The 53,332-nt window shown below is 31.3% G+C and carries 74 protein-coding genes, 1 tRNA gene and 2 pseudogenes; 41 read left to right on the top strand and 36 right to left on the bottom strand.

The genetic code is table 11. The annotated features are described in order from the left end of the window. The first annotated feature begins 26 nt into the window (after positions 1-26). Positions 27-680 (top strand): DUF3386 domain-containing protein, encoded by a 654-nt coding sequence (locus AMO19_RS00890; RefSeq protein WP_075506942.1) that lies wholly within the window; start codon positions 27-29, stop codon positions 678-680. Positions 681-685: 5 nt separating this feature from the next. On the opposite strand, the gene AMO19_RS00885 is transcribed toward AMO19_RS00890, so the two are convergent. Both AMO19_RS00885 and AMO19_RS00880 read right to left on the bottom strand, forming a co-directional pair. Then, entirely contained in the window at positions 686-931 is a 246-nt protein-coding gene (locus AMO19_RS00885; RefSeq protein WP_075506941.1) for a hypothetical protein, read from the bottom strand. Positions 932-1,039: 108 nt separating this feature from the next. Further along, positions 1,040-1,678 (bottom strand): methyltransferase domain-containing protein, encoded by a 639-nt coding sequence (locus AMO19_RS00880; protein ID WP_075506940.1) that lies wholly within the window; start codon positions 1,676-1,678, stop codon positions 1,040-1,042. 149 nt (positions 1,679-1,827) lie between these two features. On the opposite strand from AMO19_RS00880, the gene AMO19_RS08380 reads away from it, so the two are divergent. From AMO19_RS08380 to AMO19_RS00860, 5 genes are all read left to right on the top strand, one after another. After that, on the top strand, positions 1,828-2,001 hold the full coding sequence (locus AMO19_RS08380; protein ID WP_179850463.1) for a hypothetical protein: 174 nt from the start codon (positions 1,828-1,830) through the stop codon (positions 1,999-2,001). 2 nt (positions 2,002-2,003) lie between these two features. Further along, positions 2,004-2,336: a phenylpyruvate tautomerase MIF-related protein gene (locus AMO19_RS00875; RefSeq protein WP_075506939.1), complete on the top strand. Its 333-nt coding sequence runs from the start codon at positions 2,004-2,006 to the stop codon at positions 2,334-2,336. A gap of 22 nt (positions 2,337-2,358) precedes the next feature. Further along, a complete protein-coding gene (locus AMO19_RS00870; RefSeq protein WP_075507005.1) occupies positions 2,359-2,745 on the top strand; it encodes a DUF1824 family protein in 387 nt (128 codons plus the stop codon). Between the two features lie 145 nt (positions 2,746-2,890). After that, positions 2,891-3,769 carry a glycine--tRNA ligase subunit alpha gene (gene glyQ / locus AMO19_RS00865; RefSeq protein ID WP_075506938.1) on the top strand — a complete coding sequence of 293 codons (879 nt, stop codon included), beginning with the start codon at positions 2,891-2,893 and terminating at the stop codon, positions 3,767-3,769. Positions 3,770-3,895: 126 nt separating this feature from the next. Then, positions 3,896-5,221 (top strand): iron uptake porin, encoded by a 1,326-nt coding sequence (locus AMO19_RS00860; RefSeq protein WP_075506937.1) that lies wholly within the window; start codon positions 3,896-3,898, stop codon positions 5,219-5,221. 88 nt (positions 5,222-5,309) lie between these two features. On the opposite strand, the gene AMO19_RS00855 is transcribed toward AMO19_RS00860, so the two are convergent. Both AMO19_RS00855 and AMO19_RS00850 read right to left on the bottom strand, forming a co-directional pair. Further along, on the bottom strand, positions 5,310-5,549 hold the full coding sequence (locus AMO19_RS00855) for a hypothetical protein (RefSeq protein ID WP_075506936.1): 240 nt from the start codon (positions 5,547-5,549) through the stop codon (positions 5,310-5,312). 86 nt (positions 5,550-5,635) lie between these two features. Next, a complete protein-coding gene (locus AMO19_RS00850; protein ID WP_075506935.1) occupies positions 5,636-6,301 on the bottom strand; it encodes a Fe2+-dependent dioxygenase in 666 nt (221 codons plus the stop codon). Between the two features lie 102 nt (positions 6,302-6,403). Between AMO19_RS00850 and AMO19_RS00845 the strand changes: the two genes are divergently transcribed. The 5 genes from AMO19_RS00845 to AMO19_RS00830 all read left to right on the top strand — a co-directional run bounded on the left by AMO19_RS00845 (position 6,404) and on the right by AMO19_RS00830 (position 9,339). Further along, positions 6,404-7,426: an extracellular solute-binding protein gene (locus AMO19_RS00845; RefSeq protein WP_075506934.1), complete on the top strand. Its 1,023-nt coding sequence runs from the start codon at positions 6,404-6,406 to the stop codon at positions 7,424-7,426. Positions 7,427-7,488: 62 nt separating this feature from the next. After that, positions 7,489-7,573, top strand: a tRNA-Ser gene (locus tag AMO19_RS00840). Positions 7,574-8,025: 452 nt separating this feature from the next. Continuing rightward, complete coding sequence (locus AMO19_RS08375) at positions 8,026-8,184, top strand: hypothetical protein (RefSeq protein WP_179850462.1); 159 nt, start codon at positions 8,026-8,028, stop codon at positions 8,182-8,184. Between the two features lie 91 nt (positions 8,185-8,275). Then, positions 8,276-8,878, top strand: a complete 603-nt coding sequence (locus AMO19_RS00835) for a rhomboid family intramembrane serine protease (RefSeq protein WP_075506933.1) — start codon at positions 8,276-8,278, stop codon at positions 8,876-8,878. A 263-nt stretch (positions 8,879-9,141) separates the two neighbouring features. Next, the gene (locus AMO19_RS00830; RefSeq protein ID WP_075506932.1) at positions 9,142-9,339 is read left to right on the top strand and encodes a hypothetical protein; all 198 of its coding nucleotides are present in this window, start codon (positions 9,142-9,144) and stop codon (positions 9,337-9,339) included. 1,044 nt (positions 9,340-10,383) lie between these two features. On the opposite strand, the gene AMO19_RS00820 is transcribed toward AMO19_RS00830, so the two are convergent. Both AMO19_RS00820 and AMO19_RS00815 read right to left on the bottom strand, forming a co-directional pair. Then, complete coding sequence (locus tag AMO19_RS00820) at positions 10,384-10,638, bottom strand: 2Fe-2S iron-sulfur cluster-binding protein (protein ID WP_075506930.1); 255 nt, start codon at positions 10,636-10,638, stop codon at positions 10,384-10,386. Continuing rightward, the gene (locus AMO19_RS00815) at positions 10,635-12,164 is read right to left on the bottom strand and encodes a cobyric acid synthase (RefSeq protein ID WP_075506929.1); all 1,530 of its coding nucleotides are present in this window, start codon (positions 12,162-12,164) and stop codon (positions 10,635-10,637) included. Before AMO19_RS00815 ends, AMO19_RS00820 begins: the two co-directional genes overlap by 4 nt. A 66-nt stretch (positions 12,165-12,230) precedes the next feature. Between AMO19_RS00815 and AMO19_RS00810 the strand changes: the two genes are divergently transcribed. Continuing rightward, on the top strand, positions 12,231-12,842 hold the full coding sequence (locus AMO19_RS00810; RefSeq protein ID WP_075506928.1) for a nucleoside triphosphate pyrophosphatase: 612 nt from the start codon (positions 12,231-12,233) through the stop codon (positions 12,840-12,842). A 57-nt stretch (positions 12,843-12,899) separates the two neighbouring features. Here AMO19_RS00810 and psbC read toward each other — a convergent pair whose 3' ends face one another. Beyond that, positions 12,900-14,282: a photosystem II reaction center protein CP43 gene (gene psbC, locus AMO19_RS00805; RefSeq protein ID WP_011818757.1), complete on the bottom strand. Its 1,383-nt coding sequence runs from the start codon at positions 14,280-14,282 to the stop codon at positions 12,900-12,902. After that, on the bottom strand, positions 14,266-15,342 hold the full coding sequence (gene psbD / locus AMO19_RS00800) for a photosystem II D2 protein (photosystem q(a) protein) (protein WP_002807316.1): 1,077 nt from the start codon (positions 15,340-15,342) through the stop codon (positions 14,266-14,268). The genes psbC and psbD overlap by 17 nt, the downstream gene beginning before the upstream one ends. 182 nt (positions 15,343-15,524) lie before the next feature. On the opposite strand from psbD, the gene AMO19_RS00795 reads away from it, so the two are divergent. Together AMO19_RS00795 and AMO19_RS00790 are read left to right on the top strand one after the other, a co-directional pair. Then, a complete protein-coding gene (locus AMO19_RS00795) occupies positions 15,525-16,082 on the top strand; it encodes a photosystem I assembly protein Ycf4 (protein WP_075506927.1) in 558 nt (185 codons plus the stop codon). A gap of 47 nt (positions 16,083-16,129) precedes the next feature. Further along, entirely contained in the window at positions 16,130-16,735 is a 606-nt protein-coding gene (locus AMO19_RS00790) for a peptidylprolyl isomerase (RefSeq protein ID WP_075506926.1), read from the top strand. Here the strand turns inward: AMO19_RS00790 and ilvN are convergent. Together ilvN and AMO19_RS00780 are read right to left on the bottom strand one after the other, a co-directional pair. Then, positions 16,732-17,256: an acetolactate synthase small subunit gene (gene ilvN, locus AMO19_RS00785; RefSeq protein WP_075506925.1), complete on the bottom strand. Its 525-nt coding sequence runs from the start codon at positions 17,254-17,256 to the stop codon at positions 16,732-16,734. The two genes, AMO19_RS00790 and ilvN, sit on opposite strands and share 4 nt — an antisense overlap. 3 nt (positions 17,257-17,259) lie before the next feature. Further along, the gene (locus AMO19_RS00780) at positions 17,260-18,201 is read right to left on the bottom strand and encodes an alpha/beta fold hydrolase (RefSeq protein ID WP_075506924.1); all 942 of its coding nucleotides are present in this window, start codon (positions 18,199-18,201) and stop codon (positions 17,260-17,262) included. A 93-nt stretch (positions 18,202-18,294) separates the two neighbouring features. Here AMO19_RS00780 and petM point away from each other — a divergent pair, with 93 nt between their 5' ends. The 4 genes from petM (at position 18,295) to infA (ending at position 20,036) form a co-directional block, all read left to right on the top strand. After that, positions 18,295-18,393 (top strand): cytochrome b6-f complex subunit PetM, encoded by a 99-nt coding sequence (petM, locus tag AMO19_RS00775; RefSeq protein WP_011132786.1) that lies wholly within the window; start codon positions 18,295-18,297, stop codon positions 18,391-18,393. A 57-nt stretch (positions 18,394-18,450) separates the two neighbouring features. After that, on the top strand, positions 18,451-19,413 hold the full coding sequence (locus tag AMO19_RS00770; protein ID WP_075506923.1) for an NAD(P)H-binding protein: 963 nt from the start codon (positions 18,451-18,453) through the stop codon (positions 19,411-19,413). A 52-nt stretch (positions 19,414-19,465) separates the two neighbouring features. Beyond that, entirely contained in the window at positions 19,466-19,678 is a 213-nt protein-coding gene (locus AMO19_RS00765; RefSeq protein ID WP_002807551.1) for a hypothetical protein, read from the top strand. A gap of 91 nt (positions 19,679-19,769) precedes the next feature. Then, positions 19,770-20,036, top strand: coding sequence for a translation initiation factor IF-1 (gene infA, locus AMO19_RS00760; RefSeq protein WP_025928595.1), 267 nt, complete (start codon positions 19,770-19,772; stop codon positions 20,034-20,036). Positions 20,037-20,045: 9 nt separating this feature from the next. Here infA and trxB read toward each other — a convergent pair whose 3' ends face one another. The 3 genes from trxB to AMO19_RS00745 all read right to left on the bottom strand — a co-directional run bounded on the left by trxB (position 20,046) and on the right by AMO19_RS00745 (position 22,459). Further along, the gene (gene trxB, locus AMO19_RS00755) at positions 20,046-21,422 is read right to left on the bottom strand and encodes a thioredoxin-disulfide reductase (protein WP_075506922.1); all 1,377 of its coding nucleotides are present in this window, start codon (positions 21,420-21,422) and stop codon (positions 20,046-20,048) included. Between the two features lie 79 nt (positions 21,423-21,501). Further along, a complete protein-coding gene (locus AMO19_RS00750; protein WP_075506921.1) occupies positions 21,502-21,726 on the bottom strand; it encodes a hypothetical protein in 225 nt (74 codons plus the stop codon). A gap of 154 nt (positions 21,727-21,880) precedes the next feature. Continuing rightward, complete coding sequence (locus AMO19_RS00745; RefSeq protein ID WP_025894761.1) at positions 21,881-22,459, bottom strand: hypothetical protein; 579 nt, start codon at positions 22,457-22,459, stop codon at positions 21,881-21,883. 127 nt (positions 22,460-22,586) lie between these two features. On the opposite strand from AMO19_RS00745, the gene AMO19_RS00740 reads away from it, so the two are divergent. From AMO19_RS00740 to AMO19_RS00725, 4 genes are read left to right on the top strand one after another with little or no spacing between them, the layout of a single operon-like run. Beyond that, complete coding sequence (locus AMO19_RS00740; protein WP_075506920.1) at positions 22,587-23,717, top strand: Re/Si-specific NAD(P)(+) transhydrogenase subunit alpha; 1,131 nt, start codon at positions 22,587-22,589, stop codon at positions 23,715-23,717. 12 nt (positions 23,718-23,729) lie between these two features. Then, complete coding sequence (locus tag AMO19_RS00735; protein ID WP_011863273.1) at positions 23,730-24,023, top strand: NAD(P) transhydrogenase subunit alpha; 294 nt, start codon at positions 23,730-23,732, stop codon at positions 24,021-24,023. 8 nt (positions 24,024-24,031) lie between these two features. Continuing rightward, positions 24,032-25,471, top strand: a complete 1,440-nt coding sequence (locus AMO19_RS00730; protein ID WP_075506919.1) for an NAD(P)(+) transhydrogenase (Re/Si-specific) subunit beta — start codon at positions 24,032-24,034, stop codon at positions 25,469-25,471. After that, entirely contained in the window at positions 25,452-26,543 is a 1,092-nt protein-coding gene (locus AMO19_RS00725; RefSeq protein WP_075506918.1) for an alpha/beta fold hydrolase, read from the top strand. The genes AMO19_RS00730 and AMO19_RS00725 overlap by 20 nt, the downstream gene beginning before the upstream one ends. On the opposite strand, the gene AMO19_RS00720 is transcribed toward AMO19_RS00725, so the two are convergent. The 5 genes from AMO19_RS00720 to AMO19_RS00700 all read right to left on the bottom strand — a co-directional run bounded on the left by AMO19_RS00720 (position 26,533) and on the right by AMO19_RS00700 (position 33,671). Then, entirely contained in the window at positions 26,533-26,874 is a 342-nt protein-coding gene (locus tag AMO19_RS00720; protein ID WP_075506917.1) for a (2Fe-2S) ferredoxin domain-containing protein, read from the bottom strand. The two genes, AMO19_RS00725 and AMO19_RS00720, sit on opposite strands and share 11 nt — an antisense overlap. Positions 26,875-26,876: 2 nt before the next feature. Beyond that, complete coding sequence (locus AMO19_RS00715; protein WP_075506916.1) at positions 26,877-28,106, bottom strand: 1-deoxy-D-xylulose-5-phosphate reductoisomerase; 1,230 nt, start codon at positions 28,104-28,106, stop codon at positions 26,877-26,879. A gap of 82 nt (positions 28,107-28,188) precedes the next feature. Next, positions 28,189-29,658, bottom strand: coding sequence for a cysteine--tRNA ligase (gene cysS, locus AMO19_RS00710; RefSeq protein WP_075506915.1), 1,470 nt, complete (start codon positions 29,656-29,658; stop codon positions 28,189-28,191). Positions 29,659-29,682: 24 nt separating this feature from the next. Beyond that, positions 29,683-32,613 carry a DNA polymerase I gene (gene polA, locus AMO19_RS00705; RefSeq protein WP_075506914.1) on the bottom strand — a complete coding sequence of 977 codons (2,931 nt, stop codon included), beginning with the start codon at positions 32,611-32,613 and terminating at the stop codon, positions 29,683-29,685. Further along, positions 32,610-33,671: an efflux RND transporter periplasmic adaptor subunit gene (locus tag AMO19_RS00700; protein WP_075506913.1), complete on the bottom strand. Its 1,062-nt coding sequence runs from the start codon at positions 33,669-33,671 to the stop codon at positions 32,610-32,612. Before AMO19_RS00700 ends, polA begins: the two co-directional genes overlap by 4 nt. A gap of 144 nt (positions 33,672-33,815) precedes the next feature. Between AMO19_RS00700 and ychF the strand changes: the two genes are divergently transcribed. Continuing rightward, a complete protein-coding gene (gene ychF, locus AMO19_RS00695; RefSeq protein ID WP_075506912.1) occupies positions 33,816-34,907 on the top strand; it encodes a redox-regulated ATPase YchF in 1,092 nt (363 codons plus the stop codon). Between the two features lie 166 nt (positions 34,908-35,073). Here the strand turns inward: ychF and AMO19_RS08370 are convergent, their stop codons facing one another. Continuing rightward, positions 35,074-35,217 carry a hypothetical protein gene (locus AMO19_RS08370; RefSeq protein WP_179850455.1) on the bottom strand — a complete coding sequence of 48 codons (144 nt, stop codon included), beginning with the start codon at positions 35,215-35,217 and terminating at the stop codon, positions 35,074-35,076. Positions 35,218-35,378: 161 nt separating this feature from the next. On the opposite strand from AMO19_RS08370, the gene AMO19_RS00690 reads away from it, so the two are divergent. Next, on the top strand, positions 35,379-35,663 hold the full coding sequence (locus AMO19_RS00690; protein ID WP_075506911.1) for a cytochrome B: 285 nt from the start codon (positions 35,379-35,381) through the stop codon (positions 35,661-35,663). 791 nt (positions 35,664-36,454) lie between these two features. Here AMO19_RS00690 and AMO19_RS00675 read toward each other — a convergent pair. The 4 genes and pseudogenes from AMO19_RS00675 to AMO19_RS00660 form a co-directional block, all read right to left on the bottom strand. Next, entirely contained in the window at positions 36,455-36,634 is a 180-nt protein-coding gene (locus AMO19_RS00675) for a hypothetical protein (RefSeq protein ID WP_075506908.1), read from the bottom strand. A 1-nt stretch (position 36,635) separates the two neighbouring features. Next, positions 36,636-36,773, bottom strand: a pseudogene (locus AMO19_RS00670) (chlorophyll a/b-binding protein); the annotation flags it as partial. 18 nt (positions 36,774-36,791) lie between these two features. After that, positions 36,792-37,052, bottom strand: a complete 261-nt coding sequence (locus AMO19_RS00665) for a chlorophyll a/b-binding protein (RefSeq protein WP_002805301.1) — start codon at positions 37,050-37,052, stop codon at positions 36,792-36,794. Further along, positions 37,052-37,258, bottom strand: a complete 207-nt coding sequence (locus AMO19_RS00660; protein WP_011376777.1) for a high light inducible protein — start codon at positions 37,256-37,258, stop codon at positions 37,052-37,054. The genes AMO19_RS00665 and AMO19_RS00660 overlap by 1 nt, the downstream gene beginning before the upstream one ends. Positions 37,259-37,583: 325 nt before the next feature. Here AMO19_RS00660 and AMO19_RS00655 point away from each other — a divergent pair, with 325 nt between their 5' ends. After that, a complete protein-coding gene (locus tag AMO19_RS00655; protein ID WP_011818731.1) occupies positions 37,584-37,691 on the top strand; it encodes a high light inducible protein in 108 nt (35 codons plus the stop codon). Positions 37,692-37,756: 65 nt separating this feature from the next. On the opposite strand, the pseudogene AMO19_RS00650 reads toward AMO19_RS00655, so the two are convergent. The 3 genes and pseudogenes from AMO19_RS00650 to AMO19_RS00640 form a co-directional block, all read right to left on the bottom strand. Beyond that, positions 37,757-38,495 (bottom strand): annotated as a pseudogene (locus AMO19_RS00650) (type 1 glutamine amidotransferase). Next, the gene (locus AMO19_RS00645) at positions 38,492-38,788 is read right to left on the bottom strand and encodes a heat-labile enterotoxin alpha chain (RefSeq protein WP_075506907.1); all 297 of its coding nucleotides are present in this window, start codon (positions 38,786-38,788) and stop codon (positions 38,492-38,494) included. Before AMO19_RS00645 ends, AMO19_RS00650 begins: the two are co-directional and overlap by 4 nt. Positions 38,789-38,905: 117 nt before the next feature. Next, on the bottom strand, positions 38,906-39,175 hold the full coding sequence (locus tag AMO19_RS00640) for a DUF1651 domain-containing protein (RefSeq protein WP_075506906.1): 270 nt from the start codon (positions 39,173-39,175) through the stop codon (positions 38,906-38,908). A gap of 150 nt (positions 39,176-39,325) precedes the next feature. Here AMO19_RS00640 and AMO19_RS00635 point away from each other — a divergent pair, with 150 nt between their 5' ends. The 3 genes from AMO19_RS00635 to AMO19_RS00630 all read left to right on the top strand — a co-directional run bounded on the left by AMO19_RS00635 (position 39,326) and on the right by AMO19_RS00630 (position 40,219). After that, complete coding sequence (locus AMO19_RS00635; protein WP_075506905.1) at positions 39,326-39,508, top strand: hypothetical protein; 183 nt, start codon at positions 39,326-39,328, stop codon at positions 39,506-39,508. A 73-nt stretch (positions 39,509-39,581) separates the two neighbouring features. Next, on the top strand, positions 39,582-39,743 hold the full coding sequence (locus AMO19_RS08365) for a hypothetical protein (RefSeq protein ID WP_179850461.1): 162 nt from the start codon (positions 39,582-39,584) through the stop codon (positions 39,741-39,743). Positions 39,744-39,796: 53 nt separating this feature from the next. Further along, on the top strand, positions 39,797-40,219 hold the full coding sequence (locus tag AMO19_RS00630; RefSeq protein WP_075506904.1) for a cupin domain-containing protein: 423 nt from the start codon (positions 39,797-39,799) through the stop codon (positions 40,217-40,219). Between the two features lie 42 nt (positions 40,220-40,261). Here AMO19_RS00630 and AMO19_RS00625 read toward each other — a convergent pair whose 3' ends face one another. After that, positions 40,262-41,965, bottom strand: a complete 1,704-nt coding sequence (locus AMO19_RS00625) for a protein adenylyltransferase SelO family protein (RefSeq protein WP_075506903.1) — start codon at positions 41,963-41,965, stop codon at positions 40,262-40,264. Positions 41,966-42,342: 377 nt separating this feature from the next. Further along, positions 42,343-43,686, bottom strand: coding sequence for a sodium-dependent transporter (locus tag AMO19_RS00620; protein WP_075506902.1), 1,344 nt, complete (start codon positions 43,684-43,686; stop codon positions 42,343-42,345). A gap of 134 nt (positions 43,687-43,820) precedes the next feature. Between AMO19_RS00620 and AMO19_RS00615 the strand changes: the two genes are divergently transcribed. The 4 genes from AMO19_RS00615 (at position 43,821) to AMO19_RS00600 (ending at position 46,520) form a co-directional block, all read left to right on the top strand. After that, positions 43,821-44,102, top strand: a complete 282-nt coding sequence (locus AMO19_RS00615) for a DUF3764 family protein (protein WP_075506901.1) — start codon at positions 43,821-43,823, stop codon at positions 44,100-44,102. A gap of 14 nt (positions 44,103-44,116) precedes the next feature. Beyond that, positions 44,117-44,416, top strand: a complete 300-nt coding sequence (locus AMO19_RS00610; RefSeq protein ID WP_075506900.1) for a hypothetical protein — start codon at positions 44,117-44,119, stop codon at positions 44,414-44,416. 81 nt (positions 44,417-44,497) lie between these two features. Beyond that, positions 44,498-44,854, top strand: a complete 357-nt coding sequence (locus AMO19_RS00605; RefSeq protein WP_179850460.1) for a hypothetical protein — start codon at positions 44,498-44,500, stop codon at positions 44,852-44,854. 361 nt (positions 44,855-45,215) lie between these two features. Beyond that, entirely contained in the window at positions 45,216-46,520 is a 1,305-nt protein-coding gene (locus AMO19_RS00600) for an NRAMP family divalent metal transporter (RefSeq protein ID WP_075506899.1), read from the top strand. 220 nt (positions 46,521-46,740) lie between these two features. Here the strand turns inward: AMO19_RS00600 and AMO19_RS08700 are convergent, their stop codons facing one another. Next, on the bottom strand, positions 46,741-46,866 hold the full coding sequence (locus AMO19_RS08700; protein ID WP_257008921.1) for a hypothetical protein: 126 nt from the start codon (positions 46,864-46,866) through the stop codon (positions 46,741-46,743). Positions 46,867-47,020: 154 nt separating this feature from the next. On the opposite strand from AMO19_RS08700, the gene AMO19_RS00590 reads away from it, so the two are divergent. From AMO19_RS00590 to AMO19_RS00565, 7 genes are all read left to right on the top strand, one after another. Then, entirely contained in the window at positions 47,021-47,251 is a 231-nt protein-coding gene (locus AMO19_RS00590; protein WP_075506897.1) for a hypothetical protein, read from the top strand. A 2-nt stretch (positions 47,252-47,253) separates the two neighbouring features. Further along, on the top strand, positions 47,254-47,469 hold the full coding sequence (locus AMO19_RS00585) for a DUF2839 family protein (protein WP_075506896.1): 216 nt from the start codon (positions 47,254-47,256) through the stop codon (positions 47,467-47,469). A 181-nt stretch (positions 47,470-47,650) separates the two neighbouring features. Then, complete coding sequence (locus AMO19_RS08695) at positions 47,651-47,785, top strand: hypothetical protein (RefSeq protein ID WP_257008920.1); 135 nt, start codon at positions 47,651-47,653, stop codon at positions 47,783-47,785. Between the two features lie 366 nt (positions 47,786-48,151). Then, on the top strand, positions 48,152-48,427 hold the full coding sequence (locus tag AMO19_RS00580) for a hypothetical protein (protein ID WP_075506895.1): 276 nt from the start codon (positions 48,152-48,154) through the stop codon (positions 48,425-48,427). A 188-nt stretch (positions 48,428-48,615) separates the two neighbouring features. After that, the gene (locus AMO19_RS08360; protein ID WP_179850459.1) at positions 48,616-48,786 is read left to right on the top strand and encodes a hypothetical protein; all 171 of its coding nucleotides are present in this window, start codon (positions 48,616-48,618) and stop codon (positions 48,784-48,786) included. 193 nt (positions 48,787-48,979) lie between these two features. Further along, on the top strand, positions 48,980-49,270 hold the full coding sequence (locus AMO19_RS00575) for a hypothetical protein (protein ID WP_075506894.1): 291 nt from the start codon (positions 48,980-48,982) through the stop codon (positions 49,268-49,270). Positions 49,271-49,677: 407 nt separating this feature from the next. Further along, entirely contained in the window at positions 49,678-49,878 is a 201-nt protein-coding gene (locus AMO19_RS00565) for a DUF2839 family protein (protein ID WP_075506892.1), read from the top strand. 28 nt (positions 49,879-49,906) lie between these two features. Here the strand turns inward: AMO19_RS00565 and AMO19_RS00560 are convergent, their stop codons facing one another. The 6 genes from AMO19_RS00560 to AMO19_RS00540 form a co-directional block, all read right to left on the bottom strand. Next, positions 49,907-50,167, bottom strand: a complete 261-nt coding sequence (locus AMO19_RS00560; protein ID WP_075506891.1) for a hypothetical protein — start codon at positions 50,165-50,167, stop codon at positions 49,907-49,909. Beyond that, on the bottom strand, positions 50,168-50,389 hold the full coding sequence (locus tag AMO19_RS00555; RefSeq protein WP_257008919.1) for a DUF3721 domain-containing protein: 222 nt from the start codon (positions 50,387-50,389) through the stop codon (positions 50,168-50,170). A gap of 2 nt (positions 50,390-50,391) precedes the next feature. After that, a complete protein-coding gene (locus AMO19_RS00550; protein ID WP_075506890.1) occupies positions 50,392-50,622 on the bottom strand; it encodes a hypothetical protein in 231 nt (76 codons plus the stop codon). A gap of 112 nt (positions 50,623-50,734) precedes the next feature. Then, the gene (locus AMO19_RS08355; protein WP_179850458.1) at positions 50,735-50,878 is read right to left on the bottom strand and encodes a hypothetical protein; all 144 of its coding nucleotides are present in this window, start codon (positions 50,876-50,878) and stop codon (positions 50,735-50,737) included. A 699-nt stretch (positions 50,879-51,577) separates the two neighbouring features. Then, positions 51,578-51,745, bottom strand: a complete 168-nt coding sequence (locus AMO19_RS08350; RefSeq protein WP_179850457.1) for a hypothetical protein — start codon at positions 51,743-51,745, stop codon at positions 51,578-51,580. Positions 51,746-51,824: 79 nt separating this feature from the next. Continuing rightward, positions 51,825-52,073, bottom strand: a complete 249-nt coding sequence (locus AMO19_RS00540) for a DUF1651 domain-containing protein (RefSeq protein ID WP_075506888.1) — start codon at positions 52,071-52,073, stop codon at positions 51,825-51,827. A 292-nt stretch (positions 52,074-52,365) separates the two neighbouring features. Here AMO19_RS00540 and AMO19_RS00535 point away from each other — a divergent pair, with 292 nt between their 5' ends. Together AMO19_RS00535 and AMO19_RS00530 are read left to right on the top strand one after the other, a co-directional pair. After that, positions 52,366-52,677 (top strand): DUF3303 domain-containing protein, encoded by a 312-nt coding sequence (locus AMO19_RS00535; RefSeq protein ID WP_075506887.1) that lies wholly within the window; start codon positions 52,366-52,368, stop codon positions 52,675-52,677. A 60-nt stretch (positions 52,678-52,737) separates the two neighbouring features. Further along, positions 52,738-52,905 (top strand): chorismate-binding protein, encoded by a 168-nt coding sequence (locus tag AMO19_RS00530; protein WP_075506886.1) that lies wholly within the window; start codon positions 52,738-52,740, stop codon positions 52,903-52,905. 67 nt (positions 52,906-52,972) lie between these two features. On the opposite strand, the gene AMO19_RS08345 is transcribed toward AMO19_RS00530, so the two are convergent. Beyond that, a complete protein-coding gene (locus tag AMO19_RS08345; RefSeq protein ID WP_179850456.1) occupies positions 52,973-53,137 on the bottom strand; it encodes a hypothetical protein in 165 nt (54 codons plus the stop codon). Positions 53,138-53,332: the final 195 nt, after the last annotated feature.

Raw genomic sequence — 53,332 nt, 5'->3', positions numbered from 1 at the left:
AATTATTTTAAGTACTTAAAAAGTTAATGGATAATCTACAAAATATTAATTGTAAGGAGATTTTTAAAAAGGCTTATGAAAATCGTTACACCTGGAAGAATGATTTTCATGGTTACCAAGGTAAATGTATTTTCTTGACTAAGAATAATATTCACAAAGGTGACTTCATATTAGGTAAAGATTTTAAACCAAATATTCAAAATATAGAAGATGATAAAGTTGTTAAAAGTATTGCATCTCAGTTATTTGAAGTGTGTATACATAGGGTAAAGAGAGAATTTGAAGCAGTGCATTCAGAAAATAATTTTAATCTACTTAAAAATTCTGAAAGTGGGATTGAAATGAGTGTTTCAGGTAAGAATCAAGGTGATAAATATAGAGTTAAAAATAACTGTATTAATATGGTCTACAGAAAAATTCATGGGACTATAATAGAAATTTTTGTAGAAGAATTTTTAGATACAGGAACAGGTTCCCTTAGCAAAAAATACAGTAGTCAACAAATTAATCCAGATACACTTGAGAAAAATTCTCAAAAATTGGAATACGAGGATGAATTTCTAAACATGGGTCAAGACGATTATTGGATATTAAATTCGAGGACAATAAAATACATAAACCAATATGAAGAAGAAGAAACACAAAAGTTTGTTTTCGAACGTCTATGCTTATTAAATTAGGTTTTTTATTCAACTAATCTAAACCCTTTATCAAGTAGCTTTTGATATAAGAGTCTTGCTCTAAAAGCTAGAATTTGCTCTTCCTTTTCATTACTAATTACATGAAAATAATTATTATCTAATTTATTTTTGCTAAAGCATACATTTGCTTCTCCTAATCTTAAAGTCCAGTTTTCTTCTTTTGCTAAATGTTGATTAGGGCCAAGATCCCAAGGACATTTTTCAGGATATTTTTCTCTTTTAGAACCCATATGATTAATTTTATCTACCCAATATTAGTAAAAATTTAAAAGTATGGCTATGAAAAATAGTTTATAACTTTTTCATAAAGTTGTTGTTTAATACTATGCCACTAAAAATTACTCTTTGGTAGCGATTAAACAATAAAATGGATCTTTATTTAAAAAATTAAAAATATTAAGTGCTGGTTTAGTAAACTTTTTAATAATTTTTGGCTCATTAAATCCGTTGGAGATTAATACTCTTCTTACATATTTAACCCTCTCTTCTTCAGTAGAAGAAGTCCATATGTTAGGTGCTTTATGCCAAAATGCTCTGTTTGAAAAAGCAATAATAATCTTGCCATTTCTACTCAATATTCTTGCAATTTCTTTGGTTAAATTCTCTGGATATTGTAAATATTGCCATGCTGCAACCATCAAGCAATAATCAACGCTTTCTTTATCTAGAGGAATTTGTTGACTTAAATTAAAATTTTGTATCCAAAAAGAATCAAAAATTTTGTTTTTTTCAAGTTCTTGTTTGTTTAAACCATGTCCAATAACTTTTTTATATTTTTTCCATTTAGGTAAATAACTATCCCAACTGGACATTAAATCAAGAACGGTTGAGTAATTATCAATTTCTCTTTCATATAAATCTGATAGATTTTGACGGAAGTTTGCATCTAGATGATAAACAAATTTTGGATCAGAATAAAATTCTTCATCATTACTCTCATCAAGTTTTTTCCTTTGATAATTATTTAAAACTTCCAAAGCAACTAATTAAGAATCAACATTTCAAATCTAGTAAAAAGAAATTCTAATTGTGTATTAGGAATTTTTTTCATTTAATAAATTAAAAATTCTCAAAAAAACTAGACATCTATTCAAAAAAAGTTAAATTATTAATTAATGATTTAATAATGATGATTGAGTTCAAGAGGAGCAAAAAAAATAGGTCTAAAAATGCTCTTTTCAATCCTTATAAAAACGGAATAAGTTCATACGATATGGCATATCTTTCATCAAAAAGAAACTTAAAAAATAAAACTGTTTATCTAGGAAATGATTCTAAGAAAGATTATCTTGCTGCATAGAGATGCCTTACATTAATGTTTCGACTTCAGCAAAAGTAAATGATAAAGATAAATTACTTGAAGAAATTTCAATTCTTATTTCATCTTTAACTAACAAATCAAGAAGTTTTGTTATGGCTAAAATAGATGATAATTGCAAAATGTATTTTGACGATGAGACCCCTTCTTGCTTTTTAGAAATCAAATCAATAGGTTCTCTAAACCCTTCTGAAATGTCAAAGCCAATATCAGATTTTGTATATGAGAAAATGGGGATCCCATTAGATAGGATTTATATTTCTTTTGAGGATGTGCCAGCTTCATTTTGGGCTTGGAATGGAAGAACATTTGGTTAAGAATTTTTTATATTTAAAACTAATGGAAATAAATAATTTAGTTGATTTAAATAACCTTAGAACTGCTCCTCAATTAAGTAATAGACAGGAAAAAAAACTTTTAGAGGAACTAGAAGTAAATATTTTTAATGCAGATTGGATAACAATAGGCATAATGGCACCTAGTGATAAAAAAGCTTTTAAAGCATTGAAATCAATTTCTAAGAAATATTCCTCAATTCAATTTGGAAATCTAGATTCCCTTCATGCTTATGGAGGCGTTTTTTTAAAAGCTAATCAAAAAACTAGTAATGTTTTTGTTAGATCTGAAAATGGTCTTGGAGAAGGAATTTTAATAACATGTCAGTATGACGAAAGTGCTAAAGAATCTAATACTTTTGGACCATTGCCATTAGATTTTTTTACATAATCCATTTTTATCAAGAATCTATTTTTATGAAAGTTTTTTATAGGATGATGTTTTTGAGAACTTGGAATTAAAAATATTTTTTACTTTAAAGCTTTGTTATTATGTCAAGTGGCATTGATCTAAATTCTTCCACTATTTTAATTAAATGTTTTTTCAGGATATAATTCAAAATTTAAATAATTTTTGGTCAGAGGAAGGTTGTTTGATTATGCAGCCATATGATACCGAAAAGGGTGCTGGAACAATGAATCCGCATACTTTTTTAAGGGCTATTGGACCAGAGCCTTGGAGTGTAGCATATGCAGAGCCATGTAGAAGACCTACTGATGGACGTTTTGGCGACAACCCAAATAGGGCGCAACATTACTTTCAATATCAAGTAATAATTAAACCTTCACCGGATGGAATACAGGAAAAATATTTGACATCTCTAGAATCTCTTGGAATTAATCCTAGAAATCATGACATAAGATTTGTGGAGGATAATTGGGAATCCCCAACACTCGGAGCATGGGGTGTGGGTTGGGAAGTTTGGCTAGACGGAATGGAAGTTACTCAATTTACTTATTTTCAACAATGCGGGGGTATAGATTGCAATCCAATCCCAATTGAAATCACTTATGGATTAGAAAGGATTGCTATGTTTTTGCAGGATAAGGAAAGTATTTGGGATTTAAATTGGAACAAAAACTTAACTTATAGCGATATATGGCTTCAATTTGAGAAAAGTCAATGCTCTTATAACTTTACTGAATCCAATGCAGATAATCTCAGGAAATTATTTGATATCTATCAAGATGAGGCAATTTCTTTAATAGAAAAGAAATTAACTTACCCTGCGCTTGATTTTGTTTTAAAGTGTAGTCATACATTTAATCTTCTTGATGCTAGAGGAGTAATTTCAGTTACTGATCGTGCACAATATATTGAAAAGATTCGAAAATTAGCAAGAGAAGTTGCATCTTCATGGATGGAAGAAAGAAATGGCTTGAATTTTCCCTTAATAAAAAGCACTTCTGAATAATTATCTCAAGTTAAAAATTATGTAACATTTGTTACTTGAAGTTGAATCTATTATTCCTACCCAAAAAGGCTGGCTTGGATAAAATCCAATTACCCATCTCTATGGGTATTTTTAGTGTGAGGTAAAATGAAACTCTTCCAACAAATGTTGGTTGCATGTGCTTCTATGAGTTTATTAACTCCTATTGTTGCACAAGCATCTGACATAAATATTGAAGAAATGAATGACTACGTTCGTAGCAGCAAATCTTCAAAAAAATTTAATAGCAAAACGTTTACTAATGAAGTTAGTGGCGAAATCGCAAATCTTAATGGTCGTGTTGACGGTTTAGAGGTTCAACAAAAAGGTTTAGAAGCTGGCAGCTTTTCAGATACAACTACACTTGATGGTAGTGCTGTTTTTGCTGCTACAGCAATAGATGGTGCAACTAAGGTAAATTCATCTGCAACAGAAAATCTGCAGACGATGTATACCTACACCATGAACTTAAATACAAGTTTTACTGGTGATGACAATCTTTATGTTCGTTTAAGAACTGGTAATGGTAAGGTTAGTGGCGGATCTTTCTACGAAAAGACTGCTTTCTATCACACAGATACTTATTCAGGTGGTGTTGACGATCTTAAAGTTGATAAAATCTGGTATACAACACCAATTGGTAGTAGTGAAAAATGGACAGCAACAATTGGTCCAAAGATTGAAAACTACTATATGTACGCAGCGCCTGTCTCAATTTATAGACCAGGATTCCATAAGGCTTTCAAGTTAGGTAGTCTTAGTGGTGCATTCGGTGCAAGCACTGCTACTGGAGGTGGTATTAAATATGTTGGCGATAATGGATTCGCTTTTAGTACTAATTTAGTTTCAAAAGGAGCAAAAAGTTCATCTGGTTTATTAACCAATGAAGATGAGCATAAATGGGATACAATGCTCGCTTATACACAAGATCAATATCATGTTTCTCTTTCATTGTCTCAGCAACATGAAGATTGGTCTTCATTTAGTTACTACGCAACTGACGCTGCAGTAGCTGTTGAGGAAGACTCTAATGCTACAGCTTATGCTGCAAGAGCATACTGGAGGCCAGAGGATTCAGGAAGTGCGATGCCTGAAATATCTGTTGGTTACGATATCATCAATCTGGAAGGGCAAACAGGTAACAGTGTTAAAGAAGCAAGTAGTTACTTTGTTGGTTTAGGTTGGCCTGATATGTTCCAAGACTCTGACTACATCGGAATAGGTTTTGGTCAGCCATTAAAGGTTGATGAAACTGCTAATGGTGCAGCTGCTGATGATGCCGGTCTAAGTCCATTCTTATGGGAAGTAAGTTACTCCTTCAAACCAAATGATTCAATAACAGTGATTCCTGCTGTATTCGGTGGAACTGATATCCAAAGTTCAACTGATCAAGATATCTTTGGAGCAGCAGTAACTACTAAGTTTAAATTCTAAATTCTAAACTTAATGTAAAAAGGGGCACTTAAGTGCCCCTTTTTTTCTTTTAAAATTCGTAATCTATAATTCTATATTGGTTAAGAGTTTACCAACAATTTTCTCCTTCTCCAATAGGAACACATACACTTGCTTTTGCTGCTTCATCCGCCAATTTTTGAGCTTGTTCATCAAGAATGAAATCAGCTTCTATAGGCATATCTGTATTCCATTCTTTAAGTCCTCCTAAGTCACTTTCTTCTGCTTTTAAGCTTGAGCTTCCAGTCGAGGTCAGAGCTACAACACTAGTTGTTGCTAAGAATAATGCAATGGAAGTTTTTTTGTTCATTTAATTAATCTTTCTGTATACATAATAAATAGTTTGGGCTAATCTTTCTAATCGATGTATAAAATGATGCTTGTTGCATTACTTATTCAATTGCCTAGTCTTCTTAAGAAATTTGAATATGATTTGTAAATTAGATCAACTTCTTCTGATCTACCATATTTAGCAAGTAATGATCTTGCCGCAGCATCTAGATCAAACAAATATTCTCTTTCTTCAATACTTTTTACATAGCTTTCAATCCAACCAATAAATACTAATCTCTCACCATCAATAACTTTTTCTACTGAATGTAAATATGTACTTGGATATATTATTATCTCTCCTGCATCAAGTTTAAATTTTTCTTCTGAGTTTAAACCCTGTATTGATAAAGCACCGCCTTCATATTTTTTTTTACAATTTAGAAATACTGTAAAAGATAAATCTGCTCTTCCAGACGACATATAAGCATTATCAATATGACATCCATATTTCATCCCACTTGTTGATTTTGAAAAGATTGTTCCATGAATTTTTTTTGGTAAAGCAAAGCTCTTGATAAGTTCATTACTAAGGATTTTACTTGTAATCAATCCAGAAAACTTTATTGATAAATCTGAATCTCTTCTTAGTTGTAAATTATTTTTTTCCTTAGCGGCATGCTTTCCGGCAGTTAACTTGCCATCTTCCCATTCTAGTGAATCTTTTTCTAAATTTTTTCTGAGTATTTTTAATTCTTCAGAATTCAATAGTTTATGAGTCAAATAATTCATCCTTGATATAAAAAATGATACAAATCAATGTATAGAAATTCTCTTTGTGAGGCCTTGCTATGGAGATAGATATAAAGTAACCATAGATACTATTTCGAAAAAGTGCAAAATCTAAAAAAACTACTTTACTCAGTATTAACATGTACATTTTTGCTAAACATTAATATACCTGCTAATTCAACAGAAAAAGAAGTCAAAGTTTATTCTGGGAGGCATTACAATACAGATAGAAGTGTTTACAAAAAATTTGCTGAAGAAACTGGTATAAAAGTTCGACTAATCGAAGCTGCTGGTATATCTTTAATTGAAAGGTTAAAAAGAGAAGGAAAAAATTCTCAAGCTGATTTAATATTGCTAGTAGATGCCGCAAGAATCACTAATGCAGCCAAAGCTGGATTACTTCAACCAATAGAATCTTCTAATTTAGAAAATGATGTACCTGTTGGATTAAAAGATCCAAATAAGGAATGGTATGCATTAACAAGAAGAGTAAGAGTTATGGTCGCCAATCCAAAAGTTGTCGATGTTAGCAAGATCAATGATTACACTGATTTGGCTGACCCTTCTTTAAAAGGGAAAGTATGTTTAAGAAATAGAAAAAGTCCATATAATCAATCTTTAGTCGCTAATCAGATACTCAATAAAGGTGAATCAGAAACTAAAGCTTGGTTAAGTGGAATGATTTCAAATGTTTCCCAACCTTTTTTCCCAGGAGATATATCTATTGTAAGAGCAGTTTCAAAAAGAAAGTGTGGTATTGGTATAGTTAATCATTACTATGTCGCAAGAATGCTAGCTGGAATAAATGGAAGAAGAGATGCATTATATGCTAAAAGAGCTACAGTTCTTACACCTAATCCTGCACATGTAAACATTAGTGCTGGTGGTGTTGCAAAATACGCAACAAATAAAAACGAAGCAATTAAGCTTCTCGAATTCTTAGCATCTCCTGAAGGAAGTAAGGGTTTGGCAGCTCCAACTTTTGAACATCCTTTGAAGGAAGTTAATCAGAATGAAATAGTTAAGAACTTTGGAGATTTTACCCCTGATAGAATAACTATAGAAGATCTTGGAGAAAAAAATTCTTTAGCGATTAAACTTATGAGAGATGCAGGGTGGGATTGAAAATTAAGATAATTATATAGTCCATAATTTTTGCTTCATTCCGTGCATACTTATAAAAAGGCGGAGAGGTGGCTGAGTGGTCGAAAGCGAACGACTCGAAATCGTTTAATAGGAAACTATTCGTGGGTTCGAATCCCACCCTCTCCGTAAAATATTTTTTAGACGAAAATTTTAACTTAGGAATTAGTCATAGACTTGAAGATTTTCCAGTAATTTGGACTTAACTTTTCAATTTCTTATTTTGTGTTGTGGGATTTGTTGTGGGTTTATTAACTATGAGTTGGTTTACCCTTCCATATCTTTCCCATATCAGCACATAGGGTCTGAACTCAACTTCTAGACTCTCCGTTAATTTATAGTTTCTGGAATTCCTAAAAATAAATAAGAGAGCATTAATTTACCTTCTTTGAGTCTTATGCACTTCGCTTTCCACAAAGTCGATGAAGTGCTTTTGACTCCTGAATTATTACTAGTCCTACTGAATGGGAAAAGATAGTCGAGACAACCACAAAGCACTAATACTCGGGTATTAATACTCTATTAATTTTAATTGAATAGGCGGATAATTAAGGAGTAGAGATATAGGAGGTTTTATTTTTATGAGACTCACCAATCCATTTATGGCCCTTAGAAATGTAACTTCAGATATTTGGAAAATGCATGATTTTAATTATCAACTACCAGAAGATCAAATACTAGATTATTGGGAAAAAGAATGTATAGACCACCCAACAAGTTCTCACTGCAAAGTTTACTAAAAACAATAAGACTTTAAGATATTAAAAAAAGACCCTTTTCAGGGTCTTTTCTTCTATTTAAGAAGATCTTTTTTTAATTTAAAACTAAAAAATGCCTTTTAATAATTCAATATCAAAATATGATTGGCAGTATCTTGTAACTGGATTTTCTTTAATCTCAGTTTTTATTATTACGGATTTAATTGGAGTTATTGATAAAGAATATTTTTACTTTGTACCAAGATTAATTAGTGATCAACCTTATAGGATTTTCACGTCAATACTTACTCATGCAGATTTAAATCATTTATTAAGCAATCTCGGTGGAATAATCATTACTAGATATTTTTTAATGAGACTTGGAAAAAAAAACAGATTTTTTTATTTGAAATTTATTTTAAGTTGTTCTTTTTTAAATTTTTTTATTATCTGGTTTTACGAAAAGATCTTATCGTATTTTAATATCTATCCGAATTATGCCGCTTTAGGATTTAGTGGAATAATTTATGCTTTATTTGGATTCATACTATTAACTTCTTTTTATGGAAAGAAATATTTTTTAGGGAAAGAAATTGGTTTTCAGTCCAATTATGAAGTTCAGAAAATGTCGAAAACAATATGCCTTATAGGTTTGATTTTCTCTTTTTTGCCAGGAGTAAGTTTATTAGGTCATTTAAGTGGATTTATTGCAGGGTGTTTATTATTTTTAATCTAATTAAGATTATTATCTGATCAAATTAATATAATAATTTCCCAAGATTTCCAACTTTTTTTCTTTTACTCTTTATTTTTGAGTAGATCAATTTTGATATCAAAAGAGACTACTATTCCAATACTTATAAGCAGTAATCCAATCGCAATTTGGGGTGAAAGTAATAATACTATATAAGTCTTATTTAAAATCACCCTATCGAATCTTTCCCAGTAGTGATGAAAGATTGAGTAATATTAACTTCGAATAAAGCATCACCTTAAAAAATGGCATATGTAGAAAATGATCTTGATATATATTACGCAGTTGGAAATGCTAATACTCAAAGACAAGAAAACGAACTTGCAGCAATTATGAAAAAACGTAATTCTGCAGGATGGAAGTTGATATCAACAAGTATCGCAATAGTAGATACTAAAAACCAGTTTTCAAATCTTTATCTATTTTGGGAAAAGAATTATTAATCAATACTGTAGATACTGTATATATTTTTCCAGTGAGTTTTACAAATTAGAAACTCTTCACACATTAATCTCTCATAATTAAATTCCCTTTTCTTTAAATTAGGGTGTTTTTTCTTTATGTCTAAAAATGGGAAACTGTCACATGTGACAGTTAAGTAAAATTCCATTCAGCGCTTCCACGAAAAAGAATTCAATGTCATAATGTGTACGTGTGTGAAGGAGTGGTTTTACAGAAGCAGTGGAAACAAGGAAACACTTGATTTTGTAAAAACCTTAATAGACCCCGTTATCAGGGTCTTTTTTTATGCAAATTCTTTGCTTCTATTCACTTTCCTATATCTTTCTAGGGATTCCCTATGAAAGATTTGATAGTGGATAAAATAAGTTACTTTCCGAATATTTCCTGTTTGATTCTATAATTTCCCTTGTAGGAAAAGATGTTATTTGCCCTCTACATTTTTGATAATTGTTCTTAATGTTCATCTCATATGAATAAAAAAGATCTAAATTTTAATTCAGTAATTTTTAAAATATTTTTTACCTATTTAGGGGTTTATTTTTTTGCTCTAATATTTAAGTATACCTATGATCTTGAGTCCCTATTTAATAATATTCAATACAAATATTTGATTGCTTTAAATACAGTTTCTATATTTTTAGGCCTCCCATTAACAATTATTTTTGATTTTATCTTAATAAAGATTTTTGGGTTGAATTATGTTTTGTTCTTTTCTCCTGCCTTATCAATTTTAAGTGTAATTCAAGTTCTTATTCTGAGAAAAATTAAATTTAAATTTTCTAGAAATATATTATTTTTAAAAAAACCGGAAAGAAATAATCTTTATAAATTTTTTGACAATATTACTTTTAGATCTTTTTATATTTTAATCATTAGATCTTTCCCAATCCTACCTCATGTTTTGGGTAGTTATATTATTGCATCGTCAAAAATCAAAAAGAAGGTAATTCTAATAAACACATTTTTTGGATCATTTTTTTATTATGTTTTCCTTTATCTAATAATTAGGTAATGTTTAGTGAAATTTACTTTTCCCAAAACGGGTCTGTAGTTAATGAAACTTGCAACTTACATTTTTTATTATTTTTAATTTCACTTATACAAGCCCTTACTGTTTCACCATTTACATCGATTTCACAGGCTCCACAACTTCCTGTCAGGCAGCCAGTAGGGATTTCTAAACCTGCTTTTTCAGCAGAAGAAAACCAGTCATCACCATCGGAAACAATGGTTTCTTTATTGTTTGGCCATATTACTTTTATATTTTTGGTTTCTTTCAACTTAAAAATGATTTGAGATTTAAATGTTTGTGGAATTCATTTGCAAGATTATCAATAATGGATTGTCTCTTCTCTTTATAAGATATTGATTTTTTTTCTAATATTGGTAGATTTTTTCTCTTCCTTATTAAATTAATATATTGCGCTCTCCAACTGTCATTTTCAAAGAGCCCATGAATGTATGTTCCTGCAATAGTTCCACCTTTATTATTTTCTTTGTACCAACCAAGATCTGAATCTTCAAAAATAGGATTAATCCTTAATGAATTTTGGATGTCATCTAATACAGTTTGACCATTATGAATTTCAAATCCATTAATTTCTGATTGGCACGGCCATATAGATTTAGAGTTAATTTGACGTGTTAATTTTTTTTTAAAGAAAGTCGTTTTTATTGGTAGTAATCCAATACCTTTAATTTTTTGTTCAGAATAATTTTTGGAACCCTCTTTGAAATACGGATCTTCAATTGCAGTCCCTAACATTTGTAAACCTCCACATATTCCAATAATATTTCCTTCATTCTTTGAATAGTCCCTTATATCCTTAGATAAGCCAGAATTTTCAAGAAATATTTGATCTTTAATCGTTTGTTTACTGCCGGGCAGAATAATGAAGTCATACTTACTTAGGTTTTGTGATTTTCTAATCCACTCAATAAATATTGTTTCTTCATTTTCTAGGGGATCAAAATCCGAGAAGTTACTAATAGATGGTAATTTTATAATTCCAACTTTGATTTCAGGATTTTTAGAAAGTGATTTTTTTTCTATTAAATCTAAAGAATCCTCTGGAGGGAATGAATCATTTAACCATGGAATAATTCCAATAACAGGGATTTGAGTCTTATTCTCTATCCATTTCTTCCCATCTTCAAATAATGAGAGGTCTCCTCTAAATCTATTTATAATAATTCCTTTAATAAGCTTCTTTTCTTCAGGCTTCATTAATTCAAGAGTACCAATTATTTGTGCAAATACGCCTCCCTTTTCAATATCAGTAACCAAAATGCAATTTGCATTTAAATATTTAGCAACTCTTAAATTAGTCAGATCTCTATGAATTAAATTCATCTCTACCGGACTTCCAGCCCCTTCGATAATTAAACGGCAATTCGGATTCCGATCGTAAATAGACTTTAAACTTTTTTTAATTACTTCCCAGCCTGGAATAAACCAATCTTTATAATAATTTTGTGCGGTTGTGGTCCCCATGCTTTTGCCAAGGTGAATCACCTCGCTTATTGAGTTTCCTTGTGGTTTTAATAAAATGGGATTCATCTCTGCAGAAGGATTAATACCACAAGCAAAAGCCTGAAGTGCTTGAGAATATGCCATCTCTCCACCTTCCAAATCAACCCAAGCGTTGTTACTCATATTTTGTCCTTTAAAAGGTATTGGTTCTTCTCCTAAATTTTTAAGAATTCTGCAAATAGCAGTAACCGTTAATGATTTACCCGCTCCACTGGAAGTGCCTAGGACCATTATTGGTTTTTTTATTACATGTAATTGTGCTTCTAACTCCATTAGTAATTTATATTAATTTTAAAATTTATTAATTATTAAATTGAATTATAATTTGGTAAAAAATTTGTGTTAATTCTAGCCTCTGCTTCTCAATCTAGAAAGAAATTACTAGAAAATTGTCAAATTCAATTTATCCAAATATCAAGTGACTTTGATGAAAATACTATTAAAGAAAAGAATATTTTTAATTTAGCTTTGGAATTATCTTTTCAAAAGGCTAATAGTTTATATGAAAATATTCAAAACATATCATTGCCAGAAAAATTTGATTATGGTCCTTTGGAAATACTTGGGTGCGATTCAATTTTTGAATTTAAAGGAGAGGCTTATGGAAAACCATCTAATAAAGAGGAAGCATTTAATAGATGGAAAAAAATGTCTGGAGAATTTGGATTTTTACATACTGGTCATACTCTAATAATTGGGGATTTTGATTCAACTTCCAAAATTTTTAAAATCACTGAAATAATAAAAAAAACAGTAAGTTCAAGAGTTTATTTTTCTAATTTGGAAGATTGGGAAATCAAGAATTATGTAGATACAAATGAACCTTTATATTGCGCGGGAGGATTTGCCTTAGAAGGTATAGGGGGTAAATATATAGAAAAAATAGAGGGTTGCTTCAGTAATGTAATGGGATTAAGTTTGCCATGGCTTAGAGAAAATTTATATAGATAATAAAATTGAGCAAAAAAAACCCTATCTTTAGATAGGGTTTTTTTATTGAGATAGAAATTAATCTAAATCAGGCATTTCTAGAGCTGGTTCACTCTTTCTGTCGATTCCTTTTTCGAAACCAGCAGCGGCTGCTCTAGCACGTCCAGCATGCCAAAGATGACCAATGAATGTAAACCATCCTAGGAAGAATTGAGCTGCAGCTAACCATTGTCTTAAATTAACGAAGTTAACAGCATTAGGCTCTGTAATGATTCCACCAACAGAGTTGATAGAAGCGTTTGGAGCATGAGTCATATATTCAGCTGCTCTTCTTACCTGCCAAGGCTGAATATCATTTTGAATTTTCTCAAGGCTCAAACCATTAGGTCCTCTTAGAGGCTCTAACCATGGCCCTCTGAAATCCCAAAATCTCATTGTTTCACCACCAAATATAATTTCACCAGTAGGAGATCTCATGAGATACTTACCTAGACCTGTTGGTCCCATTGTTGAGCCTACGTTAGCTCCAATTCTTTGATCTCTCACTAGGAAAGTAAAGCTTTGAGCTTGTGAAGCTTCAGCATTTGTTGGGCCATAAAACTCTGAAGGGTAAGCAGTGTTGTTGAACCAGATGAATGTTGATGCAATAAAGCTTGCTACACAAATTCCACCAAGAGCGTAACTTAATAATCCTTCACCATTCCAGATAAAAGCTCTTCTTGCCCATCCAAAAGGTTTGGTAAAGATATGGAATATTCCTCCAATAATTGCAGTAATACCCACGTAAACATGTCCACCAACAATATCTTCAATGGAGTTAACACCGATTATTGAACCAGCTCCTCCCCATGGAGATCTGAATAGATAACCAAGAATAACTCTTGGATCTAAAGTTGGGTTTACAAGTCTGACTTCACCACCACCAGGTGCCCATGTGTCGTATGCACCGCCAATAAAACACCAGTTTACTGACCATGCTAGTGCGCCAACACCTAGAACAATCAAATGATATCCAAGGATATTTGTCATTTGATTTTTATCTCTCCAATCGGTTGAGAAAAATGGAAAATCTTCTTCAAGTTTTTCTGGACCTGCTAATGAATGGTAAATACCACCAAAACCAAGTACAGCGGAAGCTATCAAATGAACCACGCCTGCTTGGAAGAAAGGCATGATATCAGTAACTTCACCACCTGGGCCTATTCCATAGCCAAACATTGCGACGTGTGGCATACAGATTAAACCTTGCTCCCACATTGGTTTATCAAAAGTAAAATGATTAACCTCAAAGAGCATCATTGCTCCCGCCCAAAAGACTATTAGTCCAGAGTGAGCAATGTGAGCTCCTAATAAACGTCCAGATAAATTGATTAATCTAGCATTACCTACATACCAGGCATAACCAGTTTCCTCAATACTTTGGTTTGGAGCTCTTAATAAATTATTAAAGGGCGTTTCCACGTGGAAGAACCTCCTCAGGGAATACAAAGTTTTCGTGTGGTTGATCCACAGAAGACATCCATGCTCGCATACCTTCGTTCAAAAGTATATTTTTTGTATAGAAAGTTTCAAATTCTGGATCTTCTGCTGCACGGATTTCTTGGCTTACGAAATCATAAGCTCTTAAATTTAGTGCTAAGCCGACAATACCAATTGATGATGTCCACATACCCATAACAGGTACAAAAAGCATCAAGAAATGTAAGAAACGCTTGTTTGAGAAAGCAATACCGAAGATTTGACTCCAGAATCTATTCGCTGTAATCATTGAATAAGTTTCTTCTTCTTGAGTTGGGTCAAAAGCTCTAAATGTTGAACTTTGAACCTTGCCATCTGTATAAATACTTGTATCTTCATACAATGTGTTTTGTACTGTAGCTCCATGGATAGCGCAAAGTAGAGCACCACCAAGAATTCCAGCAACACCCATCATGTGAAATGGATTTAAAGTAATATTGTGAAAACCTTGAATGAACAGGATATAACGGAAGATTGCTGCAACACCGAATGAAGGAGCAAAGAACCAACTATGCTGTCCTAAAGGGTAGATAAGGAAAATACTTGTGAATACTGCAATTACTGCTGAGAATGCTAAAGCGTTGTATGGTCTAATTCCAACAAGGCCAGCAATTTCAAACTGACGAAGCATAAAACCAATAAGGCCAAATACTCCATGTAATGCAACGAAATTCCAAAGTCCACCAAGTTGTAGCCATCTTACGAAACTACCTTGGGCTTCAGGACCCCATAAAAATAGAAGACTGTGTCCCATGGCATCACCAGGGGTGCTTACAGCTGCTGTTAAAAAGTTACAACCTTCAAGGTATGAGCTTGCAACTCCGTGTGTGTACCAAGAGGTAACAAATGTTGTTCCGACGAACCATCCACCTATAGCAAGATATGCACAAGGAAGAAGGAGTAGTCCGGACCAACCAATAAATACAAAGCGGTCACGCTTCAACCAATCATCGAGGACATCAAACCATCCTCTCTGTGGGGCGCTACCAACTGCGATCGTCATGAGAAATCGTTTTTAGCTTCGGGATACGCAGTGACTGTAACAAAGATTGAGAGTAATGTGGGGAAATATTTGTATATCTGAAATGCCTTGTAAAGCTTTCCTGACTTTTTTATTAAAAATTAGGTAAGAATACTCCCTTAGTTTGTTAAATTATCTGAATTAGGCTCTAAAAAAAGATAAAAATGAATTCAGACCTCTCGTCTTTCGATAAAATCGAACAAAAAATTGGTGGATCAAGAAAAATTTCAAATTACATTATTGGAGGAATGCTAACTATAGGAGGTATTGGTTTTCTTTTGGCCTCTATTTCTAGCTACACAGGAAGGGATTTATTACCTTTAGGAAACCCCTCAACTTTATTGTTTATCCCTCAAGGAATAATAATGGGAGCCTATGGAATAATAGCTAATTTATTGAATTTTTACTTGTGGTATATGGTTTATATAAACTTTGGTTCAGGAAGTAATTATTTTGATAAATCCTCAAAATCTGTAGAAATAAAAAGAAAAGGATTATTTAAAGATGTTGAAGTTAAATTAAATTTCGATGAAATTAAATCTGTTAAGTTGGATATAAGTGAGGGATTTAATCCTAGAAGAAGAATTGCTTTAGTGTTAAAAGGTAGAAAAAAACCTCTCCCTTTAAGCGGAGCGGGTGAACTTAAACCACTTCTTCAAGTTGAAGAAGAAGGAGCTCGATTAGCTAAATTTTTAGACGTTAATTTGGAGGGCCTAAAATAAAAAAAAAATATTTTTTAAAAACATTTTCTTATATACTGGTCTTATTTTTGGTTCAAGCTTGTAGTTATAAAAATAAGATTGATTCAAATTATTACTGCCAAAAACTTAAATTTAGTTGCACTCAGATTAATAAATTAGTTAATTTTAAAACTTCAAAAGGAGATTTTGAGGTTGAATTATTTGGGAAAGATTATCCAGTTACAGTATCAAACTTTCTAGAAAACATAGAAAATAATATTTATGTAAATCAAAAATTTTATAAAATAATAAATTTTCCACAAATAAGTTTTATACATAGTGGTGTTAATCCAGAAAATAAATTTTATATTGAACGAAAACAAAATCTGAATAAGACGAGTCCATCAATACCTTTAGAAATAAAATTCAAAGAAGAAATAAGACCAAGATATAACTATCAAATAAAAAATCCTAAAGAAACTGAAAATTTAGTTAATACTTTTGACAGTGGATCAATTGCTATGGTTAAGAGCGGTAAAAAAAAGTCTTCATCTACTGAATTTTTTTTTGTAACTAATAAGATCCCAGAACTAGATGGAAGGTATTCGATTTTTGGAAAGATTGTTAAAGGTTTTGACGTACTCGAAAAAATCAATAAAGAAGACTACATCAAGGCAGTCCTAATATCTAATTAAAGTTCTAGTGAATATTTGTTTATTTTCAACATTTCTGTATTAACTCCTGAAGAGCGCTTAAGAGCTACCTTACCAGTCCTCGCTATTTCAAGGATGCCGTATGGCTCAAGTAATTTCTCAAGAGCAACTAACTTCCCAGGATCTCCAACTACCTCGAGAGTTAAGGCCATATCTGATACATCAACAACTTTTGCACGGAAGATTTGTACTATATCAAGGATATTACTCCTGGTATCTTCTTTCGATGAAACTTTTAGTAACATCAATTCCCTCTCAACAGCTGCGAGATTAGTAAAATCTACAACTCCAAGAACATTAAATAACTTATTAAGTTGCTTCGTCATTTGTTGAAGAGTTTCATCATCACCCTCTACTACCATTGTTAGCCTTGAAATCCCTTTAGATTCTGCAGGGCCCACTGCAAGGCTGTCTATGTTGAATCCTCTTCTAGCAAAGAGACCTGAGATTCTACTCAAAGCTCCAGATTCATCTTCTACAAGAACTGATAGTGTATGTTTCATATTTTAAAAGGTTTTTAAATCCCTAATCCATTCATAAGAGATTTTATTGAATACTGAAGGATCTTCATCATGGATACAATGCCCTGAATTGGATACTATTTTTAATTTTACCCATCTATGGAAATTTGCAATCTTTTTACCAATAAACAAAGGTATGAAATTATCTTTTTCTCCCCATATCAATAAAAAAGGAACTTTTTTTGAGGCGCTAAGTTTTCTCAAAAGGTAAGAAGCTTGAAATTTTTCATCTCTTGAAGACATCCCAATACACATTGCTCGTAATGATCTAGCTGAAGTTTTCCTTAAAACTGGTTTTGTCACCAAATCTACTAGTTCCCTATCAATATTATCTTTTTTGAAATAAGCAGAATTTAGTCCCAGTTTTATGACTCCTAATTTGGTTATAAAAAATAAAATAATCTCCAAAGGGAAAAATATAAAAAATATTCTTATGAATTTATTTTGAAATTTTATAAGTGATGATTTTTTTGTTATTGACTTTTTATTTTCTTGAATTCGATCTGGCAGCGGGGATGCAATAACTTTTGCAATCTGATCCTCTAATGAAACTGCACAAGTTAAAGCAACTAGTGATCCAAGAGAATTGCCAATTAGAATTACTTTCCCAGAATTCTTTGGTCTTATCACTTGTTCAATAAAGTCTCTCACTTGATTAGACCAAATCTCATTATCTAGTTTCCCAATTTGTCTAATCCCAGGCTGATCTGAATCTCCAAATCCTATTAAATCTAGAGAATATGTGGCGAAATTCCTTTTCGCAAAATAATCTAAATTGTTTCTCCAATGTTTTCGATTGGCGCCAAATCCGTGGAGAAAAATAATTGGAATTTCATTATTTTCGCCTATAACACTCCAACAAATTTTAAAACCATTCCAATTCCAGTAATTAGGGAAGTTTATATTTTCTGCAAAATTATTATTCATTTACTTAAAAATTTTCAAGATATTTGCATTATCTACTTTTTTAACAAATAAATGTATATTGAATGTAAATTATAGTAATCATTAAATTTTACTATGGCAAAAGAAATTTTTAGTATTGCAGCAGTTTTTTGGATACTGATACCAATTGGATTGGTTGGAGGTGCTTTGTTATTAAAGTTTCAGGGAGATTGATTCTCACGAATACATCACAATTTGAGTTATGGTCTAAAAGTTAAGCAAATCTTAAATATGAAGATTCTTTTAGTAGGAGCAACAGGGACACTTGGTAGACAAATAGCAAAGCAAGCTATAGAAGATGGACATGAAGTTAGATGCTTTGTAAGAAACCCAAGAAAAGCTTCCTTTCTACAAGAGTGGGGATGTGAACTAACAAAAGGTAATTTATTAAATTCTTCTGATATTGAATATGCGTTGCAAGATATTGAAGTTGTTATTGATGCAGCTACCAGTAAACCAGATGATCCTAAAAGTATTTATGAAATAGATTGGGATGGGAAAGTTAACTTGTTCAATGCTTGTGAATCTTTCAATGTTAAAAGAGTAATATTCCTTTCAATTCTTCTAACAGAAAAATTTAGAAATGTTCCATTAATGGACATTAAATATTGCACTGAAAAACTTCTTGAGAAATCTGATCTAGAATATACCATTTTTAAATGTGCAGCTTTTATGCAAGGAATTATAGGTCAATTCGCTATCCCAATTTTAGATAGTCAAGCAGTATGGATGAGTGGAACTCCAACTAAAATCGCTTACATGAATACTCAAGACATGGCAAAAGTTATTATCGCAGCAATTAATAATCCAAAAACTCATAGAACAACTTTGCCATTGGTTGGTCCTAAAGCATGGGATTCAAACGAAGTAATATCCTTATGTGAAAAATTTAGCGAAAAGAAAGCAAAAATTTTTAGAGTTTCACCTTTTCTGATTAGTGTCACTCAGAAAGTAGTTTCTTTTTTCCAAGATTCATTAAATGTTGCTGAAAGATTGGCTTTTGCAGAAGTAACTAGTAGTGGTGAATCATTAGATGCTGACATGAGTAAAACTTACGAAATATTGGAACTTAAAAAAGAAGATATGACCTCACTAGAGAGTTACATAAAGGAGTACTACCAACAAATACTTAAAAGATTAAGAGAAATGGAAGCAGATCTAAATATTGAAGAAAAAAAGAGATTACCTTTCTAATATTGCAATTTTAGACATATATAGTATATTTGTACTATATATACTATTGATTATGTCTGTTTCTAAGTCTAAAAATCTTGAACGAAAACTAGATAATTTTGCAAAAGAAGCAAAAAATGAATTGAATAATGTTTGCGGATCTTCATTATGGGAAAGCCTTGGGTTTGTTTTTTTTGATCAATTAGAAGATTCTGAAAAAATTGCAAAAGCTAATTTTTACTATGGTCAACTTCAAATAATTAATGAAATTAAATTTTCTATTTGAATTGAATTTCATATTTTTACGTATGTAATTTTCTTAAATCAATTTTGGCCAATCTTTTTCTGATAATATGTATTTAGTAAAAGATTAATTAATGATTGAAACTTCAGGTGTAATAGAAAAAGAGCAGGGAAATGGATTTTATTTGGTTACCTTAGAACAGCCTGAAGGACATCAATGTTTATGTAGAGCTGCAGGCAAATTGACTAAATTTAGAATTAAATTATTAGCTGGAGACAAAGTATTAGTTGAGATAAGTCCTTATGATCTCTCTAGAGGGAGGATAACTTATAGAGAAAGAAATGCAGGTGGTGCTAAACCTACTACTAATAAAAATAACCCTAAGAGAAATAATAAATAAAAAGATACTTTAGATAATATTTTTTATCACTTCTTTAAACTCACTTCTTTGTTTAACACCTTGCCATTGTTTTTTTAATAATTTTTCTTTAAAAAGTTGAACTGTTGGTGTGCCGTTAATACCAGCTTGTCTTGCAATATCTTGATCTTTATCAATATCTATTTCAACACCAAGAACTGCACCATCAAGTTCTTTAATTACCCTTTTTAACTGAGGTTTCAAAACATGACATGGGCCGCAACTTGGAGAACTAAAAATTACTAAGATAGGTTTTTTACTCTCGTGATAAAGTTTCCTTAATGCATAACTGCCTTTTTGCCATTCAGAATTTGAATCGAAAGTATCTTCATTAACTTCTTCTTCATTAAAATCTGATGAATTAAGTTTTTTTTCTGGTTCGGGTGTTTCTCTTACTATAGTTTTTGCTAAGTTTTTCTCGGCTAGCCACCTTTCGGTAGCTAACGCTGCCATGCACCCAGTTCCTGCAGCAGTAACTCCTTGTCTCCACTCAGAATCGACGACGTCACCTGCTGCGAAGATTCCTTCAATAGATGTTTCTGGTCTTCCTGATTTGCAAGCAATATATCCTTTATTATCTAAATCAATTTTGTTGCCTAAGAACTTCGTATTAGGTGTGTGCCCTATCGCGTAAAAAAGACCCTTTATATTGATTTCCCCTTTACCTTCTTTAGAGTGAATAGTTTCTATTCTCTCAAGCCATTCAGAACCATCCGCTTTATCAACTTTAGTGTTCCAATGGATTTCTATCTTTGAATTAGCTTTTACTCTATCAACCATTGCTGCGCTAGCCCTTAATTTTTCTGATCGAACAATCAAATGCACTTTGCTTCCATACTTTGTGAGATATGCTGCTTCTTCACATGCTGAGTCGCCCCCTCCAATAACAGCTAATTCTTCATTTCTAAATTGTGGGGTGGCTCCATCACATATTGCACAAGCACTTATTCCTTTACTCCAAAATTTATCTTCATTTATCACTCCCAATCTATTTGCACTTGCTCCAGTTGCAATAATAATTGAATTAGATTTTATAGTTCCTTCTAAAGTTTTTAATTCGAAGGGATGTGTATCGGTATTAATTGAGACTACATCACTTTCGTATAAATTAGTGCCCCATCTTTCTGCTTGAGCCTTCATTAGATCCATCAATTCAGGACCCAGTACTCCATCTGGGAAACCTGGATAATTTTCAACAAATGTTGTAGTCATTAATTGCCCACCTGGAATTCCACCAGAATTAAATCCCGTTATAAGTAATGGTTGAAGATTTGCTCGAGCCGCATATATTGCAGCTGTGTAACCAGCAGGTCCCGACCCTATAATCACAACATTTTCTACGTTTGAAATCTTCTCTTTATTTTCCATTTATTTTCTAATTTCACTACTAATAATAATAAACAAACCCAAATAGTGTAGGGCGGATTTCACTCGATAGATTTATTACTTAATCGTTGACTTTTTGGTCTAATAACCTTTTTAATTCCTTTGGGAAATTTAAAACAGAATCTTTTAAATTTTCGTTCTTTTCTCCAATATGTAATATCCACTCTCTAAATTCTTCTGCGATTGCATAACTGTCTTCATACCTTTCTAAAGTGTCCATTGCAGAAATTCTGTTGGTAGCCCAACAGGTTGCAATATCGATCCTTTTTCTAATGAAATTTTCCATTGAAACTTAAAAGTTGTATATAGGTAAACACATCAAACAGCTTATGTATTGTCTAATAAGTTACAACTTTGTACTTCCAAACAATAATTTAATCTTTAATTTATATTTGAGCTAAATTTTGGATTAAATATAAAGAAATTATAAAGAAATATAGCTAGACTGCCTCGCTATGATTTGCAAGTAGCCTTTCAACTTCCTCAAAACCCTCTTTAGCTGAATTTATTGCAAGTTCCTCGCTAACTTTTTCTTCTGATATTAATTTTGCGGATATTTTCTTTAAAAGAGTTTCTTTCTTTTCTCTTAGTGAACTAACAATTTCTTCTTCAATGATAGATTTTATTGCTTTAGAAATTATTTTTTTATCATTTGCTTCCTCGAATGTACCCTGAACTAATTCTTGAATAAATAATCGATGAACCTCACTACTCCTTAGAAAGCTTTCTGTGGCATTAATAATTCCCTCAACAAGAGCTTCATCAGGTTCAGAATCATTTTCTGCCAGCTTAAATTCCCAATCTAAATGTCTTCTTTGCCAACCTGCCGAGTGGAGACTGGGCATGACTGTCTGTGAATAAGTATCAACTGACATTTCATAAATTCTCTCTGCTAATTTCTCGCACCAGTCTTTACCATGTTTTTCTAGATTTTTCTGCATAGCTTGCCTTGGAACAGCATGACCACCATGATGACTGTGGCACACTCCATCAGGACATTCGATTGCTTTTATACTCATTGGATTATTTAGTACTTATATATTCTAGATAGCTATTTTTTATAGAAAAGAAAATATATTTTTAACAAAAATCCAAGACTTTTGACTTTCTTCAATTTATATTTAGTATGTTAAAAAAATAAATAAATTGACAAAGATACTTATTCCTTCCGAAACAAGCTCTGGTGAAAGGAGAGTTTCAGCTACACCAGAAGCGGTAAAGAAATTAAAAAGCCTTGGATGTGATGTTTATATTGAAAGTTCAGCAGGAAAATTATCAGGATTTAGTGACTTATCATATGAAGAATCGGGCGGAACAATAATAAACAACCTAGATCAAAAAATTTGGGGTGAAGCTGACTTAATATTTTGTGTTCAAACTCCATCAGAGGATAATTTAACTAAGTTAAAGAAAGGTGCAATTCTTCTTGGTCTTCTTAACCCATATGGTAATAAGGAGCTTCTCAAGATTATAAATAGTAATAAGATTTCAGCTTTATCACTAGAATTGCTTCCTAGGATTAGTAGAGCACAATCTTCTGATGTTCTTTCTTCACAGGCTAATATCGCTGGATATAAAGCAGTTCTTTTAGCTGCAAGTGAGTTAGATAGATATTTCCCAATGCTTATGACTGCAGCAGGCACAGTTCAACCTGCCAAAGTAGTGGTTCTTGGTGGTGGCGTTGCTGGATTGCAGGCAGTTGCTACAGCAAAAAGACTTGGTGCAATAGTATTTGTATCTGATATTAGACCTGCTGTTAAAGAACAAGTAGAGTCACTCGGAGCAAGATTTATAGAACTTCCTGAAGTGGATGAAAAACCTGGAGAAGCTGGAGGTTATGCAAAAGCTGTAACACCCGAATTTCTCTCAAAACAGAAGGCTACTTTAACTAAATATTTGTCTGAAGCTGATGTTGCTATATGTACTGCGCAAGTTCTAGGTAAAAAGGCCCCTGTTTTAATAGACGCTCCCATGATTGAAAAAATGAGGCATGGAGCAGTTGTTATTGATTTAGCAGTTTCTCAGGGAGGGAACTGCGAAGGAACAAAATCAAATGAAACTATTATCAAAGATGGGGTAAAACTTATAGGAGCTGGCGAATTACCCTCTTCAGTTCCTTATGATGCAAGTTCACTTTATGCTAAGAACTTAACATCTTTGATTACACCATTTATAAAAGATGGTGTAATTAAATTAGATAAAGAGGATGAACTCATTTCTGGATGTTTATTAAGCGATGAAGGAGTTGTTCTTCAAAATAAAGTTTTTGAAAATTGAGGTTTTAAAATTATGTCTTTTATAAGTCTTCTTTGGGTTCTTTTACTTGGTAGTTTATTAGGTCTCGAGTTAATTGGAAAAGTTCCTCCTACTCTTCACACACCTTTAATGAGTGGAGCAAATGCAATTTCAGGAATAACAATGCTTGCAGCTTTGACTTTAATTGTAAAAGCAGAAGGTAACGTACCACTTTTAATCATTGGTTCAGTTTCTCTTGGATTTGCTCTTTTCAACGTTGTGGGCGGTTTCTTTGTAACTGATCGAATGCTCGCGATGTTTAGTCGTAAACCATCAAATAAGAAGTAATTTTTAACATGAATCTACCTGTAATCATTAAATTCGTTATTGACCTTGTAGCAGTACTTTTACTGGCATTGGGAATAAAAGGATTGTCAAAAGTAAAATCAGCAAGAGATGCCAATAGATTAGCTGCACTTGCAATGTCGCTATCAGTAGTAGGATTACTTTTTTATTATTTAGGCACTTCTGGAATTGCTATTCAGTCTTGGATTTGGATAATAATTGGATCAATCTTAGGTAGTTTATTCGGAGCAATTCTTGCAAAAAAAGTACCTATGACCTCCATGCCTGAAACAGTGGCATTGTTCAATGGTTGTGGAGGAATGTCATCACTTTTAGTGGCCTTAGGAGTAGCTATTTTTCCTATATCTGGTGGCCAAGAAAATTTTGATTTCTTTAAGTCACTGATTAACGAAGTTTCAATATCTGTTTCTATATTTGTTGGTGCCATAACTTTCACAGGTTCAATTGTGGCGATGGCAAAGTTACAGGGTTGGTTGTCAACTCCAGGATGGACTCAGAGCAAAGTTAGACATTTTGTAAATATTGTTTTTGCAGTTGCTTCCTTGATAGCCTTTTTTGATTTGATAAACGGCAATACAAGTTCTATTTGGCTTTTAGTTATAGTTTCTTCTTTCTTGGGTATTGGAGTTACTTTACCAATTGGTGGAGCTGATATGCCAGTCGTTATATCTTTATTAAATAGCTATTCAGGGATTGCAGCAGCAGCAGCAGGTTTCGTTGTAGATAGTCAGCTTTTGATAGTAGCAGGCGCAATGGTTGGAGCAGCAGGCCTAATACTTACTCAAGTAATGTGCAAGGGTATGAATAGATCATTGGTCTCAGTTCTTTTCGGAGGATCTTTATCTGCACAAAGTACAACCTCTTCTGGTTCAGGAGAATATACAAATATAACTTCTTGCAGTGTTGAAGAATGTGCATTGACTTTAGAGGCAGCCAACAAAGTAATTATAGTTCCTGGTTATGGTCTAGCGGTAGCTCAAGCTCAACATACTTTAAGGGAAGTGACAAAAAAACTAGAACAAAATGGTATTGAAGTTGTTTACGCAATTCATCCTGTAGCAGGGAGAATGCCTGGACATATGAATGTACTTTTAGCAGAGGCAGATGTTCCTTACGAACAACTCAAAGAGATGGACGTTGTAAATCCTGATTTTCCAGCAACGGATGTTGTTTTAGTTTTAGGAGCAAATGATGTGGTTAATCCTCAAGCTAAAAATGATAGTTCTTCTCCTTTATATGGCATGCCAGTTCTTGATGTGCAGGAAGCAAGAACGGTATTTGTAATTAAACGTGGAATGAGTGCAGGTTACTCCGGAATAAAAAATGATTTATTTGATTTACCAAATACCTCAATGGTCTTTGGTGATGCAAAAAAGGTATTGAACGATTTGATTGGAGAATTAAAGGATCTTGGAGTTGGGGAGAAATAATAGTACATCTATATCTTTTATTTTTTCAGATTACGTAAAAAATAAGCCATTTCGAGAAGTTTTACCTTGGATAGGTGGCGACTTACAAACTTTGAGAGATACTTTTGTTATTGATTTTGGTAAATCAAAAAAAAATAAAAAAATATTGTTTCCGATTAATAAAATTCTTTCTAAAAAATTTGAATGTGATTATCTTCTAGGGTTTTTAGAATTACCTGAAAACTTGGACTCACTTAGAGGTTTTGTAATCGTTACACATGGTTTAGGGGGCTCAACTAAACGGTTTGGTTTAAGAAGAATCTCTAGGAAATTAGCAAATAATGGTTTTGGAGTTCTTAAATTAAATCTAAGAGGATCTGGATCTGCGAGATATTTAGCTAAAGGAAATTATTGTGCTAGATGCTCTAGTGATGTTATTTCAGCAATTAATTATTTTAAAAAATTCATTAATTTAGAGTTTAAAGATCACCTTAAGATGAATAATCTTCCAATTTACGGAGTTGGATTATCTTTAGGCGGAACAATTCTTTTAAATGCCTGCTTAGATTACGATGAAAACAAAGGAGAAAAACTTTTAGATGGCCTAGCCTGTGTGAGCAGCCCTTTAGATTTATTATCATGCAGTCTCTGTATTGAAAAATCTAGAAATTATATCTACCAAAAATGGTTACTTCATCGCTTAAAAAATCAGTTATGGGACGGATTTAATGATGAAGGCAAAATTCTTAATAATGAGAAATTAAGAAAAAGAATTAAAGCTTTAAAAAGTATAAGGGAATTTGATCAGAAATTTACAGCTCCAAGTTGGGGATTTGATTCTTTAGAAGATTATTATGTTAAAGCTTCTCCAATATTTAGAATCCAAAACTCAATAAAAAAATTACCTCAAATGCTTTTTATTCATGCCAAGGATGATCCTTGGGTTCCGTATAATGCAACTTTGAATTTAAGAGAAAAATTTATTGATAAATTTACTATTTTTATAACTGAAAAAGGAGGTCATAATGGTTTTCACTCTATTAATGGCTGCTGGTCAGACGAAGTAGTAAAGAACTGGTTTATTAGTATCTAGGACTATTTAAAAATGGTGTTTTTTTAAAAATCCATTTTTCTATTGGCTTACCGTTAATAATATGTGAGGTAAAAATTTCTGAAATTTTTTCTGGAGAAACTTTCTCGTACCAAATACCATCAGGCCACACAAGAAGAATTGGGCCGTTCTTACATATCCTTAAACAGTCAGCTTTTGATCTTAATATATGAATGTTTTTTGTACAGGGATCATTCTCAAATTTTTTTAAAGTCTTTTTCAGGCATTCCCATGTTTTTTGACCTTCATTGCCTTTAAAGCATTTCTGTTTTGTGGGTGTTGCGCATAGTAGAAGATGCTTTTTAATATTCACTTTTACCCAATACTTACGTATTTTTTCCCTTTTTTAATTTCTTGCTCAACAAAAAGTCTGGCCCAATTGTCTACTTCAAGAATATCCTCCAATTCGGGACTCAAATTCAAATTCTCCATATGTGATTCACAAGCTTTACTTATAAATGTTGGAATTTCTTGAAAAGAAATTTTTTCTTTAAGGAATTTTTCAACAGCCATTTCATTAGCAGCATTTAAGACTGCAGGCATCGTCCCAGAAGATTTTCCTGCGGCATAAGCAAGTCCCATGCATGGATATTTAAACTCGTCTGGCTCTCTAAAAGTTAATTTCCCAATTTCACTTAGGTTTAATCTTTTCCAATTTGTTTTAAATCTTTCAGGCCAACTCATCGCATATAAAATAGGTAGTTTCATATCTGGCCAACCTAATTGAGCTAATACTGAAGAATCTTCCATCTCAATCATTGAATGAATAATACTTTGAGGGTGGATAACTATTTCGATATTTTCGTAAGAGGTCCCAAATAAATAATGAGCTTCTATAACTTCTAATCCTTTATTCATAAGAGTTGCTGAATCTACAGTTATTTTTTTTCCCATATCCCAATTAGGATGTGAAGTTGCATCTTCCACTGTGACATGCTTTAAATCCTCAACGGCCCAATCTCTGAAAGCACCACCAGAAGCTGTTAAGTGTATGGCTTTTAAACCTTTAGGTATCTCTCCTGTTGAAAAATCTGCATTTTCATAATTGGGTAATCCTTGTAAACATTGAAAGATAGCAGAGTGTTCAGAATCAGCAGGTAAAAGCCTACTATTATTTTTCTTTAATGCGGGAATAACAATTGGTCCTGCCGCAATTAAAGTTTCTTTGTTAGCAAGTGCAATATTTTTCCCCGAATTAATTGCTGACATTGTTGGAATTAAGCCTGCACATCCTACTATGCCTGTAACCACAGTATCTGCCTTATCCCATGCTGCAACAGCGTTAATCCCCTCTTTTCCACTCAAAACCAAGGGAGCACTATCCAAATTTAAGTTATTAATATTATCTTTTAAATCTTCTATAAGATTTTCATCCTCAATCGCAACTACTTCTGGTTTGTGTGTTTTAACTTGTTCTGTTAATAAATTAATATTTCTTCCTGCCGAGAGAGCTACGGCTTTAAACTTATCAGGCTGCTCACTAGCTATTTCGAGAGTTTGAGTCCCAATTGAACCAGTAGAACCGAGCACAGTAATGTATTTCAATTTTCTCTGATATTTCTAATATCTTCCCATTTAAAGGTGTATTTAAAAAACAAAAATTTCAAATTGGTTTTTTTCTTAAAATTTAGACCCTTATCCATGTTGTTATATCCTTTGGTTGATCAATAAGTTCAATACCTTTTTCTTTTAACAAATTCCTAATTTCATCGGCCTTCGTATAATTCTGTTCTTTTTTTGCTTTCAATCTTTCATTAATAAGAATTGATATTTCTTCTTTTTTTATTTTACTTTCTTTTACTAAAACCTCTTTTTTAAGACCAAGTACCTCAGTCAACTTTTCAAGAGTTTTAAAATTCTCAAGTAGAAAGAATTTTTCATTTAGGTCTATTTTAAAACCTTCGACCCTTTGAAATTGGTTTAAAAAGTTTTTTAATGGTTTTGCTAAATCGTAAATAATTGCAATAGCACCTGCTGTATTAAGGTCATTTCCAAGAGCCTCAGAAAATTTAAGCTTTTTTTGAGATAATTCAAAGCTTATTTTCTTTTTATATTCGTCTTCGATAGATTCATTCTTATCAATAGATTTAAAAGCATCTTTTGTAAGGTCCAAAAAAGAAAGGGCCACATTAATGTTTTTCCAAGCTTCTGAAGCACTCCTCAAAGCTTCTTCAGTAAAATCAAGTGGTTTTCTATAATTCACAGTCATAACAAAATATCTCAAAGTCATAGGGCTTATACCTGACTTAATTAGCTCTCTAATAGTTTTAAAATTTTTAAGGGATTTACTCATCTTTTGTCCATTTACATTGACCATCCCATTGTGTAACCAATAGTTCGCTAGCTTTTTGCCATTGGCTGCTTCTGATTGGGCGATTTCATTCTCATGATGGGGAAAAATTAAATCAGAACCACCTAAATGGATATCAATGGTATCTCCTAATTCATCTTTAACCATCGCCGAACATTCAATATGCCATCCTGGCCTACCTTTGCCCCATGGCGAATCAAAAAATGGTTCATCATCTTTGGCTTTTTTCCATAGTGCAAAATCTTGCGGATTTAGTTTTTTACTATTTTCATCATTAGCCATTCTTCCTTGCTGATTGATATTTTGTTCTTGTATATTTTGATTACTTAGCTTTCCATAATTTTTATTTTTAAAAACAGAATAATAAACATCTCCATCCCTAGAGTATGCATAACCTTTGTCCTCAAGGATTGTTATGAAGGAGCAGATATTGCATATATGATTTGTTGCTCTTGGCATACTATCCGGACGCATTATTCCTAAAGAATCCATATCTTTATGAAATTCAATAATATTTTTTTCAGATACTTCCTTCATTGAACTGCTTTCTTCTCTAGCTCTTTTTAAGATCTTGTCATCAATATCTGTAAAATTTTGAACATACTTCACTTTGAAATTACTGTAAATTAAAAATCTTCTCAATACATCCCAAGCTATATAACTTCTGGCATGACCAAGATGACATAAATCATAAACAGTAACTCCACAACAATAAATTTTAACGACATCATCGATAGGCTTAAAAACCTCAACTCTTTTGCTTAAAGTATTAAAAAGTTTGATCATCTTAAATTAAGTTTTTCATAAGGTTTATTTTGTCTCCATCCAATTGTCTCCAATACCAATATCAACTAAAAGAGGCACATTTAATTTTACACAATCTTCCATAGTCTTCTTTACTAATTTCGTCGTAATTTCCAAAGAATCTGGTTCAACTTCAAACAATAATTCATCATGTACTTGTAAAAGCATTTTTGCGGGAACATTCATTTCTATGAATTTCTTATTTAGTTGAACCATTGCAATTTTAATAATGTCTGCACTTGAACCCTGAATTGGGGCATTTGCTGCGGCTCTTAATGACTGTGCTTCCATGCCAGCTCTTCTTGCAGATTGCAAGTCAATTTCGTAAGGATCTTTCCCTATTAATCTTCCAAGTCCATTTTTATCAAATTTAAATTCTCTCTTTCTACCAAAAATTGTTTTTACATAACCTTTTGATAAGGCAAGCCTTTCTTGAAGTTCAAGAAATTTGAAAATTTTTGAATATCTTTTTTTGTATTTTATTAGGAATTCCTTTGCTTCTGGAGTACTTACGCCTGTAGAACGTGCAAACTTTTTAATTCCCATACCATAGATAACTCCAAAATTTATTGTTTTCCCAACTCTCCTCTCATCAGAAGAAATTTCTTCTTTCTCAAAAATTAATCTCGCAGTCAAAGAATGAATGTCATCATTTTTATGAAATGCATTTATTAGTATTTCTTCATCCGCTAAGTGAGCGAGTATTCTTAATTCGATCTGAGAATAATCAGCTGATAAAAGTTTCCAATTTTTTTCAGGCAAGAATGCTTTTCTGATTCTCCTACTAAATTCAGTCCTAACCGGGATATTTTGAAGATTAGGATTGCTACTACTTAGTCTCCCAGTCGCTGTAGCAGCTTGATTAAAGTTTGTATGAACTCTTCCTGTCTTCTCGTTAATAAGATTTGGAAGAGCATCAATATAGGTGCTAAGTAATTTGCTAAGAGTTCTATGTTTTATTAAATGTTGGATTATTTCATGTTCGTCGACTAATCTTTCCAGAACTACTGCATCTGTACTCCATCCTGTTTTTGTTTTCCGTGATTTTTTCTTATCCAAATTTAATTTTTCAAACAAGATCTCACCAAGTTGTTTTGGTGAAGATAGATTGAAACTTTCCTCTGCTAACTCATAAACTTTACTTTCAATATCTTCTAAAGTACTTTTTAATTCTTTTGAGAGTTTATCCAAATAAGGGATATCGATGGTTATGCCATTCATTTCCATTTGGGACAATACCGGCTCTAAAGGCATCTCGATTTTTTCGAACAATTTGATTAATTCATCTTTTTCCTTTGAAAAACTTTCTTTAAAAATTTTGACAATCTTAAAAGTTAGAAAAACATCATAACCGCAGTAAATACTTGCTTCATCAATATCAACAAATGAAAAGTCTTTATTTTTTCCAACTGTCTCCTTAAATGAAGGAGGCTTAAATCCAAATAATCTAAAACTAATTTCACTTAACCCATGTTTCTCCTGATTATTAAGAAGGTAGTCTGCTAACAAGGTGTCAAAGGTTACGCCTTTAAGATCAAGTCCATGATTAAAAAATATTTGCCTATCAAATTTAGAATTTTGGAGTGCCTTTTCTTTTTTTGGATCTTCTATCCAATTTCTTAGCCTTGAGAAAACATCTTCAATTGATAATTGATTGGAGGTCTCCTTTTTTGTTTGATGACCAAGAGGTATATAAAATAAATCATCTTTTTCTTCTCCAAGACACAACCCTATCCCAACAAGTTCCGCATCGATTGGATTCAAACTATTAGTCTCTGTATCTAAAGAAACTATTTGATTAGTCTTGTCTAATCTTTGAATTAATTTATCAAGTAATTTGAAATCATTTACAACTGTTACGTTGATTTTAGGGATTTTATTTTCACTATTTTCTAATTCATTATTGCCTGCGACTTTTGGTGCCTTCTCCTCCTCTTTAGCCACATTATTTTTTTCAAAACCACCTTTGCTGAAAGTTGAATTGAAAATATCAATTTGTCTAAGTAGTGTTGATAGTTCTAATTTTTTCAGTGACTCTGAAAGTAGTTCTTGATTTATATTTTTTAATTCATAACCGTTACTTAAAATTAAAGGCACCTCAGTATTTATTTTTGCTAAATCCCTGGATAGAAAAGCATTATGTTTATCGTTTCTGAGCTTTTCTATAACTGAACCTTTGATGAATCCTTTATATTTCTTATCATTGTTCTGCTGAATCTTGTCCAAAGCCTGATAGATTCCATCAAGCGTGTCGTTCTCTTTTAGTAGATTAATTGCCGTTTTTGGACCTACCCCTTTAATCCCTGGAATATTATCAGAACTATCACCAGTTAGGGCTTTGAGATCAACTACTCTTTCTGGCGCAACACCTAATTTTTCTTTTACTCCATTTTCATTCATAAGAGTTGGATTTCCACTTTTCGCATATGGACCACCACCCATATAAAGTACATAAATATCTTTTTGATCATCTACTAATTGAAATAAGTCCCTATCTCCAGAAAGAATATTCACGCACCATCCTTTAGAAGAGGCATCATTTGCAATTGTGCCTAGGAGATCATCCGCTTCGTATCCTGGAGATTTAAAAATTGGTAAATTAAGGCTTTCTTCTAAAATGATTTCTAGTTGTTCAATATCCTGAAAAAAAACATCTGGTGCTACATCTCTATTGGCCTTATAATTTGGATCTAATTCATGTCTGAAAGTAGGTTTTTCTGTATCAAACGTAATACAAACACCCTCAGGACTAATATTTTTACAATTATCCAGAAGGCTTTTTAGAAATCCATAAGTGACACTTGTTGGGAATCCCTCTTTGGTGGTTAAACCTCCATCAATCCCTTTGCTAAATGCATAGAAACTTCTAAAAGCAAGTGAGTGGCCATCGACTAAAAGTAAAATTGGTTTTTTAGAGTTTTCAGGTTTTAAACTCATTTTCTCTTCTTAGCCCAAGGTGGGATATCAATAAAGATTTGCTCTCCAGGTTCTAATCCATCAATTACTGAAGTTTTATTCCCACTACTAATACCAATTTCAATTTTTTCAAATTTGGGAGAATTGTTTTTATCAACTTTCAAAATTCCTTTTTCACCTTTTTTTGTGACAATAGAAACTGTTGGAACTAGGATTTTTTCTTCATTACCTTCGACTCTAAATTCAAGATCTGCAGTCATTCCAATTTTGATTTCTTCAGAAATATCTCTAAAATTTAAAGTTACTTCGAATGAGGTTACATTATTATCTTTTACAGCTCTTGTAGCTATTTTTTTAACTATGGCACTATATTTTTTTGAGGGGTAAGCCTCAATTCTTACTGAGGCTTCTTGACCTATTTTTATTCTGCCAATGTCACTCTCAGGAACTTTAGCAACAATTTCTAGGCCCTCTGATAGTTCAAAAATAAAGTTTTTGGTTTTAGGGTCTGAAATTAAGTTTGTACTAGGTGTGACATAAGATCCTATCTCAGCATATTTTGCAGTTATCTTTCCTCCATAAGGAGCTTTAATTAGATAGAAACTTTTTTCAGCTTTTGCATCATTAAGTTTTGCGCTACTAATGTTGTAGTTATTTTTATAACTTTCATAGTCTTCTTTACTTACCGCACCTTCTTGATATAAATATTCCCTTCTTAAAAATTCAGATTTTTGTTTTTCTACATTTAATTTAAGTTCTTCAATTTTATAGATAAAATCTTCATAATCAAGAGAAGCTAAAACCTGATCTTTTTTTACAAGATCGCCCTCATCTACTTTGATTTCTTTTATTACGCCTTGCTTCCGAGGCCCAATATTGCTTGTCCTTATTGCCTTAACTTCACCACTAGTATTAATTGAATCTGAGAGGATTCCTTTTTCAACTTGAACAACAAAATCAGAAATATCTTTTGACTTATTTTTCTTGAAGGAGTTGGTAATAAAAACGAAAAATATAGCTAGAGAAAGCAATATTATTCCACTTCTTGGGTTTATATTTTTTTTTATTAAGTCAAACATTTCTTTTTAAAAGCAGAAGTAGAGAATATTTAGGAACTAAATAAATAATCAAGACGATTATAATTAACTTATCCAAGATTGGTTAAGTAAATACTATATTACTAGAAGATGTTTTCTTGATAAATTTTCCGTAAGTTTTTTAAAATGTTAAAAGCAGGTATTATTGGATTACCAAATGTTGGGAAATCAACTCTATTTAATGCACTTATAGAAAATGCTAAGGCCCAAGCGGCTAATTTTCCCTTTTGTACTATAGAACCTAATAAAGGCATAGTTTCAGTCCCAGATCAAAGGTTGCAAGAGTTAGGTAATTTAAGTTCTAGCCAAAATATTATCCCAACAAAAATCGAATTTGTAGATATCGCAGGACTAGTAAAAGGAGCTAGTAAAGGCGAAGGTTTGGGAAATAAATTTTTATCAAATATTAGGGAGGTTGATGCAATAGTTCATGTTGTAAGGTGCTTTGAAGATAGTGATGTAATTCATGTTTCTGGAAAGGTAGATCCCTTGGATGACATTGAGATAATTAATCTGGAATTGAATTTATCTGATTTATCTCAACTCCAAAAAAGAAGAGAAAGAATTAAAAAACAGGTTAGAACCAGTAAAGAGGCAGCAAAAGAAGATACCTTACTAGAAAAAATTGAAAAAGAGCTAGAGAAAGGCCTTTCAGTTAGATCAATATCTTTGAGTGAAGAAGAAAATTTAATAATTAAGCAATTAGGCTTACTTACTGCTAAACCAATTATTTACGCAACAAATTTGAATGAAAATGATTTAGCTGAAGGTAATGATTTTTCATCAAAAGTTCAGAGTTTTGCAAGTAATGAAAATACAGAATGTATAAAAATATCAGCGCAAGTCGAATCTGAATTAATAGAGTTAGAACCAGAAGATAAAAAAGACTATCTTATGGGTTTAGGAGTAGAAGAAGGGGGATTAAGTTCTTTAATTAGATCAACATATAAATTATTGGGATTAAAAACTTATTTCACTACCGGAGAAAAGGAGACAAAAGCATGGACCATAAAAGATGGGATGACTGCACCACAAGCAGCAGGAGTCATTCATACTGATTTTGAAAAAGGATTTATTAGAGCTCAGACTATTTCGTATCAAAATTTAATTGAATCAGGTTCAATTGCCAATGCAAAAACTAAAGGTCTTTTAAGAAGTGAAGGTAAGGAATATATTGTTAACGAAGGTGATGTGATGGAGTTCTTGTTTAATGTTTAGTAAGTCTCTTAAGGCTTACTATTTTGCTTTTTGAATCTAAATTCAAAAAATGAAATTAATAAAATTAAGATACATCCTAAGCAACTTCCTATTAACCCAAAAACAATTGTTGTAAAGCCATCATCGTAGCCATATTGTAATTGTGGTAAGTGAGGGGGTATTGGCATTATTTTTCAACACAATTTTCAATATCTTCTAGTAAATGTTTAGTAGATCTGCTAAAACCATTAGTTTTTAAATAGTTTTGAGCCTCTCTAAATTTTTCAGCTACTCTTTTTGCATAAGGTGTATTCATGGAATTTTGAGTCATATTGAAAATGCGACTCATTTTATAATCTGATTTAAGTAAACCCTTGATAAGTATTCAAAAATACAAGAATATAAAAATAGGATTTTTTACTTACTAAGAAATTTATTGTGAAAAGTTTTTGATTCTTCAAAATAAAGTTTTTTAAATTAGAAAAATTGACAATGACAAATATATTATTAATTCTTTTTTTTGTACTTTTATTTCTATTATTTTTTTATTTAAAACGAAAAAATAAGTCAGCCCAAAAAACAACAATTATTCCAACTTATGCACCTTTCTTAGAAGAACAAGACTTTAATCCTGATATAAGTACTGATAATTGGGATTTACACAAACTTAGATTAGATAAATTTAAAAGATCACAATATAAGGGATTAACTTTCTTCGTAAGTTCAGAAAATAGAATTTACTATATTTCTGAAGAAGGGGATAAAGTTTATTGCTAACAGGAAAAATTAATTTTATAAATAGGAAAAGCCCGATATAAATTTATAATATTAAATGAAGTATTTATTTTTATTATCAGAAAAATTCTACAGGTTTATTGAATGGGAGTGGAATACCTTAAAAAATCTAAGAAGAACAAAAAGAAAGAATTTTATATTAAGAGGATTATTTGCTTTTTTTAGTTTATTCTCTATTCTTTTTTTTATATTTTCTCCTCCTATTGCTTTTGGAATATTATTTGGAGAGGGATTAAAATTTAGCATTTTTTTTATTTGGATATGGATTTTAAATTTGAAGTTTTTTTGAAAATTTATAATTTATATACGGGGGTTATTTAAAATTAAGAAGATAAAAATTTACCTTATGCCAAAAATATTCAAACAAAATAAGTTCGCTTTGTTGGGAGCAAATATATTAATAATTTTACTTTGGGTAACTATATCTTCCTTTTTGATAAATTTATTTCAAAGTGAAAATGCCCCATTTTATATATATAAAATTTCTTTTTTAATCAAATTCCTCCCTCCTGTTTGGGTTACATGGTTCCTATGGATAAAAAGAGGTGGGTTAAAAAGATAAATAACAAAAGCATTTTTACGTATTTACTATAAAAATAAATAAGTTAAAATTTGTGGGCTTACTTGAAATTTTCATGTAAGAATTAGGTGATTGAGAGATTGTTTTCGCTAAGAAACAATCTCTTTTTTTTTTACAATTATTTTTTCTCATAAAAAAAGTGCTTGTCAGTATCCCTATTGACAAACACTAATGACGATCAATTTTAAAAAAATTAAACAGGCAATCTATTATCAATTTCCACTACTCCTGAATCCATAAGACGGCCAATTTTAATAACTAAAGCCATATCTAGCCTTGAAAACTCAGATTGATGGGTAGTTATCCAATCAAGTTCAGAAAGAGTTATGACGCCTAAAGTATTTACTTTTAGAAAAAGTAAGCCTAGGTTCATTTTAAAAAATTCCTGGAATTATCCAGCCGAATAAGCCATAATTTACAACTAATGCAAATAAGCCCATCATTGCCATTCTTCCATTGGTTCTTTCGGCGTTTTGCCAATAAGTTGGTTTTGAATTTTCCATTTTTTTTGAATTATTAAATAGTAAGTTTTAAACGAAACCAGGAATTATTTGACCTGTTGTTAGGTATGCTCCAACAGCAGCAATTAATCCAAGCATTGCAAATCTGCCGTTAAGAGTTTCAGCAACAACCTTTTCTTTTTCGATTGTTTTGACTTTTGTGTTTGTGTTTTTCATTTGATTAGAAGATGAATAGTTTAAATTTTCGTTTTGAAATTGCTTGGTTAGATAAGCAACGAGGATGGCTGTAAAGAATACAATTACGGCTAAAAAACCTGAAAGTGGACTCATTAAAAAATGCCAGGAATAATTTGTCCAGTTGAAACATAAGCACCTACTAATGCAACAAGGCCAATCATTGCCCAACGACCATTTACTTTTTCTGCATTTTGTGGATAGCTGTCGTATGAAACAGACTCATCTATGTAAGGGCGTGTTTCAGTAGGAAACATATTCTGTCTGCCGCCTGATTCAGTAGTGACGTTTGAATTAGCCATTGGATTTGTGTAATTGTTAATTAATGTAACACTACTATTAACAAATGTAAAGTATTAAGCTCAAATTAAGTTATTTTCAAGATATTTGCTACATTTATGTAGCATAATAGTGACATATGCTTTTAAATTGTTGTTTTTTAGGCTTGCTACGCCTTGCCGATTGGCTCGAAAACCATTAAGACTTCAATTCGTTGTTTAAGTATTTATTTTTAAATCTTTAGAAAGATGTCAATTTGGTAAAAAAAAATACATCCTTCTACAAGTTGGATAATTAATTATTAGATATTATTTATTTCAATTTATTATGGAATTCGCTAAAAAAATTATGACCGAAAAAGCCGAAAAGCTTAATGGTAAAGCAGCAATGCTTGGAATGTTCGCTCTTGTTGGAGCTTATTATTTTACTGGTCAAATTCTTCCAGGAATTTTTTAGTAAAAATCCTTTCAAAATTTTACAGGGCTTTATCAAGCCTTTTTTTACTGGATTATTATCCTCTTTTAATTATCTAATAATTCAAATAATTTACTTATTAGAAGCTTTCTTTTTAAAAAAGTTTTATCAATATATTTTTTATTCTCTTCTTTTAAGATTTCCTGACCATTTGAGCCCAACCCTTTAAGGACAAATTCTTTATCTTCTTTAATCCACTTATTTATCATCCCCCCCCGTCGTCTCTATGTGGAATTGTAATCCGTAAGCAAAATTGCCAATCCTAAAAAACTGTTCCTTACAACGTTCACTACTAGCAATGAGTACAGCTTTGTTAGGTAATAAAATCCTATCTCCATGCCAATGCAGGACATGAAAAGGGTCTTCAAACAGTGCTTTAAAGTCTTTATTTGATTTGTCTATAAAAATTTGAGACCATCCAATTTCTGGTAATGCTCTTGGAGGTGATCCATATTTGAGAATCTCTACATCTCCTCCAGCAGCATTCGCAAGCAACTGAGCACCTAAGCAAACACCGATTATAGGTCTTTCATTTTCTAATTCTTTTTTTATAAAATCTCTTTCTAACTTAAGCCATGGATATCTGTCTCTTCCAATATCTTTAACTCCCATTGGTCCGCCCATAATTAAAATTAAGTCGCCTTTTTTGGTTTGAGGCAGATCATTTTTATTGTCTAAACGAATAATTTCGATTTTCAAATCTCTTTCTTTAGCAAATTGTTCGAAAAGACCTGGCCCCTCTATTTCTAAATGCTGCAAAACTAATACACGTCTTATTCCCTTCATTCACTTTCCATTATTTCAGCTGATTCAGAACAGACATTAACGCTAAACCACTTCATTGCCGACCAAGTATCTTCTTGGTATGTACCTGCTGCAATACTTACAAAACAATCATTTTCATACCAACTTCTATAACTGGGAGTTACTCCAGTTCCTTTTAATCTATTTTCTAAGCCTTTTCCATATTTTTTAATTACAAGATTTAAAGCTTCATTCTCAATTTCTCTTTGCCTTTCATCAGCAAAACCTCCTAGTGGAATAAAAAAAAGAATTGATGTAATAAGTAAACGTATCATTGAGTCTTTTTTATATGTAGCTAATTTTATATTGAATATTTATTTTTACACTAAATTCTATATTTTAGGGAACTCATAAGCTTATAAAACATAAAGGCTTTTTCTTGTCCGGATCCCTTATCCGTAATTATGAGAGACTTCTGTCCACCCTCTTTGGTGAAGTTCGTCCCACTTTTCCCAGGCTGAGTCTATGTTGAGTTTTTCAGAGGATTTGTACCCTCCAGGTTCGCCAAGGTGATTTGTATAGAAAAGATGAGTATGAATTTTTGAGTTAGGTTTAGGAGAATTTTTGCATTCTTCGAAAAAGATAATTCTGCTGCCTTCAGGATTTAGTAGGCACCCGTTGGGTTTGCTCGTGCTACAACCAAATGAGTACTTAGGCTCCATACTTTACCTTTAGTTGACTTGTTGATTTTTAATACGTTTGTACTATAAAAATATATCCTTCTTGTTTTGCTGTCAATCCTTTTAAGGTTAAGTACTTATTTACTAATAATTATTTTGTTTTTTAATAAATAAGATAATTTTTTTAAGCTTATGAATTACAGGGAAGATTTAGAAATCAAACTACAAAAAGTAACACTTGCAATGCAGGAAGTTGTAGATGATATCAATAAAACTGATCATGAGAAGCAAAGAATAATTTCCAAACTTATTGAATTTAGAGAAGCAATCATTTCAAAGGGAAATGAACTTAACATTGAATTAGAGGCAGCCTAGAAATATTTAATATCTCATGAATGTTTAAGAACTTTTAGGATAATGTTATTAACAAAGAAGGGTTATTTATCAAATGCAGCCTGGTACTTTTGAATTATTGAGCCTAATATTTATCTTTTTAAGTCTTCAAGCCTGGTGGATTATCCCAATAGTTGTTAAGAATAATAAATTAAATAATAGAGGTAAGGATATAAGAGAGGAAATTAAGCAATTAGAAAAGTTATACAAAAAATAAATAAGTTTATTATTTTTGGAAACTACCTATTATTAGAGAAACTCCAATATCTAATGAAATTAAAAAAATTTATTCCATTTTGCTTCCTTTTTATTGGGACTTTAGCTTTTCCACAACCTTCTCTTGCTGAAGAAAAGATTGAAGTTATACCTATTATCCAAAGTTCAAAAGGACTAAGTGGTAAAAATTTTAATTATCTCGAGGGTAAGCCTGAATTAAGACTCTTAAAAGTAAAAATTCCAGTTGGCTTGAAAACTCCAATTCATACTCATCCTTCCCCAATGTTGATTCATGTCACTAGAGGAAGATTAAAGCATGTGAGGGGTGAAGAAATTAATTTTTTTAGAGCGGGTGATGCATTTATAGAGAGTAACAATGGTGGCGCCCACTATGTTAAAAATGTTGGGAAGAAGCCGGCCATACTTCATGTGGGAGTTGTATCAGTAGTTGGAATACCTACGGCAATAAATAAATAATATTTTTCTGTAATTTGTTCAATTTGCATGAGGATTGAACTTTTATGAAGAACAGCTGTAGTGAGATATTCCTCCATAGTTAAAATATTGGCTTGGTTTTAGTCGATTATATTTTTGATCTATTTCTGAGGGTTGTTCAATATATGGATTGCTAAAGACATCCTGTAACTCTTTTATCTTTTTGTAATTTCCCTTTTCAGCTTCTTCATATGCGGGAACGACCATCCATTCACGCCAAGTATAGACTGGATTAAGGGATTTCATTGATGTTGATTTTTCTTTAATATTTCCCTCTTTCTTCAAGACTGATTGCCAGTTTTCAAGCCATACTCCCCACCTATTATAGAGCTCATCATTAATTGGTAAATAGAAACTCTCTTTTAAAGAATCTAAGTTATCAGGTATTTCAGAGAGTTTACGGAACAATATTGTATAGTCTGCTTTTGAAATAACCATGAGATTAAAAAATTCATTTATTAGAGTTTCGTTGTAATGTTCTAAACCAAGCTTGTTTGCCCACATTTTCATCAATTCCTTATTCATTAATTCAGAAAAGTCTTTTTCGATTTGATCTAACTTTTCTTGATCTTGTTTGCTTTGTGAAAGTAACGGACTTAGAGAGGAACAGAATGTTTTAAAGTTGATTGCCGCTGCAGAAGGCTGGTTAAAAAATGAGAAATGTTCACCTCCACCTGTCCATGGTTGAAATCTTGGATCAAATAATTCACAAAATCCAAAGGGGCCATAATCCAATGTATAACCTCCAGCAGCACAATTATCACTATTGAAATTACCCTGGCAATAACCAACTCTCATCCAGTTGGCTATAAGTGATATAAGTCTTGATCTGTATAAAGAAGCCAGTTTTATTACTTTACTTTCAATTGAAATCTCATATTCAATTTCATCTTTATAATTTCTATCAATTAGATGTTGAACTATCATATTTAATTCATTGAGGGCCTCATTATGCGCATTATTACGAACTCGTCTTGCAAAAAGTTCAATCTGGCCTACACGTAAAAAAGATGGAGCGACTCTCGTAGTAATTGCCGCTTGATTATCAATCATGATATCAGGTTCAAAATATCTGGACCCTTTGGAATACCACGGTCTCCTAACTATTTCTGAACGTGAGACATAAAGTGTTAAAGATCTTGAGGTAGGGATTCCCAAGGCATCCATTAATTCCTGTGCGAGAAATTCTCGTACGCTAGAACGTAATACAGCCCTGCCATCTGCTCCACGACAGTAGGGAGTTGGACCTCCTCCTTTAAGTTGCATTTCCATTCTTTTCCCATTGAATAAACCTTCAAAAACAGAAATTGCTCTGCCATCGCCATAACCATTGCCGGTGCCAAAGGGACATTGTTGGGTATATTCAGTTCCGTAAATTGATAATGCATAACCTGTTGCCCAACCAACAGGACTCATTGGATAATTAGCAACAGAAATATCACCTGAGAAAAAACGACAAAAATTCTCGTCTTTAGTAAGATCTGAGCTTAGCCCTAGTTCTTTAAAAAGTTTGTTGCTATGGGAAATATATTCTGGTTCTGGAATAGCTGTTGGCACAACTGGTACATAATGACCTGAATATATTGAACGCGGCTTGTGATCATTCCCATCTTTTGTTGATTGAGGATCTGCTTTAAGAGAATTCATAAAAGAATAGTCAGATAGTTGAGAAAATTCAGAAAAATTTTCTGTAAGCTTTCCTTTTAATGAATCAGATTTGGTTGACATCAAATTTGTTATCTATTCTTTTAGGCGCTCTAATTTCTTTAAATTAAACACCTAAATGTATCTTATATAGATTCTATTAGGGATGGTTTTTGGCGATACGTTTGAGATTAAATATAAATTAAAAGTTAATACTTAATTAAAAAAGGATCCGCGGTAAGACATTATTTTGGAAAAAAATTTTTTGGTTTTTATAAAATAAAAAAAACTTCTCCAACACATCAACTTTTTAAACAAGAACGACTGCAAATACTAATATATTGACAAGTTTTTTTTAAGCTTGCTTTCAAATAATGTTCAAAAAATTTTACTATTTAATTTGTTGATCGACTTATAACACCCCCCCCTTATTTCCGCACTATATTACTTTAAAAAATTTTCTAACTTACCCAGCCTTTGAGCAAATCAAACACACTAATAAATAGTCCAAAACCAATAATTGGGGGAGCGATCCATCTTGTCATGAATTTCAAATAACGTGTCGTTTTGATTCCAACTTTTGAATCACTAAGTTCTTCATTAAATTTTCCAGGGACTACCCATCCCATAAAGAAAGTAACCAAGAATCCACCAAAGATCAGTAATACGCCACCAAAAATCGAATCAACAGTTCCAAGAATATTTAAATTTAATGCAGAAGGGATGCCTGCTACGAATAGGAAAAGAGTTATCAACCAAACCGATTTTTCTCTTTTAAAGCCGAATTTATCCATTAAAGAGGAAACTGGAACCTCTAATAATGAAACAGATGAAGTTATGGCTGCGATATAAGCTAGTGCAAAAAATGCAACAGCTACAATTCTTCCTGCCGCACCATATGAACCTAAACCTGTTGGAATTGAGATAAATAAAGCACCAACAGTGGATTCAGAAATAGCGTCACTTAAACCGAATGTTAAAACTATTGGGAAAGTTATAAATCCAGCCATTAGTCCAACTAAAGTATCTAATGATGCAACTCCTACACTTAGTTTTGGAAGATTACTTTTTTTATTTAAATAGGATGCGTAGGTAACCATAATTCCAATCCCTAAGCTTAATGAAAAGAATGCTTGTGTAAAAGCGTTTCTTATTGTTTGAGGATTTCTCAATTCATTAAAGTCAAACTTAAGTAGAAATGTTTTATATCCTTCCCATGCACCTGAAAGTGAAGTAGCCCAAATAGCAAGAATCACAATAATTATGAAAAGGATTGGCATGAAATATCTAGTAACCTTTTCTATACCTTTTTTTATACCTGATGAAACTATTATTGCTGTAAGTACAAGACTTAATAGGTGGCCCAACAAAACACTGCTGCCACTACTAATCGAGCCAAAGAAGGTTTCTGCTTCAGTTAAATTCTTTGGTAATCCAAAAAATAAAGAATGGAACAAGGTATCCGCAGTCCATCCCATTATCACTGAATAATATGATGCTATTCCTAAAGGGGCTATGAAGAAAAGAATTCCTAATGGATACCAATTCTTCCCTGCCAGCTTTACAGGAGCAAGCAATGTGCTTGCCATTGCGTTTCTCCCTAGAGCCATTTCAGCAACAAATACTGGAAGACATACAATTAAAACGATCAATATATATAAAAGTACAAATGCCGCACCTCCACCCTGAGATGCTCTGTAAGCAAAACCCCAAAGGTTGCCTAGACCTACTGCACTACCAGCAGCTGCGAGAATGAATCCTAGCTTACTAGTCCATTGTTCTCTCTGAGAAATTTTTGAGTCCAAAATAAAAATCGTTTTTTATAGTTGATTTATAACTCATAAATGAAAATTAGTTAACACTTTGCTTAATAAAAACTAATTTTTTTAGATTAATTTTTTTGATAAAGATTTAGAATCAAAAAAGTTTAATTATTCTTATGACTATTGAAACGACTATTTTAGATTTTCAACTAAGTAATACCTTTGAGGAGTATGAATTACATATGAATGCAAAAGAACAGCAGACGATGTTTAAAGAAATGGGAGTTAAAACATTTTTTATTGGTAAATCATTAGATGATCCTCAAAGGGCAACTGTAATTTTTCAAGGACCAGAAAATGTTTTATATGATATTTTTATGAATCCTGAAACAAAACCTATAGTTGAAGCTTCAGGACATATTTATGAGGGTACAAAAATAACACGCTGGATTTCTTAAAAAATAATTCTTTAATGAATTACCAACTTTTAATTGAATCATATTCATTTGGTTCAGCCCTTTCTGAGCAAGAAATAGAACTTTTAAGTCTTGAACTTGAAACTCAAATAATGAACATTTATATATCAACAGAATTTGGATGTTTTAAATCTGCTCCCTCTCATATTTGCGCAAGTCTTAATTTAAAAAAAGATACTTATTGGATAATGTGCCTTGCTGAAATATTAGATTTACATAAGCCCCCAAAATTTGGGAAAACGAAAAGTGTGGAGGTTTTCGATTTACTTCTTGAAAGAGGACTTGTTATTGGCTAATTAATTATTTATTTGATTATTAAAAATGAATTCTTTTTTTTCTTTAGGCTGATAGGATTAATTTTGGTCATCAAAAAAAAAATGGAAGATTCTGGTGAATTGATATTGGGAAATATTATTAAGCTAACCCGATCAAGTGAAAAGAAATTTAAACTTGGAAATTTTAAAGGAGCTTTAGACGACAAAATTAAAGCTAATGAGATGTTGAAATCTAAATCTTGTGATGAAAAAATTATTGAAAAATATAGAGAAGAATTATCTTGTTTGTACTCTTCAAAATTCGATCTTATATTTGATCATAAGCTTAAAATTGATGAAATTAAAAGAAATGAAATAGTACAAATGTTGGAACGCAAAAGTGAGGAAAAATTAAAAAATCATGATTACAGAGGAGCAATAAAAGCATTAAGAAGGGCAGAAAAATACATTTCAAATTAAAAAAAACTACAAAAATTTTTAAGAAGTATTGCTTATTGTGTTTTTTTTAGCTTGGTTTAAATTTGAAATAATTAAGCAATAATTTATGCAAAAACAAAATAAAAAAAATCTAAAAAATGTTGAAAAAAAAGAATTAGATGTATTAGATAGGTTTTTGAAGATTTTATGGAGAAAAGAGGTTGAATAAAAATAAATATCTGATAAAAGCATATTTGAAGGAGATATCTTATGAAACTTCGAATAGGATTCTTAATTATACTTTTTATTTTTCACTCATTATCTGTTTTTGGGGTTAAAAAAAGAGTATCGAGAAATAAATTTAGAAGGGCTCAAAAAGTAAATTAAATCATTTGATTAAAACATGAATTTAACAAAAGGAATACAAAAAAGTTTAGGTCCAGGAATTGTCCTAGCTGGAGCGGCAATTGGGGGTTCTCATTTATTATCATCAACTACTGCTGGTGCAAGGTTTGGATTTTCATTAGTTGGCCTAATCCTTCTTACTAATCTTTTGAAATATCCATTCTTGTTGGTTGGGACTAGATTTACGGCATCTACTGGTAAATCATTATTAGAAGGTTTTAAAGAGAGGAATTCTTTATATCTTCCTTTATTTCTAATAGTTAGTCTAATTACAGGTACTTTCACAATAGCTGCTGTAAGTTTTGTCTCTGGCGTCCTTTTAACTAATATTCCCTTTTTCTCAACTTTTCCAGCTATGGATTTGTCGATAGGAATCCTGATTGTTTCTGGAATGATATTAATTCTTGGTAAATATAAAGCCCTTGATAGAATTTCAAAATTTTTAGTATCTCTTCTAACTTTATTAACATTATTTGCAGTTTTATCGCTTTTGTTCAAAGGGTCAATAAATGAGTCCTTAAATATTAGTTTTTTTGAACCAGAAATCAGCCCATGGAAGTTAACAAATTTAGCTTTTTTGATCCCTTTAATGGGATGGATGCCTTGCCCAGTAGAGTTATGTGTTTGGCCTTCTTTATGGATGTTTTCTCGATCGAAAGATTCAAATTATAAGCCAAATATCATTGAAGCAGAATTTGATTTTAATCTCGGTTACTTAATAACTGTTGTTACGGCTATTTTCTTCCTTACTCTTGGCGCAATAACAATGTATGGTACTGGCGATGGAATGCTTTCCGGAAGTGGAGTCTCCTTCGCTCAAAAGTTAATACTCCTTTACACTAAATCCATCGGGAATTGGGCTAAATGGATCATAATACCTGCAGCATTTGCAGCAATGTTTAGTACTACAATTACTTGTCTAGATGCATATCCAAGAAGTATTTCTGCTATTCAAGGTTTATTGAGAGGCACTGATTTTGGACACCTGGATTCCAAAGCAGAGCGCAATAGATTTCAAATTTGGATGATTGTACATATCTTTGCATCATTAATAGCTTTGCTGATTGCAAGGTCAGGAGGTGTAGGAGTAAAAGATTTTGTATTTGCTGCAATGACTGGAAGTTTTCTAACTGCACCTTTATTTGCTTGGATGGCAATGGATACTATAAATAGCAAATTAGTTCCATTTAAAAATAGATATGGATTTTTTCTAAAAACAATAAGTTGGATAGGATTAATTTTTTTAACATTATTTAGTTTATTGTTTATTGCAAATTCATTTTTTGGGCTTGGGATTTATTAATTTGAAAATAAAAAATAATTAAAGGGTTGATTTTTCTTCAGAATTCGTTTCTCTAAAGATATATCATCTTTGGTACTACTCATGGTTATGCCTCAATCTACCTTGGAAAGCTTATTATTTTTTTTGATACTTTCTCTTCTTGCTACGTACATTGTTAATTTAAAGTATTCTTCAAAATTAAAAATACAGAAATAGTTTTTTTTCTTTTTCTTAATGTGTTTTATTTCTTTGGATCACTCCAAGTCTCTTTGTATAACCAGCTCAAAAAAGTAAGAGTAAGTATATTTCCAGATGCATAAGTTACTCCTAATAATGGGTCATAAATATTTGCAATAATCGTCGACATTATAAAGATTATTAACCCTGAAACAACCAAATCCCGAATAGGCAAATGTTTAAAATCTACCGAATTAATCATTTGATAATTGTTTTTAAAAGATTAAATTAATTATAAAACAAACAAGTAACTTATTTATTTATAAGGCAAAATAATCGCAGATATGAATAATTTTAGGATTGCTAAAATAATCGTAGTTTTTTCATCATTGTTTTATTTGAGTATTTCTTTCTTAAGAAATTATAATTCTCCAGAAAATATAGAAAAAAGATGTATTCTTAAATTTGAAAAAGATTTTAAAAATAATTTGGAAACATCTCATGAAGAATGGAATGAAATTTTAGATTTAGCTGATAACAATTATTTAAAATGTATGGGAATATCTCAATATTAATTATGGGAGAGGCAAAGAGAAGAAAAAATTTAGGTATTCCGCCTAGAGAAAAAACTGAAGATATAAAGTTGCCTCAACTTGATAAAAAAGCCATACAACAAAAAGTAAGGTCTACATTGTATAAATATCCAATTATCCCTTTTCTTTTTTATGGAGCTGCAATATTGATCCTAATCGGAGGTTTATATTATGTTTTCAAATCCTTAAATATAGCTTAATTAAAAGGATTATTAATTTTGATATTTATGATTTTTTGGCATCATCAATTAAAAAAACTTTAAGGATAATAAATGAGCAATTTTTATTGTGCAAAAATAATCAAAGAAATAATATATGAGAATTATTTACAATTGACACCATCATATGTTGTTGTAATTTTAGATTAAATTAAAATTATTTATGAAAAAAATAAATAAAAAATATGATGAAATAATGCGTCAAGCTGATAATGCAGTTGGAAGAAAAGAAGTAGTTAGTTTATTAAAAAAAGCTGCAATAATTATGTCTAAATCTGAAGAAAACTTAGCTGCTTAAATTAAAAAAACTACTTGATTAGGATAAATAAAACACCATAAAGAATGATTGATGAGGATGCAGCCATAATGATAAATGGTAGTATCATGCCTGAGTTTAACCATCTTATAAGTCTAATTTTTTTGTTAATTACTCTTGGCATCTTTTATGAATCCCTTAATTGCAACCTAACAAGTAAATAAATTGTGTAAATGATTAATTAATCTTTTTAAATATCATTCTTTAGCTATTTTGGAATTAAATTTTCTAAAGAAAATTATTTTAATTGAATCCGGATTTTCATCTTAAGAGAAATTTTTAGGTAATTAATACCTTGTATTCTTTAAATTTCTTATGCAAGATTTAGAAACATTAGATTTATAAATAATGATTAAAAATTTTATAGATGGCCCTGAAGAATTTAAAGATTATGATTCAGAACTTTTACTTAAGATTCTAAATAAGACATCGCTGGAGAATAAAAAAGGCGATGATAAAGAACTATTTGTAGATGAAAATTGGAAAATTAATTCAAAAAATATGAGTGATATAATTCCTTCAGATAAATCAAATTTGAAAAGAATATTATCAGATATTTTCCCAAATAAAAAAATAGTGATTCAGGATAATAATGATGGGTCGCAAACAATTTTCTTATCCTAACTTAGGAAATATTAAAACCTTATTTATACTAGCTGTTAAATATTTATTTTTTTAGAAAAATTTAGTAAAAATTACTCTCGCGGAATTTTTTTAAAGATGTTATCGTTCACTAACGTTCATCCAAGTTTATATCTCTGGACGCATGAAATGGGAGTAGGGAACGGGATTCTCATTAACTGCAAAAGACCATGAATAACCTCTTAAAAATAAGAGAAAAAATCAAAAGAGCCAATAGGCTATATGAAGCCCAACTTTTGGCTACTAAAAGTGGAGAAGTTACTCCATACAGAAGATCCGTCTTTGAAGAAAGAATCAGGAAAACACAAAAAGAAATGAAATTGAAAGACTTAAAAAATTAAATTCTTTTTGAAACTGATCAATTAAGAGAGGGGTTTTATTCCTCTCTTTTTTTTATTTTTATAAAAACAGCGTAATTATTAATTTATTTTTTCGATTATCGATTATTAAAAAGAACAAAATTTTGATGCTTTTAATATTGATTTAAATTACATAAATGGCAAATTTAATTCAGTAATTAAGAGGTAAATAAATATGTTTAAAAAGAAAAATAAAAAAATTAAAACCTCACCAAATAAATCAAATTTAGATCAAGTTTTATGGTTTATAGAAAATTATTTCCCTCAAAAGAAAGATCGAGGTGTTCAAAAAAAATTGTATATGGATAATCTAGAAGCAGAGACTATAAAGATATTTTCTAAATTAGCCTCTACACGTTCTAAAACATTATTACCAACTACAAAAAATACGACAATCTCTTTTAACTTTGGTAATTGGGCCTTGCCTTACTTAAAATTGCTTAAGAAAATAGGAATAGCTAAGTAAGAAAATTATAATCGGCAAGAGCTAGATTTATCGCGCAAATAAAAATAAATAAAGATTAAAAAGTATTAGAAAGTTTTTTTTGAAATTTAAGGAGGATTACTTACTTTACATAAAAAATTCAATTGCTAAGTTTAGAATAAGATATCTATTGATTATGTTTCTAAATTATCTGCCTAGTGAAATGGTTGAAGTTGTTGGGTTAACAATGATTTTTTCATTTCTAGTTGGAACTATATTAATTTTGTTATTTACATCAGATCAGGCAAATACAAAGAATCTATATTTAAAGAAGGCTAAATAAATTTTAAATAATTTTTTTATCTATAAAGGACCTCTGTTTTTAATAAAGTTAACTCGCAGGTATAGACCATAATTTTTAATATTGATAAATACACAAATCTAACATTATGGGCGAAGCTAAAAGAAGAGAAGAATTAGGATTACCACCTAGACAAAAAAAATTTGAATTTAATAAATCTGATAGATACCTCTCATGGCTTCCAATTACTAAATCAAGAATTAAGCAATACCCTTATATGGGTGTAGCAACGATGGCACTAGGAGCGATAATTTTCTTAGTAAGTGGGGGCGCAAATAGTATTAATTGATTAGATTTTGGCTTGGCTTAGAATATATCTAAGATTTTTTTTGTAATAGTTTAACGCCAGATATTATTGAGATTATTGAAGCTATACCAAGAAATATCGAGTAAAAAGGTTGCAAATTAATAATGCCAAAATTACCTATATGCCATTTTATTAACCAAAAAGCATCTATTCCTAGTGGCTGAAGAATACTATAAATAGTCCCAGATACAATAGTAATTAGTAATGGAATTGCTGAAATTGCGGTTATTTTTCTGTGAATTTTTCTTTGATTTGTTTTTAATTTTTCCATCTATTTCCTCAAATAGATATGTAATTCTTTTTCGTTTTTGCATGGCATCCATTTATCTTGATTCTTATGTATTCCTTTGCAACCAAGTTCTAAAGATCTATTTTCAGCATCCTCTTCAGAAAGAAATATACCCCTCGTATGTGCAAGAGAATAACTGTTGAAATTTAGAGATAAGAAAAATAAAAAAATAAGAAATTTACAATTTCTAAGATTAATTCGCATTTTTAACTTTTAATGACAGAATCACAAATACTAGATGGATTTGCTTGTTTAACTATTTTTAGTCTTTTGATAAGTTTGTCTCGATCTATTTGATGTTTTAAATATTTAATACATAAATTTTTTTCCTTATATAACTCTGCTATTGGAGTAATCTTCAAAGCAATTATAAAAGTACCTATAACTAAAAGAATGTTTGTAGCTAATCGAATATTTGGTCGAAAATTTGATCTCATTCGTATTCTTTTTTTCTGTCAATAATTTCCCTTAAATATATATCTTTTAGCTCGTCATTGTAACCATTTTCATTTGCAAATTTCTCTAATACCTTAAACTCTTTTTCTGTCATTAAGCAGATTTGGATATATTGTTTTTCATATCTTCAATTTGGTTGATTAATTCATCTAACCATTCGGTATTATTTTCGGATCTTTTCTGGAAATATTTAATTTTAGGTTGATTGATTTCTAGTGTCTCATAATCTCCACTCATAACTTACCCATAAATTTGTACTCTGCATAATTTATCTAGAGAAATTATGCCCATCAATAGGCCCTAATACTTATTTGGTTTTTACAATGGTTAAGAAGTCACTTTTTTAATAGTATAAATATCTAAGAATTTATTTCCCAAAAATATGGCAACTAATGAAGAACTAGAAAAAAGAATTGAAACTTTAGAAAAAGAAGTACAACACCTAAAGGCTGTTCTGCAATATCAAATGAGAAATAAGAAAAAGTGATTTATTCTTATTGCATAGAAATTACTTTTGGTCAGATGAGCATTTTCTCTTGATTGTATTGGGTCACTAATGTCAAAGTTAAATATTAGAAAATAGTCTATAACTAATCACTTTTTGAAAAAATAAATTTAATCATTGATATTTAGGACATATTTGTTTTTATATATATAAAACTACTTGATATGGTTAACTCAATAGCTATTTCATTATTATTATTAGGTTCTTTAGTCGCTTACAAAAGACTCAAAAGAAAGAAACGTCGATTTCATGCACCACCTACGAATCAGCTTCCTAGTTGAAGATTAAATACCATCTTCGTCTTCTCCAAAAGGGTTGTATCTAATATCCCATATAAGAACTACTACTATAGATAAAAGCAATAGACCAAAAATTACTTGAGGAGGGGGAAATAACATTCATTAAATTTAACAATTATCAATAAGCTTTGCTTATGAAAAATTTAATGGGTAATCAATATTTTTTGGTTCTAAATGTTTTACATAACAAGCTGTTGTGCAATCTACTCCCTCATTATTGATGCTACAAGAAGTTATACATTCAAAAAAACTTTCCAAAGCATCTGAATTTTTAATATTTGAATAAATGTCTTTTTTCATGGTCAATCTTCCATTTTGAAGCTTATCTAGCAATTAATTTTTAAGAATGTCAAATTTTAGGTAAAGTACCTATTCACTATTAAAAAGAACAATTGAATCTATAAGTTTTTTCCCACCCTTCATCTAATAGTTTTTTATATTCATTTCTTGCTTCTTCGATAGATTCAACTCTAGAACCTTTCATAACTGGCTTACTTGATCGCTTAAAAACACAACCATAAGAGATTAAAATTGTATTAATCAAAGAAGAGTTCTTAGAACTATATTCAAAAGGTTCAAATACTTTAATCCTTGATCTGGCTTTATTGATTAAAGTAAATTTTTCCATAAAAAAAGGGCGTTAGCTTCGCCCCAATAAAAAAGCGGGATAATCCCCATCACCCAGCCTTTTTAAAATCTTAGCACTACATATGGTGTTTGTAAGTATTTAAAATTACCTATTGATGGGGTTGTTTGTTTCTGTTTAATTTGTCATTATAGGAGTCCCCATCACCTAGGCTCGTAAGAGTCTTTTTTTTTGGTTGTTTGCTTTTATGCTTATGATTTTTTAATTAGTGTTTAAAGACTTTTTATTTAATTTTTAAATTCGATAATTAATAATTAAAAAAATAATTTTATTCATGCAAACTTACATCGTACACTGGCAATTTCCAGATCAAGAAAGTCATATGCAAGGGGCCGAAGCTTTTGCTGGTTTTATTGAAGGAGGATGCGAAGGTGATGAATTTGATGGGTTTAAAGTTCTTAATCGAGTAGTAAATCCTGAGGGAGCTAATGGTTGGGCAATAGTTGAATCTTCAAACCATCAGAACATCTGGAAATGGAGTAGTATCTGGGTCGATAATTTTGGCGTAGAAATTGAAGTTACACCAGTTCTAACGGATAAAGAATTTCTTTCTGTCCATAAAGAAATTGCAGCAGCCTCCAATTAATAGCTAATCTTTTGAATCTTTGACTGTTAATCTAAAATAAAATGGTGGTACATGTTTTTTATGGGAAAATTTTCTTCTGAAGAAATTGAAAGTCAATACAATTTAATAAAAATGCTTTTAGCTGAACCTGAAAAGTACATAGATGCCATTAATGCAATAAAGAAGGATATTTCATATATGCCTATAGAGCTTAAAAAAAAACTTGAGGAAGAAAATATTATCTTATGAATGAATCGCAAATGGCATTCATCATGATCGTTAATTTTTAAAATTAGTAAATAGACGTTCTCGTAAATTAACCGAGGGAGTCTAAATCTCTGCGGTGATGAACTGTATTTCCTTCATCTTGCGGAATTTTCTGTTCTTTCATTAAATCTGCAATTGTTGGATGATCTTTTGCATTATTAAGACCCTTAGCATTTTTATCTTGAATTGCGAATGGTGATCTTTTTAAATTCATAATTAATTCCCTCAAAATTTTTGTTGGATTCTGATTACAGATCCTGGATTGTCATGTACATATGAGTTGAATTCTCTCGCAAGAATTAAACAATCGTATGCATCGCGTGCGTAGAAGCCAACTTCATGTGTCTTATTTGATGAGCTCTATAATAGGTGGGGAGTATGGCTTAAAAATTTGCAATCAGTCTTGAAG

The organism is Prochlorococcus marinus, from assembly GCF_001180245.1.
GTDB classification, from domain to species: domain Bacteria; phylum Cyanobacteriota; class Cyanobacteriia; order PCC-6307; family Cyanobiaceae; genus Prochlorococcus_A; species Prochlorococcus_A marinus_F.
Note: the sequence above shows the minus strand (reverse complement) of the source record. Positions and strands in the feature narration are given on the sequence as shown.

Bases quoted from the DNA above. Each gene is read 5' to 3' on its own strand.
- AMO19_RS00770 (WP_075506923.1), top strand. From the start codon at position 18,451: ATGAAGATTCTTTTAGTAGGAGCAACAGGGACACTTGGTAGACAAATA.
- AMO19_RS00750 (WP_075506921.1), bottom strand. From the start codon at position 21,726: ATGGAAAATTTCATTAGAAAAAGGATCGATATTGCAACCTGTTGGGCT.
- AMO19_RS08360 (WP_179850459.1), top strand. From the start codon at position 48,616: ATGAATAACCTCTTAAAAATAAGAGAAAAAATCAAAAGAGCCAATAGG.
- AMO19_RS00815 (WP_075506929.1), bottom strand. From the start codon at position 12,164: ATGGAGTTAGAAGCACAATTACATGTAATAAAAAAACCAATAATGGTC.
- ilvN (WP_075506925.1), bottom strand. From the start codon at position 17,256: ATGAAACATACACTATCAGTTCTTGTAGAAGATGAATCTGGAGCTTTG.
- AMO19_RS00875 (WP_075506939.1), top strand. From the start codon at position 2,004: ATGCCTTACATTAATGTTTCGACTTCAGCAAAAGTAAATGATAAAGAT.
- AMO19_RS00600 (WP_075506899.1), top strand. From the start codon at position 45,216: ATGAATTTAACAAAAGGAATACAAAAAAGTTTAGGTCCAGGAATTGTC.
- AMO19_RS00560 (WP_075506891.1), bottom strand. From the start codon at position 50,167: ATGGAAAAATTAAAAACAAATCAAAGAAAAATTCACAGAAAAATAACC.
- glyQ (WP_075506938.1), top strand. From the start codon at position 2,891: ATGTTTTTTCAGGATATAATTCAAAATTTAAATAATTTTTGGTCAGAG.
- AMO19_RS08345 (WP_179850456.1), bottom strand. From the start codon at position 53,137: ATGAATTTAAAAAGATCACCATTCGCAATTCAAGATAAAAATGCTAAG.
- AMO19_RS00850 (WP_075506935.1), bottom strand. From the start codon at position 6,301: ATGAATTATTTGACTCATAAACTATTGAATTCTGAAGAATTAAAAATA.
- AMO19_RS08380 (WP_179850463.1), top strand. From the start codon at position 1,828: ATGATGATTGAGTTCAAGAGGAGCAAAAAAAATAGGTCTAAAAATGCT.
- AMO19_RS00830 (WP_075506932.1), top strand. From the start codon at position 9,142: ATGGCATATGTAGAAAATGATCTTGATATATATTACGCAGTTGGAAAT.
- AMO19_RS00660 (WP_011376777.1), bottom strand. From the start codon at position 37,258: ATGGCTAATTCAAACGTCACTACTGAATCAGGCGGCAGACAGAATATG.
- AMO19_RS00665 (WP_002805301.1), bottom strand. From the start codon at position 37,052: ATGAGTCCACTTTCAGGTTTTTTAGCCGTAATTGTATTCTTTACAGCC.
- polA (WP_075506914.1), bottom strand. From the start codon at position 32,613: ATGAGTTTAAAACCTGAAAACTCTAAAAAACCAATTTTACTTTTAGTC.
- AMO19_RS08365 (WP_179850461.1), top strand. From the start codon at position 39,582: ATGCAGCCTGGTACTTTTGAATTATTGAGCCTAATATTTATCTTTTTA.
- AMO19_RS00675 (WP_075506908.1), bottom strand. From the start codon at position 36,634: ATGAACCTAGGCTTACTTTTTCTAAAAGTAAATACTTTAGGCGTCATA.
- AMO19_RS00765 (WP_002807551.1), top strand. From the start codon at position 19,466: ATGTCTGTTTCTAAGTCTAAAAATCTTGAACGAAAACTAGATAATTTT.
- AMO19_RS00835 (WP_075506933.1), top strand. From the start codon at position 8,276: ATGCCTTTTAATAATTCAATATCAAAATATGATTGGCAGTATCTTGTA.
- AMO19_RS00610 (WP_075506900.1), top strand. From the start codon at position 44,117: ATGAATTACCAACTTTTAATTGAATCATATTCATTTGGTTCAGCCCTT.
- AMO19_RS00890 (WP_075506942.1), top strand. From the start codon at position 27: ATGGATAATCTACAAAATATTAATTGTAAGGAGATTTTTAAAAAGGCT.
- AMO19_RS00550 (WP_075506890.1), bottom strand. From the start codon at position 50,622: ATGAGATCAAATTTTCGACCAAATATTCGATTAGCTACAAACATTCTT.
- AMO19_RS00530 (WP_075506886.1), top strand. From the start codon at position 52,738: ATGGGAAAATTTTCTTCTGAAGAAATTGAAAGTCAATACAATTTAATA.
- AMO19_RS00575 (WP_075506894.1), top strand. From the start codon at position 48,980: ATGTTTAAAAAGAAAAATAAAAAAATTAAAACCTCACCAAATAAATCA.
- cysS (WP_075506915.1), bottom strand. From the start codon at position 29,658: ATGATCAAACTTTTTAATACTTTAAGCAAAAGAGTTGAGGTTTTTAAG.
- AMO19_RS00635 (WP_075506905.1), top strand. From the start codon at position 39,326: ATGAATTACAGGGAAGATTTAGAAATCAAACTACAAAAAGTAACACTT.
- AMO19_RS00735 (WP_011863273.1), top strand. From the start codon at position 23,730: ATGTCTTTTATAAGTCTTCTTTGGGTTCTTTTACTTGGTAGTTTATTA.
- AMO19_RS00885 (WP_075506941.1), bottom strand. From the start codon at position 931: ATGGGTTCTAAAAGAGAAAAATATCCTGAAAAATGTCCTTGGGATCTT.
- AMO19_RS08350 (WP_179850457.1), bottom strand. From the start codon at position 51,745: ATGAAAAAAGACATTTATTCAAATATTAAAAATTCAGATGCTTTGGAA.
- ychF (WP_075506912.1), top strand. From the start codon at position 33,816: ATGTTAAAAGCAGGTATTATTGGATTACCAAATGTTGGGAAATCAACT.
- AMO19_RS00860 (WP_075506937.1), top strand. From the start codon at position 3,896: ATGAAACTCTTCCAACAAATGTTGGTTGCATGTGCTTCTATGAGTTTA.
- AMO19_RS00780 (WP_075506924.1), bottom strand. From the start codon at position 18,201: ATGAATAATAATTTTGCAGAAAATATAAACTTCCCTAATTACTGGAAT.
- AMO19_RS00565 (WP_075506892.1), top strand. From the start codon at position 49,678: ATGGGCGAAGCTAAAAGAAGAGAAGAATTAGGATTACCACCTAGACAA.
- psbD (WP_002807316.1), bottom strand. From the start codon at position 15,342: ATGACGATCGCAGTTGGTAGCGCCCCACAGAGAGGATGGTTTGATGTC.
- petM (WP_011132786.1), top strand. From the start codon at position 18,295: ATGGCAAAAGAAATTTTTAGTATTGCAGCAGTTTTTTGGATACTGATA.
- AMO19_RS08700 (WP_257008921.1), bottom strand. From the start codon at position 46,866: ATGTCGACGATTATTGCAAATATTTATGACCCATTATTAGGAGTAACT.
- AMO19_RS00645 (WP_075506907.1), bottom strand. From the start codon at position 38,788: ATGATACGTTTACTTATTACATCAATTCTTTTTTTTATTCCACTAGGA.
- AMO19_RS00870 (WP_075507005.1), top strand. From the start codon at position 2,359: ATGGAAATAAATAATTTAGTTGATTTAAATAACCTTAGAACTGCTCCT.
- AMO19_RS00640 (WP_075506906.1), bottom strand. From the start codon at position 39,175: ATGGAGCCTAAGTACTCATTTGGTTGTAGCACGAGCAAACCCAACGGG.
- AMO19_RS08355 (WP_179850458.1), bottom strand. From the start codon at position 50,878: ATGAGTGGAGATTATGAGACACTAGAAATCAATCAACCTAAAATTAAA.
- trxB (WP_075506922.1), bottom strand. From the start codon at position 21,422: ATGGAAAATAAAGAGAAGATTTCAAACGTAGAAAATGTTGTGATTATA.
- AMO19_RS00585 (WP_075506896.1), top strand. From the start codon at position 47,254: ATGGGAGAGGCAAAGAGAAGAAAAAATTTAGGTATTCCGCCTAGAGAA.
- AMO19_RS00630 (WP_075506904.1), top strand. From the start codon at position 39,797: ATGAAATTAAAAAAATTTATTCCATTTTGCTTCCTTTTTATTGGGACT.
- AMO19_RS00690 (WP_075506911.1), top strand. From the start codon at position 35,379: ATGACAAATATATTATTAATTCTTTTTTTTGTACTTTTATTTCTATTA.
- AMO19_RS00655 (WP_011818731.1), top strand. From the start codon at position 37,584: ATGACCGAAAAAGCCGAAAAGCTTAATGGTAAAGCAGCAATGCTTGGA.
- AMO19_RS00555 (WP_257008919.1), bottom strand. From the start codon at position 50,389: ATGCGAATTAATCTTAGAAATTGTAAATTTCTTATTTTTTTATTTTTC.
- AMO19_RS08695 (WP_257008920.1), top strand. From the start codon at position 47,651: ATGAAAAAAATAAATAAAAAATATGATGAAATAATGCGTCAAGCTGAT.
- AMO19_RS00535 (WP_075506887.1), top strand. From the start codon at position 52,366: ATGCAAACTTACATCGTACACTGGCAATTTCCAGATCAAGAAAGTCAT.
- AMO19_RS08375 (WP_179850462.1), top strand. From the start codon at position 8,026: ATGAGACTCACCAATCCATTTATGGCCCTTAGAAATGTAACTTCAGAT.
- AMO19_RS08370 (WP_179850455.1), bottom strand. From the start codon at position 35,217: ATGACTCAAAATTCCATGAATACACCTTATGCAAAAAGAGTAGCTGAA.
- infA (WP_025928595.1), top strand. From the start codon at position 19,770: ATGATTGAAACTTCAGGTGTAATAGAAAAAGAGCAGGGAAATGGATTT.
- AMO19_RS00795 (WP_075506927.1), top strand. From the start codon at position 15,525: ATGAATTCAGACCTCTCGTCTTTCGATAAAATCGAACAAAAAATTGGT.
- AMO19_RS00700 (WP_075506913.1), bottom strand. From the start codon at position 33,671: ATGTTTGACTTAATAAAAAAAAATATAAACCCAAGAAGTGGAATAATA.
- AMO19_RS00625 (WP_075506903.1), bottom strand. From the start codon at position 41,965: ATGTCAACCAAATCTGATTCATTAAAAGGAAAGCTTACAGAAAATTTT.
- AMO19_RS00605 (WP_179850460.1), top strand. From the start codon at position 44,498: ATGGAAGATTCTGGTGAATTGATATTGGGAAATATTATTAAGCTAACC.
- AMO19_RS00590 (WP_075506897.1), top strand. From the start codon at position 47,021: ATGAATAATTTTAGGATTGCTAAAATAATCGTAGTTTTTTCATCATTG.
- AMO19_RS00615 (WP_075506901.1), top strand. From the start codon at position 43,821: ATGACTATTGAAACGACTATTTTAGATTTTCAACTAAGTAATACCTTT.
- AMO19_RS00745 (WP_025894761.1), bottom strand. From the start codon at position 22,459: ATGAGTATAAAAGCAATCGAATGTCCTGATGGAGTGTGCCACAGTCAT.
- AMO19_RS00855 (WP_075506936.1), bottom strand. From the start codon at position 5,549: ATGAACAAAAAAACTTCCATTGCATTATTCTTAGCAACAACTAGTGTT.
- AMO19_RS00580 (WP_075506895.1), top strand. From the start codon at position 48,152: ATGATTAAAAATTTTATAGATGGCCCTGAAGAATTTAAAGATTATGAT.
- AMO19_RS00730 (WP_075506919.1), top strand. From the start codon at position 24,032: ATGAATCTACCTGTAATCATTAAATTCGTTATTGACCTTGTAGCAGTA.
- AMO19_RS00540 (WP_075506888.1), bottom strand. From the start codon at position 52,073: ATGGAAAAATTTACTTTAATCAATAAAGCCAGATCAAGGATTAAAGTA.